This is a genomic window from uncultured Aquimonas sp., from assembly GCF_937888285.1.
In the GTDB taxonomy this organism is placed as follows: Bacteria; Pseudomonadota; Gammaproteobacteria; order Xanthomonadales; family Xanthomonadaceae; genus Aquimonas.
Map to the genome: position 1 here is coordinate 1 of NZ_CALART010000042.1, position 50987 is coordinate 50987.

At 68.4% G+C, this 50987-nt stretch carries 39 protein-coding genes, 1 pseudogene and 1 riboswitch; of the genes and pseudogenes, 24 read left to right on the forward strand and 16 right to left on the reverse strand.

All coding sequences use genetic code 11. From position 1 onward, the window contains the following. Positions 1-67: 67 nt before the first annotated feature. A pseudogene (locus tag Q0654_RS09985) lies at positions 68-838 on the forward strand (P-loop NTPase fold protein); the annotation flags it as partial. Positions 839-1441: 603 nt separating this feature from the next. Here Q0654_RS09985 and ahcY read toward each other — a convergent pair. Further along, positions 1442-2884, reverse strand: coding sequence for an adenosylhomocysteinase (gene ahcY, locus Q0654_RS09990; protein WP_298853330.1), 1443 nt, complete (start codon positions 2882-2884; stop codon positions 1442-1444). Positions 2885-2944: 60 nt separating this feature from the next. Further along, a riboswitch (S-adenosyl-L-homocysteine riboswitch) is annotated at positions 2945-3023 on the reverse strand. 133 nt (positions 3024-3156) lie between these two features. On the opposite strand from ahcY, the gene Q0654_RS09995 reads away from it, so the two are divergent. Both Q0654_RS09995 and Q0654_RS10000 read left to right on the forward strand, forming a co-directional pair. Then, entirely contained in the window at positions 3157-5931 is a 2775-nt protein-coding gene (locus Q0654_RS09995; RefSeq protein WP_298853331.1) for a serine/threonine-protein kinase, read from the forward strand. A 363-nt stretch (positions 5932-6294) separates the two neighbouring features. Continuing rightward, entirely contained in the window at positions 6295-7554 is a 1260-nt protein-coding gene (locus tag Q0654_RS10000) for a multidrug effflux MFS transporter (protein ID WP_298853333.1), read from the forward strand. Positions 7555-7816: 262 nt separating this feature from the next. Here Q0654_RS10000 and Q0654_RS10005 read toward each other — a convergent pair whose 3' ends face one another. After that, positions 7817-8629, reverse strand: a complete 813-nt coding sequence (locus Q0654_RS10005; protein ID WP_298853335.1) for a hypothetical protein — start codon at positions 8627-8629, stop codon at positions 7817-7819. Between the two features lie 234 nt (positions 8630-8863). Between Q0654_RS10005 and Q0654_RS10010 the strand changes: the two genes are divergently transcribed. Both Q0654_RS10010 and Q0654_RS10015 read left to right on the forward strand, forming a co-directional pair. Next, complete coding sequence (locus Q0654_RS10010; RefSeq protein WP_298853338.1) at positions 8864-9844, forward strand: SPFH domain-containing protein; 981 nt, start codon at positions 8864-8866, stop codon at positions 9842-9844. A gap of 5 nt (positions 9845-9849) precedes the next feature. After that, positions 9850-10290 carry an NfeD family protein gene (locus tag Q0654_RS10015; RefSeq protein ID WP_298853341.1) on the forward strand — a complete coding sequence of 147 codons (441 nt, stop codon included), beginning with the start codon at positions 9850-9852 and terminating at the stop codon, positions 10288-10290. A gap of 106 nt (positions 10291-10396) precedes the next feature. Here Q0654_RS10015 and Q0654_RS10020 read toward each other — a convergent pair whose 3' ends face one another. Next, a complete protein-coding gene (locus Q0654_RS10020; protein WP_298853344.1) occupies positions 10397-10666 on the reverse strand; it encodes a hypothetical protein in 270 nt (89 codons plus the stop codon). On the opposite strand from Q0654_RS10020, the gene Q0654_RS10025 reads away from it, so the two are divergent. From Q0654_RS10025 to Q0654_RS10035, 3 genes are all read left to right on the forward strand, one after another. Then, a complete protein-coding gene (locus tag Q0654_RS10025) occupies positions 10665-11381 on the forward strand; it encodes a murein L,D-transpeptidase catalytic domain family protein (RefSeq protein WP_298853346.1) in 717 nt (238 codons plus the stop codon). The genes Q0654_RS10020 and Q0654_RS10025 overlap by 2 nt on opposite strands. A 133-nt stretch (positions 11382-11514) precedes the next feature. Beyond that, positions 11515-13335: a L,D-transpeptidase family protein gene (locus Q0654_RS10030; RefSeq protein ID WP_298853348.1), complete on the forward strand. Its 1821-nt coding sequence runs from the start codon at positions 11515-11517 to the stop codon at positions 13333-13335. A 104-nt stretch (positions 13336-13439) separates the two neighbouring features. Further along, entirely contained in the window at positions 13440-15431 is a 1992-nt protein-coding gene (locus Q0654_RS10035) for a bifunctional DedA family/phosphatase PAP2 family protein (RefSeq protein ID WP_298853351.1), read from the forward strand. A gap of 135 nt (positions 15432-15566) precedes the next feature. On the opposite strand, the gene Q0654_RS10040 is transcribed toward Q0654_RS10035, so the two are convergent. The 5 genes from Q0654_RS10040 to Q0654_RS10060 all read right to left on the reverse strand — a co-directional run bounded on the left by Q0654_RS10040 (position 15567) and on the right by Q0654_RS10060 (position 22427). Next, positions 15567-18092, reverse strand: a complete 2526-nt coding sequence (locus Q0654_RS10040; protein WP_298853354.1) for a prolyl oligopeptidase family serine peptidase — start codon at positions 18090-18092, stop codon at positions 15567-15569. Between the two features lie 379 nt (positions 18093-18471). After that, positions 18472-19584, reverse strand: coding sequence for a helix-turn-helix domain-containing protein (locus Q0654_RS10045; RefSeq protein ID WP_298853356.1), 1113 nt, complete (start codon positions 19582-19584; stop codon positions 18472-18474). Then, entirely contained in the window at positions 19556-19981 is a 426-nt protein-coding gene (locus tag Q0654_RS10050) for a hypothetical protein (protein WP_298853358.1), read from the reverse strand. Before Q0654_RS10050 ends, Q0654_RS10045 begins: the two co-directional genes overlap by 29 nt. Before the next feature lie 328 nt (positions 19982-20309). Next, positions 20310-21041, reverse strand: coding sequence for a YebC/PmpR family DNA-binding transcriptional regulator (locus tag Q0654_RS10055; protein ID WP_298853360.1), 732 nt, complete (start codon positions 21039-21041; stop codon positions 20310-20312). Between the two features lie 129 nt (positions 21042-21170). Beyond that, positions 21171-22427 carry a M12 family metallo-peptidase gene (locus tag Q0654_RS10060; protein WP_298853361.1) on the reverse strand — a complete coding sequence of 419 codons (1257 nt, stop codon included), beginning with the start codon at positions 22425-22427 and terminating at the stop codon, positions 21171-21173. A 517-nt stretch (positions 22428-22944) separates the two neighbouring features. Between Q0654_RS10060 and Q0654_RS10065 the strand changes: the two genes are divergently transcribed. Then, positions 22945-24477, forward strand: coding sequence for a carboxylesterase/lipase family protein (locus Q0654_RS10065; protein ID WP_298853363.1), 1533 nt, complete (start codon positions 22945-22947; stop codon positions 24475-24477). Between the two features lie 72 nt (positions 24478-24549). Beyond that, positions 24550-25119 carry a lipocalin family protein gene (locus tag Q0654_RS10070; protein ID WP_298853365.1) on the forward strand — a complete coding sequence of 190 codons (570 nt, stop codon included), beginning with the start codon at positions 24550-24552 and terminating at the stop codon, positions 25117-25119. 458 nt (positions 25120-25577) lie between these two features. Here Q0654_RS10070 and Q0654_RS10075 read toward each other — a convergent pair whose 3' ends face one another. Next, entirely contained in the window at positions 25578-27266 is a 1689-nt protein-coding gene (locus tag Q0654_RS10075; RefSeq protein WP_298853368.1) for a hypothetical protein, read from the reverse strand. Positions 27267-27573: 307 nt separating this feature from the next. Continuing rightward, positions 27574-27963 (reverse strand): DUF1622 domain-containing protein, encoded by a 390-nt coding sequence (locus tag Q0654_RS10080; RefSeq protein WP_298853370.1) that lies wholly within the window; start codon positions 27961-27963, stop codon positions 27574-27576. 74 nt (positions 27964-28037) lie between these two features. On the opposite strand from Q0654_RS10080, the gene Q0654_RS10085 reads away from it, so the two are divergent. After that, positions 28038-28304, forward strand: a complete 267-nt coding sequence (locus tag Q0654_RS10085; RefSeq protein WP_298853372.1) for a DksA/TraR family C4-type zinc finger protein — start codon at positions 28038-28040, stop codon at positions 28302-28304. Between the two features lie 8 nt (positions 28305-28312). On the opposite strand, the gene Q0654_RS10090 is transcribed toward Q0654_RS10085, so the two are convergent. Then, positions 28313-29347: a GGDEF domain-containing protein gene (locus tag Q0654_RS10090; protein ID WP_298853374.1), complete on the reverse strand. Its 1035-nt coding sequence runs from the start codon at positions 29345-29347 to the stop codon at positions 28313-28315. A 188-nt stretch (positions 29348-29535) separates the two neighbouring features. Then, positions 29536-31785 (reverse strand): DNA topoisomerase IV subunit A, encoded by a 2250-nt coding sequence (parC, locus tag Q0654_RS10095; RefSeq protein WP_298853376.1) that lies wholly within the window; start codon positions 31783-31785, stop codon positions 29536-29538. A gap of 368 nt (positions 31786-32153) precedes the next feature. Here parC and Q0654_RS10100 point away from each other — a divergent pair, with 368 nt between their 5' ends. The 8 genes from Q0654_RS10100 to Q0654_RS10135 all read left to right on the forward strand — a co-directional run bounded on the left by Q0654_RS10100 (position 32154) and on the right by Q0654_RS10135 (position 42010). After that, positions 32154-34268, forward strand: coding sequence for a TonB-dependent receptor (locus Q0654_RS10100; protein ID WP_298853378.1), 2115 nt, complete (start codon positions 32154-32156; stop codon positions 34266-34268). Positions 34269-34540: 272 nt separating this feature from the next. Further along, complete coding sequence (locus tag Q0654_RS10105) at positions 34541-35104, forward strand: DUF924 family protein (RefSeq protein ID WP_298853380.1); 564 nt, start codon at positions 34541-34543, stop codon at positions 35102-35104. Positions 35105-35500: 396 nt separating this feature from the next. Next, positions 35501-35845, forward strand: a complete 345-nt coding sequence (locus tag Q0654_RS10110) for a RidA family protein (protein ID WP_298853382.1) — start codon at positions 35501-35503, stop codon at positions 35843-35845. Between the two features lie 478 nt (positions 35846-36323). After that, positions 36324-37475, forward strand: a complete 1152-nt coding sequence (locus Q0654_RS10115; protein WP_298853383.1) for a polyamine ABC transporter substrate-binding protein — start codon at positions 36324-36326, stop codon at positions 37473-37475. A gap of 81 nt (positions 37476-37556) precedes the next feature. Further along, positions 37557-38699 carry a polyamine ABC transporter ATP-binding protein gene (gene potA, locus Q0654_RS10120; RefSeq protein WP_298853385.1) on the forward strand — a complete coding sequence of 381 codons (1143 nt, stop codon included), beginning with the start codon at positions 37557-37559 and terminating at the stop codon, positions 38697-38699. Between the two features lie 535 nt (positions 38700-39234). Continuing rightward, on the forward strand, positions 39235-40092 hold the full coding sequence (locus Q0654_RS10125; RefSeq protein WP_298853405.1) for an ABC transporter permease subunit: 858 nt from the start codon (positions 39235-39237) through the stop codon (positions 40090-40092). A 439-nt stretch (positions 40093-40531) separates the two neighbouring features. Next, the gene (locus tag Q0654_RS10130; RefSeq protein WP_298853387.1) at positions 40532-41335 is read left to right on the forward strand and encodes an ABC transporter permease subunit; all 804 of its coding nucleotides are present in this window, start codon (positions 40532-40534) and stop codon (positions 41333-41335) included. 177 nt (positions 41336-41512) lie between these two features. After that, positions 41513-42010 (forward strand): PEGA domain-containing protein, encoded by a 498-nt coding sequence (locus Q0654_RS10135; RefSeq protein WP_298853389.1) that lies wholly within the window; start codon positions 41513-41515, stop codon positions 42008-42010. 261 nt (positions 42011-42271) lie between these two features. Here Q0654_RS10135 and yeiP read toward each other — a convergent pair whose 3' ends face one another. Next, positions 42272-42838, reverse strand: a complete 567-nt coding sequence (gene yeiP, locus Q0654_RS10140; protein WP_298853391.1) for an elongation factor P-like protein YeiP — start codon at positions 42836-42838, stop codon at positions 42272-42274. Positions 42839-42987: 149 nt separating this feature from the next. On the opposite strand from yeiP, the gene Q0654_RS10145 reads away from it, so the two are divergent. After that, positions 42988-44028, forward strand: a complete 1041-nt coding sequence (locus Q0654_RS10145; protein ID WP_298853393.1) for a sialidase family protein — start codon at positions 42988-42990, stop codon at positions 44026-44028. 55 nt (positions 44029-44083) lie between these two features. Here the strand turns inward: Q0654_RS10145 and Q0654_RS10150 are convergent, their stop codons facing one another. Beyond that, a complete protein-coding gene (locus Q0654_RS10150) occupies positions 44084-44731 on the reverse strand; it encodes a hypothetical protein (RefSeq protein ID WP_298853396.1) in 648 nt (215 codons plus the stop codon). A gap of 90 nt (positions 44732-44821) precedes the next feature. Next, positions 44822-45304 carry a putative toxin-antitoxin system toxin component, PIN family gene (locus Q0654_RS10155; protein WP_298853398.1) on the reverse strand — a complete coding sequence of 161 codons (483 nt, stop codon included), beginning with the start codon at positions 45302-45304 and terminating at the stop codon, positions 44822-44824. A gap of 379 nt (positions 45305-45683) precedes the next feature. Between Q0654_RS10155 and Q0654_RS10160 the strand changes: the two genes are divergently transcribed. Further along, on the forward strand, positions 45684-46079 hold the full coding sequence (locus tag Q0654_RS10160; protein ID WP_298853399.1) for a DUF1801 domain-containing protein: 396 nt from the start codon (positions 45684-45686) through the stop codon (positions 46077-46079). Positions 46080-46112: 33 nt separating this feature from the next. Here Q0654_RS10160 and Q0654_RS10165 read toward each other — a convergent pair whose 3' ends face one another. Next, positions 46113-47096, reverse strand: coding sequence for a hypothetical protein (locus tag Q0654_RS10165; RefSeq protein WP_298853400.1), 984 nt, complete (start codon positions 47094-47096; stop codon positions 46113-46115). Positions 47097-47166: 70 nt separating this feature from the next. On the opposite strand from Q0654_RS10165, the gene purT reads away from it, so the two are divergent. The 3 genes from purT (at position 47167) to Q0654_RS10180 (ending at position 50973) form a co-directional block, all read left to right on the forward strand. Next, positions 47167-48357 carry a formate-dependent phosphoribosylglycinamide formyltransferase gene (gene purT, locus Q0654_RS10170; RefSeq protein ID WP_298853401.1) on the forward strand — a complete coding sequence of 397 codons (1191 nt, stop codon included), beginning with the start codon at positions 47167-47169 and terminating at the stop codon, positions 48355-48357. A 329-nt stretch (positions 48358-48686) separates the two neighbouring features. Further along, entirely contained in the window at positions 48687-49493 is an 807-nt protein-coding gene (locus Q0654_RS10175) for a M48 family metallopeptidase (protein ID WP_298853403.1), read from the forward strand. Between the two features lie 454 nt (positions 49494-49947). Beyond that, positions 49948-50973, forward strand: coding sequence for a hypothetical protein (locus Q0654_RS10180; protein WP_298853404.1), 1026 nt, complete (start codon positions 49948-49950; stop codon positions 50971-50973). Positions 50974-50987 lie beyond the last annotated feature (14 nt).

Consider the following 50987-nt stretch of genomic DNA (forward strand, 5'->3'; position numbering starts at 1 on the left):
AATGGCCCTGCAAGTCTGGCAAGACTGAGCCAACCGTGTAGTTCAGAGGCTCCCTAGTGTTTACTTCAACGCATGGAAGGAGGACTACGTTACTGATCCTTTGGTCCCAATGGTTGTTGCTCTGGACGACTTGTCGCTCTCGGAGGGGCTTGCTGGGTCGGGCTTTGGCGACAAAATGGCCAAGGTGAAGGAGGTAGCCACTAAAGTTGCGAAGAGAGGCATTTTCGCTGCCGTAAAGTTGGGCACGATGGGGGTGCTCGATCTGGAAGAGGTTGCAGAAGACGTTATCTCGACGGTTGCCGTCGAATCTGCCGATGATGTCGTCTCGGCATTCAGGAGTGAGAAACAGTCGCTGGAGAGTTTCCGCGACGCGTTGGCTACAGCTGTCTCTGTTGCGGGAGGAGAGACTGATCCCAAGCCTTTGGTGTTTTTCGTGGACGAGCTGGACCGTTGTCGGCCCACCTTTGCGATCGAGTTGCTGGAGAGGATTAAGCACTTGTTTGACGTAAAGGGTCTGATATTCGTCCTTTCTGTCGATAAGAGGCAGCTCGAGGCAATTACCGCGGCAGTGTATGGCGAGCGAATTGACGCGCGGGAATATCTTCGGCGATTCATTGACTTGGACCTTTCGCTTCCATTGGGAAGCGGGAAAGTCTATGCTCGATCACTGATTGAGCGTCACGGCCTTAAGAGGATCTTTGATGAGCGTATGCAGCATTCGTCAAGTTTTTCTTACGATTATTCGAGCGTTGTTGATTCGTTCGCGGAGTTCTCTCGCGCACTGAGGATGTCGCTCAGACAGATGGATAGGTGCTTTACTCGCCTTGCGCAGTGCTAATGAGGACCCCGAGCAACTACTATTTGGATCCGCACCCTGTTGTTTTCCTGATTATCGTTCGGTCCATTCGACCGGACTTGTATGCCTCGTTCGCTGAGGGTGATTTGTCGCCGCGAGATCTGGTTGATGAGGTGGCGCGAATCTCAGCCCCTCGGGTTGTTGAGACTTCCAGGCACTTTATTGTAGTGGAGGCTTATCTGATCGCGGGTGACTTCGATAGTGAGAGGCGTAAGGTGACGATACGATCGATGGAGGAGGTTTCCTCCGATGAGAATCGCGAGGGCTGGTTTCGAGCGAAAGAGGTGCTTTCCATGATGCGCCACGTTAGAGGGAATGGTTTAAGGGATTTTTCGAGTCGGTATCTCCTTGAAAAGATCGATTTGGCTAGCGCTCTTGCTGATGATTGAAGTTGCTCTCATCGTTTTGTGCCCGCTTTTCGGCGCTTCTGCGTCTTTAGTAGGGGTGGAGGGAGCGGCAAGTCAATCGGATAAATAGCTTCCTAAGGTTTGGAGTTCTGGAACAAAAACGGGCGCCCAAGGGCGCCCGTTTGCTTGAACCTCATCAACCCGCACCAGCCCCCGAAGGCGCTAGCGCGAGCCCCGATCAATACCGGTAGTGATCCGGCTTGTACGGGCCTTCCACCGGCACGCCGATGTAGGCGGCCTGCTCTGGGGTCAGGGTGGTCAGGTGCACGCCGATCTGCTCCAGGTGCAGGCGGGCGACTTCTTCGTCCAGCTTCTTGGGCAGGCGGTAGACGGTGTTCTCGTAGGTGTCCTTGTTCGCCCACAGGTCGATCTGCGCCAGGGTCTGGTTCGAGAACGAGTTCGACATCACGAAGGCCGGGTGGCCGTGGGCGCAGCCGAGGTTGACCAGACGGCCTTCGGCCAGCAGGTACAGGCTGCGGCCGGTGGCCTTGAAGGTGTAGCGGTCGACCTGCGGCTTGATGGTGTCGCGCTCGACGCGGCCGGCGGCGACTTCGGCGTTCAGCCGGTCCACCTGGATCTCGTTGTCGAAGTGGCCGATGTTGCAGACCAGCGCGTTCGACTTCATGCCCTGCAGGTGTTCCAGGGTGATGATGTCGCGGTTGCCGGTGGTGGTGACGAAGATGTCGGCCTCGCCCAGCACCTGGTCCAGACGCTTGACCTCGAAGCCTTCCATCGCCGCCTGCAGGGCGTTGATGGGGTCGATCTCGGTGACGATGACGCGGGCGCCCAGGCCACGCAGGCTGTGGGCCGAGCCCTTGCCGACGTCGCCGTAGCCGCAGACCACGGCGACCTTGCCGGCGATCATCAGATCGGTGGCGCGCTTGATGGCATCGGCCAGCGATTCGCGGCAGCCGTACAGGTTGTCGAACTTCGACTTGGTCACCGAGTCGTTGACGTTGATGGCCGGCACCAGCAGCTTGCCGGCTTCCATCATCTGGTACAGGCGGTGCACGCCGGTGGTGGTCTCTTCCGACACACCCTTCCACTCGGCGGCCACGGTCTTCCAGAAGCCGGGGCGCTCGGTGCGGGTGCGCTTCAGCAGATCCTTGATGACCTGTTCCTCATGGTTGGCGCCGGGGCTGTCGACCCAGGTGTCGCCGTTCTCCATGTCCAGGCCCTTGTGGATCAGCAGGGTCGCGTCGCCGCCGTCGTCGACGATCAGCTCGGGGCCCTTGCCGCCCGGGAAAGTCAGCATGTCGAGGGTGCAATCCCAGTACTCCTCGAGCGTCTCGCCCTTCCAGGCGAACACCGGGATGCCGGCAGCGGCGATCGCGGCGGCGGCGTCGTCCTGGGTCGAGAAGATGTTGCAGCTGGCCCAGCGCACGTTGGCGCCGAGGGCCTTCAGCGTCTCGATGAGGACGGCGGTTTCCTTGGTCATGTGCAGCGAGCCCGACAGGCGAACGCCCTTGAGCGGCTGCTGCGGGGCGTACTTGGCGCGGATCGACATCAGGCCGGGCATTTCCTCTTCGGCCATGCGGATGCGCTTGCGGCCGAGTTCGGCCAGGCCCATGTCACGGACCTTGAAGTCGGTGAAGGGCAGTTCTTTCACTTGTGCGTTCATGCGTGTAGCTCCGGGTTATGACGGCTCGCTGAAGCGAGCGTCGTGCGAGCTGAGGCTCGCGGTCACCGGGCGCCGTTCAACGTGTAGAGCCGCACCGAGCCTGGCCGGGCCCACCCCGGTCGCAGCGCCCCTCGGCGTGACAGCCGCGAAGTATACCGGGCAGGCCTGCAGGCCGGATCAAGGCCGCCGTCACGGCCCTCGGACCCCTGGCGGGCGGCGGATGTCGGGGTGAACCCGACGGACGTATGCTGCGCGCACCTCCGGAGGACGACATGGCGGGCGATTCCTGGCAGTTGGCCGAGCTGTTCGACGCGCTGGCGGATCTGCCGGCCGACGTGCAGCGCGCGCGCCTGGCTGAGCTGCCGGAAGCGCAGCGCGCCGAGCTGGAGCGGCTGCTGGCGCTGGATGCCAGCGGCACGCGCGAGCTGCGGGATCCCGTCGGCCGGGTAGTGACGCGGATCATCGAGGCGAGCGCGCACGAAGTGGGGCAGGGCGCGCGGATCGGCGCATGGCGGGTCCTGCGCGAGCTGGGCGCCGGCGGCATGGGCACGGTGCTGCTGGCCGAGCGCGCCGACGGCGATTTCGAGCAGAAGGTTGCGATCAAGCTGATCCGCGGCTTTCCCACCGAGGACGAGCGCCGGCGCCTGCGCCACGAGCGGCGCATCCTGGCCCAGCTCGATCATCCCAACATCGCGCGCCTGCTCGACGGCGGCGAGACCGAAGACGGTCAGCCCTATGTGGTGATGGAGTATGTCGACGGCCAGACCCTGCTCGACTGGCTGGCCGAGCATCCGCTCGACCTGCGCCAGCGCCTGGCCCTGTTCGACCGCATCGCCGATGCCGTGCAGCACGCGCACGAGCGCCTGGTGATCCATCGCGACCTGAAACCGAACAATGTGATGGTGCGGGCCGACGGCGATCCTCGCCTGCTCGACTTCGGCGTGGCCAAGCTGGTCGACGTGAGCCAGGGCGAGGACAGCCGGCAGACCTCGACGCGGGTGTGGACGCCGGGCTACGCCAGCCCCGAGCAGCGCAGCGGCGGGTTGATCACCACCGCCACCGATGTCTACGGGCTCAGCATCCTGCTGCGCGAGATGCTCACCGGCGAGCGCCAGCCCGGCGAGGCCACGGCGCTGCCGCCGGGCTTCATCGGGCTCAGGCTCGACGCCGAGCTGCGTGGCATCCTGGAAGCCGGCAGCGCCGACGACCCCGGCCTGCGCTATCCCACGGTCGAAGCCCTGCGCGCGGATCTGCAGCGCTGGCTGGACGGGCGGACGGTGCGCGTGGCGCCGGACAGCACGATCTATCGCCTGCGCAAGTTCGCGCGTCGCCACCGCACTGGCGTGGCGATTGCCGCCGGCCTGCTGGTCGCGGCCCTGCTGTTCGTGTGGCGGCTGGACGTGGCGCGCGACCGCGCCCTGCTGGCGGAAGCCGCGGCGCTGGCCGACCGCGCGCGCGCCGAGGAGGAAGCGGCCGACGCGCGCGCAGCGCTGGGATTTCTCTCGCGCACCCTGGTGGCGCTGACGCCGGACCGCGTGCACAAGCGTGAGATCAGCGTGCGCGAGCTCGCCGATACCGCGCGCACCGATCTTGAAGCCGTGCTGGATGATCGCCCGCGCGTGCAGGGCGAGGTGCGGCGCGTGCTCGGGCATCTCTACCAGGCGCTGGGCGAGCCCGACATCGCGGCGGCGCTGTTCGCGCGCGGCGTGCCTGCCGAAGACCCGCAGCACCCGGCAGAGGCGCTTGCGCTGGCGCAGGACCTCGACGCCTGGTCGAGCGTGCTCGGCCTGCTCGGCGAGCCGCAGGTCGCGCTCGCGCATGCCGAACGGGCGGCCCGCCTGCGCGAGCTGCACGCGCCCGGCGACCCGCTGCAGCGCCTGCGCAGCGCCGACCAGCTCGCCTATGCGCACTACCGCCTGGGCGACTTCGAGCGGGCGGAAGTGCTGTGGCGCGAAGTGCTGGCGGGCGCCACGCTGGCGGACGCGCCCTTCGACGTGCTGACCAATGCGCACCAGGCCTTGGCCGGCATGTACAACAACCTCAGTCGACCGCAGGAGGCCCTCGCCGTGCTCGACGCCGCCGACGTGCTGATGCGCGGCCGGGTGGATCCGCAGTCGCCCGAGCGCGTCAACTTCATGCGCGGCCGGCTGGAGGCGCTGGTGCAGCTGGGGCGCGCCGACGAGGCCGAAGCCTTGGCGCGGCAGGCGATCGATATCCAGTCGCGCACGGTCGGCGAGCGCAATGCGCGCATGGCGTTCCTGCTCAATGCGCTGGGTCTGGCGCTGAACGAACAGGCGCGTTTCCGCGAGGCCCAGCAGGCGTTCGAGCAGTCGCTGGCGGCCAGCGACAGCCTGGCCGAAGTGCCGGCCGAACGCGGCCCGCTGATCCTGAACCTGGCGGCGGTCGCCGAGTCGGCGGGCGACTATGCGCGCGCACTGCAGCAGTTCGATGCCGGCATCGCCCTGCTCGAAACCAGCGAGCCGCAGATGGACAGCCTGCGCCTGCGCCAGGCGCGACGCTCGCGCGCCCGCACGCTGGGTCTGCTGGGGCGGGGCGAGGAGGCGCTGGAAACGCTGACCTCGCTCGAGCAACAGGCGCTGGCGCTCGATGGCGAGGAGGCCTTCGAGCCGGCCATGCTGGCCTGGCAGCGCGCCGTACTGGCGCGCCACCGCGGGCGGCCCGAGGATGGCTTCGCGGCGCTGGAGGTGGCGGAAGCGCGAATGCGCCCGCTGCTGCCCGCCGATCATGCGATCTACGCCTACATGGCGCGAGTGCGCGGTCATCTGCTCGCGCTGCAGGGCGACCTGGCAGCCGCGGCCGAGAGCCTGGACGCCGGCATCGTGCATCTGCAGCGCGTCAAGGGCAGCGCCTTCGACATCGCCAGCCTGCAGGTCGAGCGCGCGCGCGTGCACCAGCTCCGCGGCGAGCGTGCGCAGGCGCGCGCGCTGCTCATCAAGGCGCTGCCGGTGCTGCGGCAGGCGGTGTTGCCGGCGGAAGTGACGCGGGCGATGGCCGAGACGCTGGCGCGCGAGCTGGGTCTGGAGTGAGCGTTTGCGGGGCCGCGCCTGCGCTGCGTCTGCGGGACTTGCTGGCGGATGCGCTGCGCTTGTCCGCCCTACGCGCCGACGCGTTCGGCTTTGATCGCGGCAAAGCGTCACTGGAACTCGTAGGGCGGACAAGCGCAGCGCATCCGCCGGCTCTGGCCCCATCCTCGGCACCTCCCCGACATTGCGCGGTCGAGGCTCCGGCCTCGTTGGCGATATCTGCCCGCGTAGCCGGCAGCACGCCTGATGCGAGCGACGCCTGCGTCGACCCTGTAGGCTCGCCGGCTTCGCGCCGCCGTCTGGCTTGTGCAACTGCAGGCCCCGGTGCGGTTGTGATGCGTCCACTTCTGCCACCGCCCTGAGCCCATGCCCCACACCCGCCCCACGGTTCCGCAGCTGCGACTCGCCTTGATCCTCGGCGGGCTGGCGATGTTCGGGCCCTTCACCATCGACAGCATCTTCCCGGCCTTCGGGGTGATCCAGCGCGATTTCGCGATCACTGCCGCGGCCATGCAGCAGAGCATCAGCGTCTACCTGTTCGCCTATGCGCTGGCCAGCGTGATCCACGGCCCGCTCTCGGATGCGTATGGCCGCAAGCCGGTCCTGCTGGTCGGCATCGCGGTGTTCCTGCTCGCCTCGATCGGCTGCGCGCTGTCCACGGGCCTCACCGAGCTGTTGGTCTGGCGCGCGCTGCAGGGGGTGAGCTCGGGCGTGGGCATCATCGTCGGTCGCGCGATCGTGCGTGACCTGCGCGACGGGCCCGACGCGCAGCGGCTGATGAGCCAGATCTCGATGATCTTCACCATCGCGCCGGCGATCGCGCCAATCATTGGCGGCTGGATCCTCGGCTGGTCGAACTGGCAGATGATCTTCTGGTTCCTGGTGGCCTTTGCCGCGCTGCTGATGCTGGTCACCGCGCTGGCGCTGCCGGAGACGCACCCCGCGCCGCTGCGGCTGCCGTTCTCGGCCGGCAGCCTGTGGAAGACCAGCGTCGCCATGCTGGGCAACCGCACTTTCATGACGCTCAGCGTGATCGGCACGCTCAACTTCGGCGCACTGTTCATCTACATCGCTTCCGCGCCGGTGTTCGTGATGCAGCACATGGGCCTGAATGAGCAGCAGTTCGGCTGGTTCTTCGCGCCGGCGGTCGGCGGCATGGCGCTGGGTGCCTTCATTTCCGGGCGTACCGCCGGCCGCCTGAGCGCGCGCCGCGCGGCTTCGATCGGTTTCGGGATCTGCCTGTTCGCGACCCTTGCCGGCGTTGCCTATGCCGCGCTGGCGGAGACGCCTCTGTTTCCCTGGGCGGTGCTGCCGATCGCGCTGAACTCGGTCGGTGTGGCGCTGGTGTTCCCGATCGTCACCCTCGCCATCCTCGACCTGTATCCACGCCACCGCGGCGCGGCTTCGTCGATGCAGAGCTTCGTCAGCCTGCTGATCAATGCCGGCGTGGCCGGGCTGGTCTCACCCCTGGTCAGCGCCAGCGTGCTCGGGCTTGCGCTGACTGCGCTGACCGGCTGCCTGCTGGCCATCGGATTCTGGGGGCTGTACCTGCGCCAGACCCGCCATGTACTGCATGCGCCGCAGCCGGGCGAAGCGCCGGGGCTGGAGCCGACCGAGCGGCTTTGAATAGCGCTGTCCGCAAGGCCGTGGGAGGCGACGGTGCGCGATAGGGCATGCAGCCGCGTGCTGGTCCTGGTTGCCCGGCGCGCGTCGCTCGCGGCGGTGCGCGACGCGCGCACCCTGCAAGCACGAATGACGCCTTGTCTTCATCGAAGTCGGAGCCAAGATTCGAGCCGAGGCCAAGCTTCGAGTAGGGTGCGCCTGTGGCGCACGACCCCAAAGAGTTGCTTCGATCGATCGGCTGCGAGTGGGCGCGAACCCAGCGCCCTCAGCGACCGAGGAGCTTCTGGATCATCTGCACCAGCCGGCTGCCGGCCATCAGGCTGCGCACGCGCTCTTCATCCTCGACGGCCTGCTCGGCCAGATCCTGCTCGATCCGGCGCTTGGCCTGTTCGCGCTGCACCTTGGCCGCCAATGAGCGGCGCACGTCCTCGTCGACGTTCTCGCGACCGAAGCTGGCGTCGTCGTGGGTCAGGTAGCGGCCCAGCGAATCGAACAGGGCGGGCGTGAGCTGCTGGTGCCGGAAACTGCGCGTGGTGGCCGCGAAGCCGTAGAAGTTGGTGAGGGTGATGCGGGCGACGCCGAGCGCCTGTCCGGCCTCGATGGCCAGGGTCAGCGGAATGCGGCCGCGCGCCTGGAAGCGCCCGGCCACGACCTCGCCGTTGGCATTCTTGCGGCTTTCCTGCAGGCCCGACAGACGGTGCTTGGTGAAGACCTGGTTGACCGCCTGGGTGCGGACCAGGCCCTCGGTTTCTAGCACCGGGCATTCTTCGGACACCACCTGGGCGAAGCAGTCGAAGGCGATCTCGACGCTGTCCGAGCCCGGCGTGGCGCGCAGGCTGTAGGGCGGCTCGACCTGGGCAACCACATCGCCATAGCCCGGCAGGCTGTAGACCACGCGGATGCGCTTCTTGAGCTCGTTCAGATGCGTCGTGAGCTGCTTCAGGAACTCGTACAGGTCCTGCACCTTCGGGCCCAGGCGCTCGGTCCACAGGCCTTCCTTGGGCTCTTCCTGCAGCACCGCGTGCTCGCCAGTGCGGCGGCGCTCGGCCTCCTGCTTGAGTTCGTCCAGAATCCCCATGCCCATCCCCGTGCTTGAAAACCCAACCCCTCGGCGGGGCGCACCGCAGTGTAGCCAATGCACCGGCAGGGGCGAAGCGCAGCCCTCGTCGAGTGCGCAGGCTGTCACGATGCACCGGGTGCTGCGTCCTCGCGCAGGCTGTCGCCGCATCGCGGCGCGGCCACGGCTGACGTAGCATCCCCCGGCGCGCTGCATCTTGCGCTCCCCGCCTCGTCTCGCCCCCCGGAGGGCCCCATGGAGGATTCAATGAGCATTTTCGTCGTCATCCTGATCGGCTTCGTCGTCATCACCCTGTTCAAGGGCGTGCGCTCGGTGCCGCAGGGTTTCGAGTACACGGTGGAGCGCTTCGGCCGCTATACGCACACCCTGCCGCCCGGCCTCGGCTTCATCATTCCCTGGGTCGATGCGATCGGTCGCAAGATGAACATGATGGAGCAAGTGCTGGACGTGCCAAGCCAGGACGTCATCACCCGCGACAACGCGGTGGTCAAGGTCGACGGCGTGGTGTTCTACCAGGTGCTGGATGCTGCCAAGGCCGCGTACGAGGTGGCGCAGCTGGAGATCGCCATCCTTAACCTGACCATGACCAACATCCGCACCGTGCTGGGCTCGATGGACCTCGACGAGTCGCTGTCCAAACGCGACGAGATCAATGCCAAGCTGCTGACCGTGGTCGACGAGGCCACCCATCCCTGGGGCCTCAAGGTCAACCGCATCGAGATCAAGGACATCCAGCCGCCGCGCGATCTGGTTGATTCGATGGCGCGGCAGATGAAGGCCGAGCGCGAGAAGCGCGCCAACATCCTCGACGCCGAAGGCCATCGCGCGTCCGAGATCCTGCGCGCGGAAGGCGAGAAGCAGGCCGCCATCCTCGAAGCCGAGGGCCGCCGCGAGGCCGCCTATCGCGACGCCGAGGCGCGCGAGCGCCTGGCCGAGGCCGAGGCCAAGGCGACCACCATGGTGAGCCAGGCGATCGCCCAGGGCGATGTGCAGGCAGTGAACTACTTCGTCGCCCAGAAGTACGTCGAGGCGATGAAGGAGTTCGCGCGCAGCCCGAACCAGAAGACCCTGCTGCTGCCGATGGAGAGCACCGGCATCCTCGGCGCGCTGGCCGGCATCGCCGAGCTGGCCCAGGCCCATCGCGGCGAGGCTGCACCGAAGGCGCCGACCCCGCCGCCGCGCCCGGCGGGCGCCGCCAACTTCCGGGTGGAGTGATCGACATGGGCCACTGGATGCAGTCGCCGTGGTTCTGGTGGGGCGTGGCGCTGGCCCTGTTCGCGGCCGAGGCCCTGCTGCCCGGCACTTTTTTGCTGTGGCTGGGCTTTGCCGCGGTCGCCACCGCGGTGCTGGTGCTGGCCTTGCCGATCGATCCCGTCGTCCAGTGGTTCCTGTTCGGGGTGCTGGGCCTGGTGTCGGTGGGCATCGGCTGGAGGCTGCGTGCGCGGATCAACGCCAAACCGGAGGATCACCCCACGCTCAACCGCCGCGGTGCGCAGCTGGTCGGGCAGGTGTTTCCGCTGGAGTCGGCCATCGTCGATGGTCGCGGCCGGCTGAAGATCGGCGATGCCTTCTGGCGGGCCGAGGGGCCGGATCTGCCGCAGGGCACGCGGGTGCGGGTGGTGGCGGTCGATGGCACCGTGGTGCAGGTGAAGGCGGCTTGAGCGGGGCAGGGGCTTTGTTGGCGGCGCTGCGGATCGCCCGGAGGATCGTCGCCCCCGGGTAGCGTCCGTCCTCGCTAAGGCGGGGCGGGGGGCGTTCCAGCCTGCCTCAGTGGCGAGACCACTGGATCCCCGCCTTCGCGGGGATGACGAACTCGAGTTTCTTCAAGAACATCGTCGCCGCGTCGCCGCGCTGGGGAGCGCTCAGGTCGAGCCGATCCCCGAGCCAGAGCGTGTCGCTTTGCAGAACGCGGTGCTCGGGCTTCTCAGGGAGCGCGGCTGGCGGATTGATGTGGAGCGCTGAATCGCGCGATGCCGTCGGGCTGTGCCCGCGGTCACGCGACGCGGCCCGGCGCGGCACGTATGCTCCCGAGCCCATGCGTCGATCGATCCTGCGTTCAGTTTCCCGCCTGGCCGCCTTCGCGGTGCTCGCCTGCAGCTGCAGTTCCGCTTTCGCCGGTGACCGATCGAAGCGCCTGCTGCAGCAGGCGCCCGGGCTGAAGGCCGAGGTGCTGGAGCTGGCTGTTTCGGCCTACGACTGCGCGCGTCGCGGCGGCGAGGCACCGCAGGCGCGACGCCTGGCCGTGATCGACTACTCGCTGCCCTCCACCGAGCCGCGCCTGTGGGTGTTCGACATGGCGCGCAAACGCCTGCTGTACGCCGAACACGTCGCCCACGGCCGCGGCAGCGGCGACAACCTGGCCACCGAGTTCTCCAACATCGAAGGCAGCCACCAGACCAGTCTGGGCCTGTTCGTCACCGACCAGACCTACTACGGGGCCAACGGCTATTCGCTGCGCATGGATGGCCTCGACCCGGGCTTCAACGATCTCGCCCGCCAGCGCGCCATCGTCATGCACGGCGCGCCCTACGTGGACCCGGAGTTCGCCCGGACGCAGGGCCGTCTGGGCCGCAGCCACGGCTGCCCTGCGGTGCGTGATGCGGTGGCCCGACCGCTGATCAACCAGCTGCGCCACGGCCAGCTGCTGTTCGCCTACTACCCCGACCCGGCCTGGCTGGCCAATGCGCGCAGCCTGTCTTGCCTGCGGCTGGCCCGCGCAGGGCAGACCGTGGGCACAGCAGGAGCGCCCTGACCGCTGCTCCGCGCCGCAGGGCAGCATCGCCCGGCGCCAAGCGCCCTCGATCGCCGAAGCCAGTCGCCGGTGAACGTCCCGCGACAGGGCACAATGCGCGCTTCGCCCTTCGCGTCCCGGCTCCGATCGTTCCATGCGCATTTCGCTTCCTGCTTGCCGTTCCCTTGGTGTCGTCGCCCTGTTGCTGAGCCCTCTGGCCGCGTTCTCGCAGACGATTTCGGACGAGGCTGCGCTGCAGGCCCTGCTCGGCCAGCCTGGCCAAGTGCTGCAGGTACAGGGCCGACCCCTGCATGCGCCGGATGCGGTGCGTGGGTTCTATTCGGCGCGGGGGTACCGGCGCGCCTGGACCGCGCAGGGCTGCGGGCCTGAGTACCGCGAACTGCTGGTCGCGATCGCCGGCAGCGGGACGCACGGCCTGTTGCCGCGCGACTACCACCTCGATGTTCTGGGCGCGACCGGAACCTGCACGCTGGCCGAGGAGCTGCTGGCCAGCGATGCCTGGCTGAGTCTGGCCTCGCATCTGCGCGGTGGGCGCATCGATCCGGTTCGCGTGGAGCCCGACTGGACGGTGCAGCGGCCCAGCCTGGATGCGCCGGTGGCGCTGCAGGCCGCGCTCGACTCGGGACAGGTGGCAGCCGCGCTGGAGGCACTGGCGCCGCAGGACCCCTTTTACCGCGCGCTGCGCGAGGCCCTGCAGCGTGAGCGCGCCCAGCTCGATGCGCCGCGGCCGCCGCCGGTCGAGCCGGGCGACAGCCTGAAGCCCGGCGATCAGGGGCCGCGCGTCGCCCAGCTGCGCGCCCTGCTGCGGGCGGAAGGGCATGCGGCGGAGCCGCTGCCGACGGTGGCGACATCGTTGGACGCGGCCGGTGCGACCATCGGCCTTGTCGCGGTTGCTGGTGCGGGTGCGCAAGGCCCTACCGGGGAGCAGGGCGCGCCGCTGTCCGGCGTTCACTCCGATCCCGGTGCGGAACAGGCTGGCGCTGGCGCCGAGGCCCTGTTCGACAGCAGCCTCGAAGCCGCGCGCAAGGCCAACCAGGCCCCGGAAGACCTGTTTGACGGCGGCCTCGAAGCTGCCCTGAAGGCCTACCAGCAGCGACTCAACCTGGAGCCCGACGGCGTGGCGGGGCGCATGACCCTGGCCCAGCTCGCGCGCGGACCGGCCGAGCGGGTGGATCAGCTGCGCGTCAACCTCGAACGCTGGCGCTGGCTGCCCGCGGATCTCGGTGCCCGCCATCTGCGCGTCAACATCGCCGACTACCGGCTGGAGGCCTGGAATGCCGGCCGCATCGAGCGCGTGCATCGGGTAGTGGTCGGCACGGGCTACCGGCAGACGCCAAGCTTTTCGGCGCGCATGCGCTATGTGGTGCTGAACCCCTGGTGGGAAGTGCCGCGCCGGCTGGCCACCCAGGACAAGCTGCCGCTGTTCCAGCGCGATCCCCAGGCTTTCGCCCGCGGTGGCTATGCGCTGCTGGATCCGCAGGGCCAGCCGGTGGATGTGGCCGGTGTCGACTTCAGCCAGCTCTCGCGCAATCGCTTCCCGTATCGCCTGCGGCAGCAGCCGGGGCCTGCCAACGCGCTGGGCCAGGTCAAGCTGATCCTGCCCAACAGCCACGACGTCTACCTGCACGACACGCCCAGCCGCGGCCTGTTCGGGCGGGTGCGCCGCAGCTTCTCCTCCGGCTGCATCCGCGTCGAGGAGGCGCTGGCGCTGACCGACTGGGTGCTGGCCGGCGCGCGTGGCTTCGACCGAGCGCGCATTGACGCCGTCATCGCCAGCGGCGTCGAGACCCGGGTCGATCTGTCCGAGCCCCTGCCGGTGCATCTGCTCTACCTGACGGCGGTCGACGACGGCGCCGGCGGCGTGCGGCTGATCGACGACCTCTACCAGCGCGATCCGCGACTGCTGCAGGCGCTGGACGCGCGGGTTGCGGTCGACGCGGTGGCCGGGCGATGAGCGCGGCCGGTGCCGTCGTCGCCTGCGCCGACGGGCGCGTGCGCGCGCCGTTGCCGTGGCTGCGCCGCCGTCCAGGCTTCACGCGCGCCGCCTAGAATCCGCGCATGGAGTCTTCGCGCTGGAACGAGCTGCTCGACTGGATCGCCGCCCACCCGCTGGCGGCGGGCCTGGTGATCTTCCTGATCGCCTTCTGCGACGCCCTGCTGATCATCGGCGTGGTGGTACCGGCGGCGCCGCTGCTGTTCGCGGTCGGCACCCTGGTCGGGCTGGGCCATGTCGATGGCGTCTATGCGGTGGCCTGCGCCGCGCTCGGCGCCTTCTGCGGCGACGGCGTCAGCTACGTGGCCGGACGTCGCTACGGGGATTCGCTGAAGCTGCGCTGGCCCTTTGCCCAGCATCCCGAGTGGCTGGCGCGCGGCGACGCCTCGTTCCGTCGGCACGGCATGAAAAGCCTGGTCATCGGTCGCTTCGTCGGCGCGATCCGGCCCTTCATTCCCGCCATCGCCGGCATGCTGGCGATGCCGGCGCAGCGCTACGCGTTCGCCACGGCCATCGCCGCCGTACTGTGGGCCCTGGCCTTCCTGCTGCCGGGCTGGCTGTTTGGCGCCTCGCTGGATCTGGTGGCCGCCGTCGCTGGCCGCTTGGCGATCGTGATCGCGCTGGTCCTGGCGCTCGTGGCCGCGCTGTGGGGCAGCGTGTTCTACCTCTGGCGCTGGCTGGCACCGCGGGCGGAGGCGCTGCTCGCCGGCGCGCTCGACTGGTCGCATCGGCATCCGGTGCTGGGGCGGTATTCCGAGGCGCTGATCGATCCGCGGCGTCGTGAATCCCCCTCGCTGCTGGTGTTCGCGCTGGGCCTGTTGGCGGCGGTCTGGGGCTTCTTCCAGCTGCTGGTCTCGGTGGATGGCGGTGACGCGCCCTCGCGCCTCGATACGCAAGTCAATCACCTGATGTTCGGGCTGCGTCATCCGCTGGCCGATCCGCTGATGGGTGGGATGAGCACGCTTGGCGATCCGCTGCTGCTGATCGGCCCGGTACTGCTGGTGTTCGCCTGGCTGTGGTGGCGGCGCCAGCGCGTGGCCGCCTGGCACTGGCTGGTGGCGCCGATCGCCGCCGCGCTGATCAGCCTGCTGCTCGGCTGGCTGATCGAACTGCCGGCGCCGCCGACGGCCGTGGGGCCGAGCGGCCACGGTTTCCCCTCGCTGCCGATCACCCTGGCGGCCAGCGTGTATGGCTTCTTCGCGGTGCTGGTCGCTCGCGAGCTGCCGGGGCGGGCGCGCGTCTGGCCCTATGTGGTGGCGGCCCTGGTCGTGGGCCTGCTCGGATTCGCCCAGCTCTATCTCGGCACGCACTGGCTGTCCGAGGTGCTGGCGGGGGCTTCGCTGGGCCTGCTGTGGACCACGGCGCTGGGCATCGCCTATCGCCGCCGCACCGCGCGCTCGTTCTGGATGAAGCCGGTGGCGGCGCTGTTCTTCAGCGCGGCCCTGCTCTCGCTGGCGCTTTTCGGCGGCCAGCGTTCAGCGGCGCAGCTGGCCCAGCTGGAACGCCCGGTCGAACGGCAGGACATCTCTCTGCAGCGCTGGCTGGATGCCGATCCCGCGCTGCGCCTGCCGCAGCGCCGCAACGAGCTGCGCGATCGCGATGCCTGGCCGCTGAACCTGCAGTACGCCGGCGACCCCGCGCAGCTTCAAGCGCTGCTTGAGGCTCGCGGCTGGCAGCGCATCGAACCCGGTGACTGGCGTGGCCTGCTGCGCATGCTTGACGACAGCGCAGACGCGCAGCAGCTGCCGGTGATGCCGACCACGCATCTCGGCCGACCGGAAAGCCTGCTGATGGAGCAGGCCGGCGACCGTGCCGGCGAGCGCCTGGTGCTGCGGCTGTGGGCGGCGCCCTACCGGTTGGCGCCGGAGGGCGATCCGCTGTGGCTGGGCACCGTGCACACCCTGCACTACTCGACCCGCGGCGATGGTTTCGTGCGCTACTGGGCGGCGCGGCCGCAGACCGCGCCAGCGCTGCAGCGGCTGCGCGCCGATACCGGCGACTGGCGGGTGGGCGCCGACGACAGCCGACTGCTGCGCCTGCGCGCGCCGCGACGCTGAGGTCTGCGGTCGAGCGGGGTGCGCCTTCGTCGGCTTGTGCACGGACTCGGACTTCGTTCGGCGCGTGGCATCTAGCGGGCTTGCTGCAGCCATCAGCACAAGGCGTTGAGGCCAAGGCGATCCTTGCGCCGCCCTTCACTCCGGCTGGTCGAGGTGGTGCTGCAGGAAGCCGGCGATCCCGCGCCACATGCGCTGGGTGTTGGGCAGCGATTCGAAGCTGTGGCCTTCATCCTTGAACCACAGCCCGGTGACCGGTACGCCGCGCAGCTGCAGCAGTCGCAGCAGACGGCGCGCGTGCTCCGGATCGACACGCGCATCGCGACCGCCCTGGACCAGCATCAGCGGCGTGCGCAGAGCGTCCAGGCGGTAGGCGGGTGAGGTTTCGCGCAGCTGCTCCAGCTGTTCCTTCGGATCGCCGACCACTTCCACCAGTTTCTCGCGCGACTTGGCATGGGCGGCAGCGTCGGAAGCGGTGAACAGCAGCGGCAGGTCGGTGGGGCCATTGATCGACACCGCGCAGCGGAAGCGCTCGGGCCAGCGCACGCTGGCGACCAGGGCCGAGAAGCCGCCATAGCTCGAGCCCAGCATGCACATGCGTTCGCCGTCGACCGGTTCGGTCTTCAGCACGACCTGCAGGGCGAGGTCGATGTCGTCTTCGATGAGCCGGCCGAAGTTGCGCTTGCCGGCCTCGCGGAAGGCGCGCCCGTAGCCTTCCGATCCGCGGAAGTTCACCTGCAGCACGGCATAGCCGAGGCTGGCGAGGAACTGCAGTTCGCTGTCGAAATGCAGGCGGTCGGCAATGCCGATGGGGCCGCCGTGCGGGTAGACGATCAGCGGATGCGGGCCTTCGCCTTCCGGCAGGGTCAGGAAGGCCTCGATCCGGGTGCCGTCGGTGGCCTCCACCTGCAGTGCGCGGGCCGACGCAAAGCGCATGCCTTCGAGCCAGGGGAGCGCCTGCAGGATCGGGCTCAGGCTGCGCTGCTCGACGTCGAAGTGGAACAGCTGCGGCGGCGCGTTCGGGCCGTCCGCCCACAGCAGCCGCTGGCGACCGTCGTCGCTGCGCGCCGCGGTCTGCAGGCTGAGGGCGGGCAGGGCGCGCTGCAGCGCGGCCTCCTGCTGGCGCTCCTGCTCGCCGAAGTACTCGGTCTGCCGGCGTCCCTCGCGGTAGTAGCTGACGCCGCTGACGCCGCTGACGCTGCCGTCGGCGGCGAACAGCGCGCCGTGCACATCAACGCCCTCGCGCGAGAACAGGGTGCGCGTGATCCTGCGCGTGGCGATGTCGAACTCCACCAGGTCCAGCTGGCCGCGGTCGCGATCGCTGGTGCCGTACAGGGTTTCGCCGTCGAAGGACAGCGCCATCGGACTGAAGCCCAGCGCGTCGTCGAGTTCGATCTCGGTTTCGTAGCGGCCGTCGATGCCGTGCAGCAGCACGCGCTTCTCGTCCTTTTCCACCAGTGCGACGCGCAAGCGGCCCATGCCGTCGACGAACCAGGTCAGGTCCTTGCTGACGCCGCGATTGAGGCGGTCTGACAGCCGCCCCTTGAAGGCGCGCGCGCTTTCCGGGCTCGACACGTCGACACGGTGGACCATCAGCTCGCCTCGGCGCGTATAGCTGCCGAACAGCACGTGGTCGGGCTCGGCCCGCAGCGGATCGATCAGTTCACCGCGGCGCGGCAGGCGCACGACCTGGAAGCGCTCGGCCCCGGAGGCCTCGCGCCGGATGCGAACCACCTCGATGATGCGGCGGCCAAAGGGGCCGATCTCCAGCACCAGACGGTCCGGGCCCGACCAGCTCAGGCTCGAGAACATGTAGGGCGACTGCGCGATCAGGTGGCGGCTGCCCTCCTGCAGATCGATCAGCTCGATCCGCCACTGTCGGGGCGGCTCGCGCGTCGCATCTTCTTCCGTGGCTTTCTCGTCGGCAGCAGGTGCTTCGTCGGGCAGTGGGCTCGACAGCTCCAGCGCGAGGAAGCGGCCATCCGGGCTCAGCGCCAGGTCTGACAGGGGCCCTCGCTGCCAGAGCTGGTCTGGGTCCAAGAGCAGAGACTTCGGTTCCGGTGGGGGCTGAAGCAGCTCTTCGACCGGTGTGGCTGCATCGAAATCGGCGGGTGCCGCCTTCAGTGCGGCGAGATAGACCTCGGGGAAGGGATCGGGATAGGCACCGCTATAGCGGAAGCTGTGGCGCTCCAACAGCTGCGGGTGTGTGCTCTTCAACCAGTCCAGCGCGGCCACGCCGCGATTGGCGAGGCGCAGATGGGCGCGCCACAGGCTGCTGGCTTCGAAGCTGAGGTCGCCGGGATAGTTGACGACGCCGGGCTCGACCCTGAAGCGGAACTCGGCGTCATCGCGCAGCCGGAAACGCCAGCCGCCAAAGGGCTGCACTTCCATCCACTGGTAGTCGCCCGCCTTCAGCCGGAACACGCGATGGCTGCGCCCTTCGGGCAGCCGCCTCAGGAAGGTCGATCCGAGCAGGCGGCCCTCGCGACCGAGCCGTACGCCGTAGAGGGTCTGGCGGCTGTCGACCGCAACGACCAGCAGGCCTTCGTCGGCGGCCAGCTCGGGCAGCGTGCCAGGCTCCAGTTCATCGAGGGCGTGGGCCGGCCGAACTGCCACGAGGAGGCACAACAGCAGCAGGCTGCAGAACAGATCAGGACGAAGCATGCAAGGACTCGATACAAGGCACAGGCCGAAGGCGCAGAAGTCTGCCGAAGTGTGGCCGACCTTGGGAGTGCCGGGGCCTGCCGGCTTGTCGCGGTTCGCCGAGTACGCCACCTATTCGAGCCCCTGCAGTCGGCGCAGTGCGCAGCGTTGACTGCAGGCTCGGGGCACTCAGGACGTTGACCACTCGCCCGAACATCTTCGTGGTGGCCCCGAGCACGCCAGGCGTCTGCACGCGCGAGCGTGCTCGCGACCAAGCGGTTCGGGGCAGTGCGCCGGCTGGAGGCGACTGCAGGCAGGCTCAAATCGATGCAGGCTCGTATCGACGCAGGGTTCATCAAGACCCCGGCCCGTCACGCCGAGCCGAGACGCTTTCGGGTGCTCAATGCCGCCGCAGCCGATAGCGCTCGCGATAGTCGGATGGGGTCATCGAGGTGGCGCGCTTGAACAGGCGGCGGAAGCTGGAGGTGTCGCGGTAGCCGCAGCGCTCGACGATCTCGTCGAGGCTCAGCAGCGAGGTCTCCAGCAGGGCCTTGGCGCGCTCCACCCGCAGGCGCTGCAGATGGGCCAGCGGCGATTCGCCGTAGTGCTGCTGGAAGTGCCGCAGCAGGCTGCGCTCGCTGGTGTTGAGGCGTGCGGCCAGCTCGGCGATGCCCCAGTCGGAGTGCACGGCCTCCTGCAGCAGGCGATCGGCGCGCTCGCCGAGGCTGGAGCGCGGGCGTTCGATCAGGGCTTCGCTGATGTAGGGCGCCTGGCTCTGTCGATCCGGATCGTGCAGGCGCAGGCGCGCGGTCAGCTGGGCCAGGGCCTCGCCGCCGTGGCGCGCGACCAGGCGCAACAGCAGGTCGGACACGGCGCTGCCGCCGCCGGCCGTGGTCACACCCGGCGCTTCGACCAGCAGGGCGTCAGCGTCCAGGTGGATGTCCGGATAGCGATGGCGGAAGGCCGCGCCCAACCACCAGCTGGTGGTGGCGCGCTGGCCGTCGAGCACGCCGGCCTCGGCCAGCAGGAAGGTGCCGCAGCAGGACGAGGCCAGGGCGACGCCGCGCGCATGCAGTCGGCGCAGGCAGTCGATCTCGGCGCTGTAGTCGTGCCGGCGCGAGAACAGTTCGCTGGGGCTCGCGTGCATCAGGCCCGGCACCAGCACCAGGTCGAGATCGGCTGCGTCGGCCGCCTCGCGCGGCTGCAGCCGCGTGCCGTCGGCGGTGCGCACCTGCCGGCGCCCGGGGGCCGCGACCAGCACTGCCTGGAAGTCCATCAGGCCGGGCATCTGGATGTCGGCGACGCGCTGCGCGATCAGCAGGGTGTCGACCACGCTGCCGTAGGTCGACAGCATCATGCCGTCCAGCGCGAGCACACCGACCCGCAGGCGACGCCGGGCCTGCGGGCTGTCGACCGGCTTCGGTGCTGCGGCAGCGCTCGTCGCCGCAGCGGAGGGCGTCGACGGGCGTCGGCTCTGGCGCGCCTCAGCGCTGGACGAGGATCGAGCTGGCATGGCTTTCCAGGGTGGCGATCAGGGCGGCGGGAAGCTGCAGGGTGTTCGCGGAGGCCGCTTGACCGCAAGCAGCCAGCGCGATCTCGCCCGCGTGGCCGGGTGGCAGTGCAGTGGCCGAGGGTGCGATCAGCTTCGGCGCGCCGGCCTGGTCGCGGGTCAGCAGCCAAAGGCCCGGCGGCAGTTCGACGCGTGCGCCGCAGCCTTCGAACTGCAGTCGGGTCACTGCGCCCTCGTCATCGAACAGCTGCCAGCGCTGCTCGCTGGTCTGCAGGCGGGCGCCGTAGCTGCCGGCGAGGAAGATCTCCTGCGCGCTGCGCGGCGTCGCCAGCGCGCTCAGGCTCAGGCCCAGTGCGAGCGTGGCGACAAGGGCGCGAAGGGCGGAATGGACGGTGCTCATGGCGGATCTCCTCGGGCTGGGGTGGGCACAGCCTGCGCCCCGCCGCTTGCCGTCGACAGTGGCGGATCCGACGCCAAGCGTGCGGAATTCGCCAGCGGTCTGGCGGGCGCCGCACATGCGTGACGCCGTTTGCGCAGCCACGACACCCGGCGGCGGAGCCCTTGACAGCGGATCGTCTCCCGGCTGCAGGGGGCGGGCTCTTGGGCCAGTCGGGTTGAGATCAGCCCGGTCGCCGGCTGCGCGCAGCGGCGGGGCGGCGGCACACGCCGGGCCCATAACGGAAACGCCCCCGACAGGCGGGGGCGTTTGCTGTCTTGACGCTTGGAGATCAGTCCTCGACCGGCTCCGGCGGCAGGTCGGCGTTGTGGTAGACCTCCTGCACATCGTCCAGGCCTTCCAGGCGATCGAGCATGTCGAGCAGGTCTTCCAGGGCCTCGCCCTCGACCTTCACCCGGTTGGCCGGGGCCATGACGATATCGGCGCTTTCGGGCTTGACCCCGGCCGCTTCGATGGCCTGCTTGACGACTTCGAAGTCGGTGGGCGCGCAGATCACGGTGCTGCGGCCATCGGCGCTGGCGACGTCCTCGGCGCCGGCTTCGAGTGCGAGCTCCATCAGGCGGTCCTCGGCGGCGCTGTCGGGCGTGGCGACGACGATCTCGCCGCGGCGGCTGAACTGGAAGGCCACCGAGCCGCTGGTGCCGAGGTTGCCGCCGTGCTTGGACAGCGCATGGCGCACGTCGGCCACGGTGCGCACGCTGTTGTCGGTCATGGTGTCGATGATCACGGCGACGCCGCCGGGGCCATAGCCCTCGTAGCGGATCTCCTCCATGTTGTCGGCGCCGTCCGCCCCCGAGCCGCGCTTGACCGCGCGCTCGATGGTGTCCTTGCTCATGTTCGAGGCCAGGGCCTTGTCGATGCCCATGCGCAGGCGCGCATTGGCAGCCGGGTCGGCGCCACCGCGGGCGGCGATCGTGATCTCGCGGATGAGCTTGGTGAAGACCTTGGCGCGGCGCGCGTCTTCCGCGTTCTTGCGGCCTTCGATGCTGGGGCCTCGACCCATGGCGGTTTCCTCGGCGGGATGTGGAAAGCCGGAAAGCTTGCCAGATCAAGGGCCCGCGCGCAGCCCGGGTGGCCCGGCCAGAACGGACGGGCCATTCCTGGCCCGTCCGTTCAGCGCTACAGCCTCGGATCAGCGGAAGGCCGCGACCGTCGGCCCGCGGGTCTTCCACACGCGGGTGTTGTCGTTGCGGGTGGCAGTGCCGATCGGCACGCCGCCGGTGGTGAAGTTCGGCGAGGAGAACGCGCCGATGCGGGTGCAGGTCGAGCAGGGACCGTTGTTCACCGCCATCACCGTGCGGCGGTTCTGGCTGGTGATGACGTAGCCGTGGCCATAGGCGTAGGGCGTCAGCGTCGGGTCGTTGTCGTGGCGGGCGCCGACCACATGCGCGGCTTCATGCACGAAGGTGTAGTTGCCCGACAGGCAGGACGGGTTCATCACGAAATAGGCGTTGGCGTTGCTGGTGGCGATGCCGGCGGCCTGGCCGCAGAGGCCGGCGCTGGCCGGTGCGACATAGGCCACCATGTCGGCGGTGTTCGAGTTCCGCAGGCTGCCGATGGTGTCGTAGAAGCCGTCGGACAGATTGGTCAGGCGGCTCAGCATGGTCGAGTAGTTGGTGCTCTCGGTCTGGCTGAAGTTCTGGATGGCGCCGGCCTGCTGGAAGACGATCTCGGTGCCGGTCGCCGCCAGCGCGCGGTTCGATTCGGTGAAGGCGAGGTCGATCGCCGCCTGCGGGTTGGACACCGCGGCGCGCGCGGCCGGGCCGAAGGCCACCATCACACGGATCGTCGAGATCGCCTTCGGCGCGGCCAGCGGCGAGCCTGCGCGGAAGTCGACCGGCTGCGCTTTCGACACCATCTCGCGGTAGGCCTCTTCGTGCTCGTCCGGCGGGAAGGCCTGCTGGTCGACTTCGATGAGCGCATGCGCGCCCTTGTCGACCGGCTGCAGGCGGTAGAGCGCACCGGCGACGCGGATCGTGCCCCACAGCTCATCGCCGGAGCGGACCAGGATGGCCTCGTCGAGCAGGTGGTCGATGGACTGCAGGCGCGAGCCGTCGCTGCGCGCAGCCTTCATGTCGATGCGGCCGATCCAGACTTCGTTGCCGCTTTCCATGCGCTGGAAGCCGGCCTGCCTGGCCTCGATGTTGATGCCGCCCGGAAGGCTCATGCGCAGCGCATCCTGGCGCGCGTGCACGGCCGCGGCGTCGGCAGCGACCAACTCGATGCGGGCGTTGGCCGGATCGGCGGCAACGCGCTGCAGCAGCGGGCCCGGAGCGACGAAGGCTTCACGGTTGGCGATGGTGGAGAACAGATCCTGCTGGGCCTGCGCCGTCCCCGCGAAGGCACAGGAGGCAGCGAGCACAGCGACAGCGTAACGACGGAAATTCATCGTCGATGTTCCTCTTGAGTGTGAGTGGTGCATCCCCCGTCGCGCAGTTCCGGAAACCCCCGTCTTCGGAAGCGGCGACGCGCGGAACCTACTGCATTTCCATCCTTGCAACACCCTGCGCTGCGGCAGCGTCATTCCGAACAGCGAACTGTTCCATGGCGTGGCACAAGCTCAATTCGAAGGTCGTCGCAAGTGCATGACCCGTAAAGGGATTGGCGACACATCCGGCGCCCTGCAGCGCACTCGCAGTGTCGCGTTACTTCGTATCGGTGGCAGCGTTATGTTGTTTCAAAATGCTTCGGCGCCAATGACAACTGCGCAAACCCGGCTGCGTGCGGTATGGAGCAGCGCCGATCCCAAGGTGCAGCGTCCGCGTAGGATTGCGCCACCCAAGCCGAGGCCGACATCGATGCCCTCTGCCTACCGACCCGCACGGATTCACTTCGCCAAGTTCATCGCTGCCGTCCACGCATGCGTGCCCGTCGCTGCGCTCGCCCTTGCGAGCGCGCTGTCGTCCATGCCGCCGCTTGCACATGCGCGCGCGGCACCCGGGGAAGCGACGCTGTCGGTAGGTCGGCTGGCGGGCAGCCAGCAGGCCGATGTCATCGCCTTCCGCGGCGTTCCCTATGGCGAAGACACGCGCCCGCGGCGCTTCGAGCGCGCACTACCCAAGGCGGCATGGACAGGCGTGCTGGACGCGCGCGAGTTCGCTCCGCGCTGCCCGCAGGCCGTGGCCGCCGACGCCAAGGTCGATGCCAGCGGCATGAGCGAGGACTGCCTCAGCCTCAACCTGTGGACGCCCGCGCTCGATCGCGGACAGCGCCCCGTGCTGGTCTACTTCCACGGCGGTGGCTATGCCAACGGCACGGTCAACGAAGCCGTGTACGACGGCGCCGCACTGGCGCGCCGCGGTGACGTCGTGGTCGTCACGGTGAATCACCGTCTGAACGGTTTCGGCTATCTGTATCTCGGCGCGCTCGACGGCGAGCGCTACGCCGATTCGGGCAATGTCGGCCAGTACGACCTGATCCTCGCCCTGCGCTGGGTGCAGGACCACATCCATGCCTTCGGCGGCGACCCCGCGAAGGTCACCGCGTTCGGCCAGTCCGGCGGCGGCGCCAAGATCGCCACCCTGATGGCCATGCCCGAGGCCAAGGGCCTGTTCCATCGCGCCTGGACCATGAGCGGGCAGCAGATCACCGGCCGCGTGCGGGCCAACGCCGAGCAGACCGCACGCGAGGTGATCGCGCGCATGGACATTCCCTCGCGCGCACACGCCGAAGCCCAGCTCGACGCACTGCGCGCAGCCTCCATGGAGGACCTGATGGCCGGCCTGCGCGGCGGCGCGTGGACGCCGGTGGTCGATGGCCGCGGCCTGCCGCGCGATCCCTTCGCGCCCGATGCGCCGCCGCAGTCGGCGACGATGCCGATGGTGCTGGGCAATACCCATGACGAAACCACCAGCCTGATCGGACGTGCCGATCCCGCCACCTTCGACCTGGACTGGAACAGCGTGGCGCCGGCGCTGGCCAAGCATGTCAGCGCCTTCATCGGCGCGCTGGAGCCGCAGGCCATCGTCGACCAGTACCGGGCGTGGTATCCGCAGTACTCGCCGAGCCAGGTGTTCTTCTCGGCGACCACCGCGGCGCGCTCGTGGAAGGGCATGGTGATCGCCAGTGAGCGTCGCGCCGAACAGGGCGCGCCGACCTGGATCTACCACCTGCACTGGCGCTCGCCGGTGGACGGCGGGCGCTATGGCGCGCCGCATACGCTCGACATCCCGCTGGTGTTCGGCAACCTCGAAGCCGACGACTGGACGCGCGCGGCAGTGGGATCCGCGAGGCCGCTGTCGGAGGCGATGATGGATGCGCTGATCGCGTTTGCGAGGAACGGCGACCCGAATTCCGAAGGCCGCGTCGACTGGCCGCGCTTCGATCTGCAGCGGCGCGCAACGCTGGTGTTCGATACGCACATCCGCGTCGAGGAAGACCCGCGCGGCGCCGAGCGTCGGCTGTTCGCCCCGATTCCCTACCTACAGCCGGGCACCTGAGCCTTGCCGCGTCGACGCGGCCTTGACCACGGGTTCGCGCGCCCTGCACCGCTGTCGAGGCAGCCTGCCCCCATGAAAACCCTGATCCGACTCGCAGCCCTCGCCGTGCTGGCCCTGCTGATCGTCGCCTGCGCCAGCACCCGCAAGGAGGCTCCCATGCCCGGACCCGCACTGGCCGAGGTCGACCTGCCGCGCTTCATGGGGCGCTGGTGGGTGATCGCCAACATTCCCTACTTCGCCGAGCGCGGCAAGCTCGCCAGCTCGGACAACTACAGCCTGCGCGAGGACGGCCGCATCGACGTGGTCTACGCCTACCGCAAGTCCTTCGACGAAACCGCAGAGCGCACCCTGAACGCCTGGGCGCGACCGCTGCCCGGCACAGGCAATGCGCACTGGCGGCAGCGCTTCTTCGGCATCTTCTCGGTCGAGCTGCAGGTGCTGGAGATCGATGCCGACTACCGCTGGGCTCTGATCGGCAACCCCAAGCGCAGTCTGGCCTGGGTGTTCGCGCGCGAGCCGATGATGGGCGACGCCGAGTACGCACGCGTGGTCGAGCGGCTGCGTCCCTTTGGCTACGACCCGGCTGAGCTGAAGCGCATTCCGCAGGCGCCGGAACAGGTGGGGCGGGCCGGGTTCCAGTAGCGCGCGAGGTCCTGGGCCAAGGCGCATGCAGCGCGTTCGCGCTACCGGTGGCCGTGGGTCGCCTGGCTTCGCTTCGGGGCTAGGCTTTTTCAGGACTTGCTGGTGGATGCGCAGCGCTTATCCACCCTACGACCACGAAAGACGCCGTGCCACCAATAAAGTCAGCGACCTCTGCTCGCCAGCTTCGGCCAGCAGATCGGGCTTGACTCACTGCCGGCAGCAAAAGCCAGGCACCACGCACGCCGCTGCGCCAACGTGGACGCCATGCGCGAATCGGAGTCAGACGCGACTGTCCGCGTAGGGCAGATAAGCGCAGCGCATCTGCCGGCCCTGGACGAAAGCGCGCCGACTGTGCGCTCGACACGATCCAGGCGCCTAGAGCGCGGCACCAACGCGCAGAACGCGATCATGGAGCGCAGGCTGCGTCACCTGCGGCCCGCAGGAACGCAGCGATTGCCTCAGTTCTCCCGCAGACGCAGCGCACCGGTCTCGTGCAGCTCGCCCCGGTCGAAGCGCAGCTCCTTCAGCAGCTCGCCACTCAGCGTGAACAGGCGCTCGCCGAAGGCGAAGAAGCGGGCGCTGCCGTACCAGCCGTAGCAGTCCAGCTCGCAATCGCTGGGCGTGTGCTGCATGTCGACCCGGGCGGCCAGCTGCAGCGCGTCGCCTGCGCGACGGAAGACCAGCAGGTCTTCCACGAGATCCTCGCGGTAGTACCTCGAACCCGCGGGTGGCTCAGGCGCGAACACCGGCAGCCCCGCCAGCTCGGTGCCGTCGTCGAGCCGCGCGGCATTGAAGCTGTGGCTTCGCGAGGACAGGTCCGCGGCCATGCCGGGCCAGTGGCCCAGCGGGCCCACGGCCGCGTCGTCTCGGCGGACCAGCACGGTGCGCATGTCCTGCGGCTCGCCGTCGCGGTAGACCGAACCCATCAGCAGCACGTGCTCGGCCAGCAGCTCAACGCGCTCGACCGGAGCCGGCAGCGGCAGGTACTGGATCGGGCCGCCGTCCAGCGGCAGACGGTGCAGGCGGCGGGTGCCGGGCTGGTACTCGCCGTCTTCCCTGTCATCGCCGCCCGCTTCCTCCAGCGCCAGCCAGGCCGAGGTCTGGTCGAAGCGCAGGAAGGCGATCTCACCCTCGACGCTGGCGCGGATCTCGGCCGGGGTCTGGCTTGGCGTGCGCGCGCGAAAGCGGCTGAAGGGGATGTACTGCAGCAGGTTGCGTTGCGCGTCGTCGCTGAGGCGTTCGCTGCCGATCAGGTACAGCCCGTCGGCGGTTTCCTTGAAGCCGAAGCGACCGTTGGGCAGGCCAGTGGTGGGCACCATGGTGGGCGCTTCGGCGCGGTTCTGCGGCAGACGCAGAACCCGGCTGGCGTAGTCGCCGGGTTCCGGCCCTGACCAACGTGCCATCCACGGATCGAAGTCGGGGCGCCGCCAGGCCTGCGCCGTCCAGCTGTAGTCGGCGAGGTAGATGCCATCGGCGGCGATGTAGGTGCTGGCGCCGGCATTGGCCACCGCAGCACTGCGCGTACAGGCCAGACGTTGCTGCAGCAGTTCGTCCAGATCGCAGCGCAGAAAGGCGTAGACCTGCGGCTCCGTGCCGAGGCCGTCCAGTACCTGCAGGTCGTCAGGGGCGAGCAGGTCGACGCGGGTGACTTCGATCGCTTCGCCGTCGGTGCCGACACGCGCTGCGAACGGCCAGCTGTCCTTGAGCAGGCTGTCGGCAGAGAAGCTCAGCGACAGCACGAGCTCGCCGTCACGGATTCGCGCGCCTGAGTCGTTGCCGGAGAAGTAGTCGTCCGCTTTGAGTTGCCAGCGCCCGCGCGGTTCGAGGCCGCCGCTCGCATCAAGTATGAACACGAACAGCTGGGCGGCGTTTTCGACGAAGTCGAAGCCCAGCAGAATCGCGCCTCCGCTGAAGGTGAGGATCTCGTCGTAGTACAGATCGTCCCTTGAGTCGTCGGCGACCACCGGATGGCTGTGCAGCAGCTCGAAGCGCTCGCGCCCCGGCGCGCCGGCGTCGATCACATGCAGCACGCCCTGTCGCAACACCAGCAGCAGCGAGCCCATCTTCTTGACGATGCCGCCTTCGTCGACGCCGGCCTCCTGGTTGTTGGTGATCAGGTCGGTGTCAACGATGCGGCTGCCGGTCATCACGATCTGATCGAGTACCGTGCTTTCGTCTTCTTGCGCCTCGACTCGTTCGCGCGCCTGACGTTGCTTTTCCCGCGCTGAACGTCGAAGCTCTCGCTTCTTCCACGCCAATGCTTGCGACTGCGCTGAGCGCAGCGTCTGTTCCAAACTCTCCATCGACGGAGCGCGGGTAGTACCAGCGGGAACATGCGCGCAACTCGATACGAGTAGCACGCCGACGGCTAAAGCAATAAGTCTCATATTCGGCACTGAGGGGAATGCGCGAACAATCGCGCCACCGCAGTCTGCTGGAGTCGACGGCCAGCGTTCAATCGGGTCGTGTTCCGGACGCGCGCCGCTCCGCCTCTTCCGCCTCCGCCTGCTTCCACGGCAGCCGCCCCTCGATCTCCAGATGCAGGGCGAACACCAGAAAGCTGCGGATCAGCACGATCAGACCCAGCATCAGCAGGCTGTCCAGGGTGTAGTCGATGATGATGGTGCGGATGATGTCGGCGGCGACCAGGAACTCCAGCCCGAGGATCAGCCCGCGCACGCTGCGGCGGCGGTAGGCGAGGTAGGCGGTGTGGGTGTCGATGCGACCGAGTCCGCGCAGCCAGTACACGGTCGAGACGAGGAAGCCGGCGAGGATCACGGCGACGCCGACCAGCTCGATGCCGAGGATGAGGGCGCGGATGGCGTCGGAGAACAGGCTGTGCATGGCGGGGTCCAGGCCTCGACAGGGGGCTTGCTAAGCTTGCCAGTCAATCGCACAGCTTCGACAGGAGAACCGCGATGGCCACCGGTTGGGCCGGCGACGGTGCCGTCCAGGATCAGATCGACGCGACCGTCAAGGACGCGATCAAGCGCGCGCGAGCGCAGCTGCCGAAGGGGCCGAGCCTGAGCCACTGCGAGGAATGCGATGCGCCGATTCCCGAAGCGCGACGCAAGGCGCTGCCCGGTGTGCGCCTGTGCGTGCCCTGCCAGGAAGCGCAGGACCGCGAGGCCCGCGCCAGCGCCGGCTACAACCGTCGCGGCAGCAAGGACAGCCAGCTGCGCTGAGAGCGCCCTCAGCTGCGCCGCGAGCGCCGCTCGGCCATCACCTCAACGCTGCCGGTGTGCGCCTGCGGATCGTGGTCGATCTCCGTGCGGTCGCGCCCCGCGTGCTTGGCGCGGTACAGCGCGGCATCGGCGCGCGCCAGCCATTCGTTCCAGACTTCATCCGCGTGCAGTGCGGCAGCGCCGATCGACACTGTCACCGGTCCGCCGGGGCTGCGCAGATGGCTGCGCAGGCTGTCCTGCAGGCGCTCCAGAACGATCGGCAGGGCGGCCGGCGGTGTCGCCGGCAGCAGCAGCACGAACTCCTCGCCGCCCAGTCGATACAGGCGATCCATCTTGCGCAGCCTGCCGAGTACCAGGGTGGCGAACTCGGCCAATACGCGGTCGCCGGCTTCGTGGCCGTGCTGGTCGTTGACCTGCTTGAAGTGGTCGAGATCGATCACCGCCAGCGCCGTGGGGCGTGGGCGGCGGTTGAACTGGCGCACGACGTCGTCGAGCTCTGCTTCCATCAGCCGGCGGTTGCCGGCGCCGGTCAAGGGATCGTGCGAGGCCAGCGCCTCCAGCTGCCGGTGCTGCAGATCGGTTCGGTAGGCGAAGATGAAGGCGTACAGACTGACCATGCTGCCAGTCACCACGAAGGACATGCGCTCGGTACCGTCAGGGAAGCCGGCAGGCAGCAGCACGATGCCCAGCACCACGATCAAGTTGGCACCGAGCGCGATGCGCCGGTCGACCAGGAAGAAGTTGGCCAGCAGTGTGCTGTAGGCCCAGAGCATGCCGTTGCGCCCCAGCACCTGGCTGGCGATGACGCAGCCGAGGCTGATCACCACCACCTGGAACAGCGCGGCGCCCTCGTTGCGACCGCTGCGCCAGGCGTGGATCACCGGCAGCACCAGCAGCAGCACGATCACGGTGTCCATCACCCCGGCCACCCATTGGCCCTGGCTGAAGCGATACAGCCCGAACGGGAAGATGCCCAGCGCGGCGCAGCCCGCGAACAGGCTCATCACGGCGAAGCGGAAGTCCGAGCGCAGGCGCGCCAGCATCAGCGCGGACCTCGGTCAATGGAAAGTTGGGCTGTGTTCACGACGGTACGGTAGCGCGGGGAGTGATGGCCGCGTGCAATTCGCGTACCGCCGCACACCTATCAGGTGCAGGCTTACATGCGCAGTCGGGCCGCCCCACCTGCGCCGCTCTGCAAGCCCATGGATGCGTGGTCGAGTCGTGTGCGGCCTCAGGCCGGCTCCACCCGATCCACCCGCTGGAAGCCGCGCGGCAGCGGGTTGCCGCGGGTGGCGCGGGCGCCGGCGTAAGCCTGCAGGTCGCGCCAGCTGAGCGTGAGCTTGCGCTGGCCGCAGTGCAGGACCAGCTCGCCGCCCTGGCGGACGGAGGTCACCGCGATCACCCGCTCCTCGCCCGACTTCAGCTTGGCCGGGGCGATCTGCAGGATCTTGTTGCCCTTGCCGCGATCGAGTTCGGGCAGCTCCGCCACCGGGAAGGCCAGCAGCTGACCGGCGGACGAGATCGCCACCAGCCAGTCCTGGGCCGCGTCGCCGACCGCCACCGGCGTCAGCACCTCGGCACCGTCGTCGAGGTTCAACAGGGCCTTGCCGGCCTTGTTGCGGGTGGTGAAGTTCTCGAAGCGGGTAACGAAGCCGTAGCCGAAGCTGCTGGCCAGCAGGAAACGCTGATCGTTGTCGCCAATCGCGGCGGTAACGAAGCCGACGCCACTGGCGGGCGTGAAGCGGCCGGTCAATGGCTCGCCGTTGCCGCGCGCCGACGGCAGGGTGTGTGCGGCGGTCGAATAGCTGCGGCCGCTGGCATCCAGGAAGGCGGCCTGCTGGGTGCTGCGTCCGCGCACCGCGACCAGGAGACGGTCGCCTTCCCGATACGACAGACCGGCGGGATCGACGTCATGGCCCTTGGCCGAACGCACCCAGCCCTTCTCCGACACCACCACGGTGACCGGCTCGCTGCTGACCAGCTCGGCTTCGGAAATCGCCTGCGCCGCACCGCGCTCGACCAGCGGCGAGCGCCGCGCGTCGCCGAACTTCTTGGCGTCGGCGACCAGCTCGTCCTTGATCAGCTTCTTCAGCTTTGCCGCCGAAGCCAGGATGCCCTGGATCTTCTCGCGCTCCTTGGCCAGCTCGGACTGCTCGCCGCGGATCTTCATTTCCTCCAGCCGCGCCAGCTGCTTCAGCTTGGTGTCGAGGATGTACTCGGCCTGCACCTCAGTGAGGCCGAAGCGCGCCATCAGCACCGGCTTCGGCTCGTCTTCGGTGCGGATGATGCGGATGACTTCATCGAGGTTGAGGAAGGCGATGAGCAGGCCTTCCAGCAGGTGCAGGCGACGCTCGACCTTGTCGAGGCGATGGTTCAGGCGGCGCACCACCGTGCCCTGGCGGAAGGCCAGCCAGTCGCGCAGGAAGGCCTTCAGGTTCTTCACCTGCGGCTTGCCGTCCAGCCCGATCACGTTGAAATTGACGCGGTAGCTCTTCTCAAGATCGGTGGTGGCGAACAGGTGCCCCATCAGCTGCTCGACGTCGACGCGGTTGGAGCGCGGCACCAGCACGATGCGGATCGGGTTCTGGTGGTCGCTCTCGTCGCGGATGTCCTCCAGCCAGGGCAGCTTCTTGGCGCGCATCTGCTGGGCGATCTGCTCCATCACCTTGCCCGGGCTGACCTGGTAGGGCAGGGCGGTGATGACGATGTTGTTCTGCTCGCGCACATAGGCCGAGCGGGCCCGCACGCTGCCGCCGCCGGTTTCGTAGATCTTCTTCAGATCCGCCGCCGGGGTGATGATCTCGGCCGCGGTCGGATAGTCCGGGCCGCGCACGTGCTCGCAGAGGTCGGCGATGGTGGCGTCGGGGTCGTCCAGCAGGCGCACGCAGGCACTGACCACTTCATTGAGGTTGTGCGGCGGGATGTCCGTCGCCATGCCCACCGCAATGCCCGTGGTGCCGTTCAGCAGCAGATGCGGCAGCCGCGCCGGCATCCAGCTGGGCTCTTCGAGCGTGCCGTCGAAGTTCGGCGACCAGTCGACCGTGCCCTGGCCCAGCTCGCCCAGCAGCACCTCGGCGATGGGCGTCAGCTTGGACTCGGTGTAGCGCATCGCCGCGAACGACTTGGGGTCGTCGGTCGAGCCGAAGTTGCCCTGGCCCTCGATCAGCGGATAGCGATAGGAGAAGGGCTGGGCCATCAGCACCAGGGCCTCGTAGCAGGCCGAGTCGCCGTGCGGATGGAACTTGCCGATGACGTCACCGACGGTGCGCGCCGACTTCTTCGGCTTGGCCGCGGCGTTCAGGCCGAGCTCGCTCATCGCGTAGATGATCCGTCGCTGCACGGGTTTGAGGCCGTCGCCGAGAAAGGGCAGGGCGCGGTCCAGCACCACGTACATGGAGTAGTCGAGGTAGGCGCGCTCGGCGTACTCGTGCAGGGGGATCTGCTCGAAACCGTGGAAGCTCTGGCGGGTCAGGTCGGACATCGGGTTCGCACATCGTGGGCAGCGTCAGCAGGGCGCGAATCCTAGCAGCTTGGGTCAAGCGGCCCGTGGCGGGGCGCACGGCTGCCGCGCAGGGCCGGGCCTGCTGCGTCGCCGCAGTCACGGCGCGCAATCGGGATGCGGATCGTCTTGTGAACTCAAATGCAAACGATTAGCATCTAGAAGTGCGCCAGACGCGAAACCCCCCGTGACGGGGGCTGCGCGACTGGTGAACCTCCGACCTGGTCGCGAGGCCCGCGGGCACTGTCCTGTGGCCCGGGTCCGGGAAACGCGCGAACTCCATCCGTGATGCGCCGCCGCATGGCTGCGCTCCGGCCCCACGGCTCCCGACTGACCCACGCCCAAGCCCCATGCCCAACCACGACCCTTCGACTTCGCCGGCGCCCCTGCGCCCGGCCCCCCTCGCCCTGGCCATCGTCCTCGCCGGCTTCGGCTTTGCCGACGGCGCGCGCGCGGCGGCTGCCGCTGCTGCCGCCATCGAAATGCCGCGCATCAACGTGGTCGGCGACAGCGACGAGGACACGAAGAAGATCCCCGGCTCCTTCGTTGTCGTCACGCCCGAGGACATCGACCGCATCCAGCCGCGCTCGACCGAAGACCTGCTGCGCACGGTGCCGGGCATCTACATCAAGCGCGAGGAAGAGAGCGCGGTCGTCACCAACATCGGCGTACGCGGCCTGAGCGCCGGCGACTACAAGACCCTGGTGCTGGAGGACGGCGTGCCCGTGCAGCCCGGCATCTTTGTCGGCAACAGCCGCTACTACAACCCGCGCGTGCAGCGCATGGACGGCGTCGAGGTGCTGAAGGGCGCGGCCTCGCTGCGCTACGGCCCGAACACCATTGGCGGCGTGATCAACTTCCTGACCAAGACCCCCGAGGACGGCGCCCTCGCCAGCCTGCGCGTGGGCTCCTGGGACAGCTACGAGGCCACCGTCGAGCTGGGGGCGAGTTCGCCGTCCGCCGACTCGGTGTTCGGCCTTGTCGCCACCCGTGCCGAAAGCGACGGCTTCATGGACAAGGGCTATGGCATGACCGACGTGATGGTCAAGGCCAGCACCGTGATCAGCGACAACCAGAGCGTTGGCGTGAAGCTGGCGCGCTACCGCAACACCGCCAACATCTCCTACCGCGGCCTGTTCCCGGATGCCTACGCCGCTGGCGCCCAGTTCAACCCGGCGCCGGATGACTTCTTCATCACCGAGCACACCTCGTTCGACATCAACCACGAGTGGGAGCTCAGCGACAGCGCGCGGCTGAAGACCCTGGTCTACGCCACCGAGACCTATCGCGACTACTGGCGTTTCGACACCGTCAGCGGTGCGCCGCGCACCACCAATGCGGACGGCTTCACGGTCTGGAACTTCGGCAACAACATCAACGGCAACAACCGCGATTTCTCGCGCGTCGGCGTCGATTCGCGGCTCACCTTCAGCCACGGCGCCTTCGGCATCGGCAGCGAGGCCGAGCTCGGCCTGCGCTTCATGCAGGAAGACATGGACGACGTCACCGTGCTGGCGGTGCGCGGGCGCCCGCGGACGCCGGATGCGGGCCGCGGCGGTATCGCCCAGGATCGGCTGGACTCGGCCAGCAGCCTCGCGCTGTTCGCGCAGAACCGCTTCGATCTGAGCGAGCGCCTGTCGCTGACCGCCGGGCTGCGCGTCGAGACCTACGAGCAGGAGCGCAAGGACCGCCGCAGCACGGCGCCGACGCAGAGTTTCGACAACACCGAGCTGATGCCGGGCCTGGGCCTGACCTTCGCGCTGACGCCGGAGCTGCAGCTGTTCGGAAGCGTCTACCGTGCGTTTGCGCCGCCGCTGGTCGGCAGCGTGCTGGGCTCGGGCGACACGCCGACCGAGGCGGAGAAGTCGGTCAACCTGGAGTTCGGCCTGCGTGGCCGCAGCAACGGCTTCAGCTACGAGGCCACCGCTTTCCGCATGGATTTCTCCAACCAGGTCGATCCGGGGGTGTCCGGCATCCGCGCGCCCAACGAGGGCAGCGCGCTGCACGAGGGCATCGAGGTGACCCTGGGCTACGACTTCGACAACGGCTTCAAGCTCGACGGCAACTTCAGCTGGATTCCGACCGCCGACTTCGAAGAGGACCGCCCCGGCACGGCGCTGGACGGCAACCGCCTGCCCTATGCGCCGGAGCGCATGGCCAATCTGGCCCTGGCCTACAAGCAGGGCCCGCTGAGCGCGGCGCTGATCGTCAACTACGTCGACGAGCAGTTCGGCGATGGTCTGAATCGCGTCGAGCTGACCACCACATCGACGGGCACCTGGGGCGGCCTGATGCCGGGCTACGCAACCACCGATCTGTCGCTGGGCTACGCGCTCACCGAATCGCTGAAGCTCAGCGCCGCGGTCAAGAACCTCGCCGACAAGCGCTACATCGCCGGCCTGCGCCAGGGCATCTATGTCGGCCCGGAGCGCAGCTTCGAGTTTGGCGTGAGCTACCGGTTCTGAGCCTGCCTCGCCTTGGGCTCGGCGACGGGCCCACGGCGGCGCTGAGCAGATCGCTGCGGCGGCCAGGTCGCTTCGCGGGCCTGCGCGGCCTGGTCGCCTGAGACGAGTGTGCAGCTTGCGGTGGGCCAGGGCCCACCCTGTGCAGGGCGGGGAGAGCCCGTCGTGTCGTCTGCGCTCGCACCTTGCACTGGACTGCGCTCGCACCCTGCACTCGACGCGTTCCGTTCCGAGGTCCAAGCTGTCCGGCTTACGGATCCGGACACCACACGCAGATGAAGAAGAGCAAGAGCACTGAAGCCGGGCCCACGCCCGCCGCCGTCGTGGGATTCTGGCGCGAGGCCGGCCCGCAGCGCTGGTTCGCCAAGGACCTCAACTTCGATCGGGCGCTGGGCGCGCGCTTCCACGAGGCCCACCTGCTGGCTGCGGAGCGCAGGCTGGATGCATGGAATGCCGAGGCCGAGGGCGCGCTGGCCCTGCAGATCCTGCTCGACCAGGTGCCGCGCAATCTGTATCGCGGCACCGCCCACGCGTTTGCCACCGATCCGTTGGCGCTTCACTTCGCGCTTGCCGCGATCGACGCGGGCCTGGACCAGCAGATCGAAGCCGCGTTGCGTCCCTTCTGCTACATGGCCCTGATGCACGCCGAGGATCTCGAACTGCAGGAGCGCTGCGTGGCCTTGTTCGAGGCGCTGGGCGGGCCCTCGCTGCCGCATGCCGTGGAGCACCGCGACATCATCCGCCGCTTCGGCCGCTTCCCGCATCGCAACCTGCTGTTCGGCCGCGCGACCACGCGCGAGGAGCAGGCGTTTCTCGATGCAGGTGGTTTCGCGGGCTGAGGCGGTACAGAGTCGATACCGCGTGCCATCGGCTGCGCGAGCGATGGGCCTGGCGCGAGCTTGGAGCGAGGCCAGCGTGGCTGGTGGGAGCGCTGGGGTGGGTCTGCATGCGGTCGCTCGCATGGTCTTGGCGCGCGGGCGCGCTTTCGGGGTGCGGAGCGGCAGGGCCTCCGATGCGCGACGCGGTCGAGGCCCATCGGCCTGTCAGCGAGCCGGTCGGCAGCCTGGATCTGGATGGGCGACGCAGGCGCAGCCTGCGACCCATGGCTGTCGAGAGTGTGGAGAGCCTGGTGGGCCAGGGCCCACCCTACGCGCAGGCATGGCGATTTGGCGCTTGCTCGCCGCCGGCCGCTCTGCAAGCCTGCGGGGCCTTCCATCCAGCTTCGGGAGTTCACCGTGATCCAGCGCTTCGACACCGGTCCGCGCATGTCCGAGATGACCGTCCACAACGGTGTGGCTTATCTGGCCGGGCAGGTGGCGGAGGACGACAGCCTCGACATCAGCGGCCAGACCCGCGAGGTGCTGGCGCAGATCGATGCCCTGCTCGCACGCGCGGGCAGCGACAAATCGAAGCTTCTGCGCGCGCAGATCTTCCTCGTCGACCTCGCCGATTTTCCCGCGATGAACGCGGTCTGGGAGCAGTGGGTGGTGCCCGGCCACACGCCGGCCCGCGCCACCGTGCAGGCGGCCCTGGCCAACCCCAACTGGAAGATTGAGATCGTGGTGACCGCTGCGGTGTGAACCCGAGAGGGCGCCAGGCGTTCACGACATGCGCAAGGCATCGGGTGGGCCCGAGCCACACGGTGGGCCTTGTCCCACCGAAGCTCGACGCTTGCCGCGGTTCGTGTTCAGGCAGGCGCGTGCCATGCCGTCCGCTGCGCGGGACACGCCGTGCGCAAGACGGCGTGCGCGGTATGAACTGAAGCATGGCGCGACGCGCGTGCGAGCTCACGGTGGGCCGGGGCCCACCCTATAGGTCACTAGGCTGGACGAAGGTCCCGCCTCTCATCGCGCATCAGCCGCCTGACGCGGTGACGCGGCGGCAGCTGGAGCGCGATGCAGACATCCCACGCACATAGGGTGGGCCCCGGCCCACCGTGAGCCAAACGCTTGCCCCGGTCTTCTGGGTCATGAAGGCAGCGCCCCCGCAAACGCGTTGACACCCCCGCCAGCGCTGCCGAACATGCGGGGGTCCCTTCCACCGCTGCGGAGATTCCCCATGCGCCTGCCCGTCGGCCTTATCGCCGCTTCGATCGCGTTCGCCCTCACCGCCTGCGGCGGCGGCCAGCCTTCCGCTGACACTGCGGCCACACCGGCGGCCACGTCCGCGGCGCCGGCGGCGTCCAAGGTGCTGCACATCTACAACTGGTCGGACTACGTCGCCGAAGACACCATTGCCAACTTCGAGCAGCGCACCGGCATCAAGGTGGTCTACGACGTCTACAGCGAGAACGAGGTGCTCGAAGCCAAGCTGATGGCCGGCGGCTCCGGCTACGACCTGGTCTTCCCCTCGCTGCGGCCCTTCGCCGAGCGTCACGTCAGCGCCGGCCTGTACCAGCCCATCGATCGCGCGCGCCTCGCCAACTACGGCAACCTCGACCCGCAGCTGCTGGCCGGCATGACCGATGCCGATCCCGGGAACAAACACCTGGTGCCCTACATGTGGGGCACTACCGGACTCGGCATCAATGTCGCCAAGGTGCGCGAAGTGCTGGGCGAGGACGCCGTGCTCGATTCCTGGAGCCTGTTGTTCGACCCGGCCAACGCCGAGAAGCTGGCCGGCTGCGGCATCAGCGTGCTCGACGACGAGCAGGAGGCTTTCGCCGCCGCCCTGATCTGGAAGGGCCGCGACCCCAACCGCACCGACGGCGACGAGATCGAGGCCGTGCAGCAGGTGTTCGCCGGGATCCGCCCGCACATCCGCAGCTTCAACAACTCGCAGTACATCAACGACCTTGCCACCGGCGAAACCTGCATCGCCATGGGCTACTCGGGCGACGTCGCCCAGGCCGCGGCGCGCGCCGAGGAAGCCGGTACCGGCATCGAGCTGCAGTACATCATTCCCAAGGAAGGCGCGGTGCGCTGGTTCGACGTGATGGCGATCCCGGCTGATGCGCCGCACGCCGACAGCGCGTACGCCTTCATCGACTACGTGCTGGAGCCTCAGGTCATCGCCGGCATCACCAACTACGTGGTCTATGCCAATCCGAACCCGGCCTCGAAGGAGTTCGTCGACCCGGAGATCCTCGCCGACGGCGGCGTGTATCCCTCCGACGAGGTGATGGCCAAGCTGGTTGACCCCAAGCGCCTGCCCGACGACGCCCAGCAGGCGCGCGTGCGCGCCTGGACGCAGATCAAATCGGGGCGCTGAGCACGCGCTTGCGTCTTCGCAGCAGCGGCCCGCCCATGCCGGCGGGCCGCCTCTCTTTCCGATCTCAGGACCGAGCCCGCAATGGCCCAACCCGGACGCAAGCAGGCGCCGATCGAACCCTGGCAGCAGCCCGATGCCCAGCCCTTCCTGCGCATCGAAGGCGTCACCAAGACCTTCGGCAAGACCTACGCGGTCGACGATGTCAGCCTGAACGTCTACCAGGGCGAGTTCTTCTCCCTGCTCGGCGGCTCGGGCTGCGGCAAGTCGACCCTGCTGCGCATCCTCGCCGGGCTGGAGACCGCCGACAAAGGGCGCATCCTGCTGGGCGATCGCGACATCACCGACCTGCCGCCCTACGAGCGCCCGGTCAACATGATGTTCCAGAGCTATGCGCTGTTCCCGCACATGAGCGTGGAGCAGAACATCGCCTTCGGCCTGCAGCAGGATCGCCTGGGCAAAGGCGAGATCCGCGACCGCGTGGCAAGCATGCTGGAGCTGGTCAAACTGCAGGACTTCGGCCGCCGCAAGCCGGATCAGCTTTCCGGCGGCCAGCGCCAGCGCGTGGCCTTGGCGCGCGCCTTGGCCAAGCAGCCCAAGCTGCTGCTGCTGGACGAGCCGCTCGGCGCGCTGGATCGCAAGCTGCGCGAGCACACCCAGTTCGAGCTGGTCGGCATCCAGGAGCGCGTGGGCGTCACCTTCATCACCGTCACCCACGACCAGGAAGAGGCCATGACCATGTCCTCGCGCGTGGCGGTGATGGACGCCGGCCGCATCGTGCAGGTGGCCACGCCGGCCCAGCTCTACGAATTCCCGGCCAACCGGCTGGTGGCCGAGTTCATCGGGGCGGTGAACATTTTCGAGGGCCGCGTTTCGGCGCAGCGCGACGAGGAGCTGGAGTTCGCCTGCGAGAAGCTGGGCGGCGAGTTCCTGATGTGGCATTCGGACCCGCTGCCGATCGGCACGCCGGTGGCGGTGGCGGTGCGGCCGGAGAAGATCAGCGTCCACGACGCCCCGCCGTCCGACCGCCGCAACTGGGCGCGCGGGCGGGTGGTGGAGATCGCCTACCTCGGCGACGTCTCGATCTACCACGTCGCCACCGAGCACGGCCAGGTGGTGCGCGTGCAGATCACCCACGAGGCCCGCTACGAGCGCCCGCACTACAGCTGGGACGACGAGCTGTATTTGAGCTGGGATCCCGATGACGGCGTGGTGTTGACGAGTTGAGCAGGTGCAATGCCAGCGACGTGGATATGGATGCGCTGCGGGTGAGCGGTGTGCATGTATGTGTCCGTGACCATGACCATGACCGTGACCGTGACCGTGACCGTGACCGTGACCGTGACCGTGACCGTGACCGTGACCGGGGCGGGGCGCAGGCCATGGTGGGCCAGGGCCCACCCTATGCGCGCTTCAGGGCATCTGGGCCCGGCTACGCGGGGCAGGTGCTCTCGAAGCAACCCCGATTCGTCGTCCCCGCGAAGGCGGGGACCCAGAGAGCTTGCGACCGAGGTCTGCCTCTTCCAGGTGGCTACGCGACAGTGCACCCGGCTTTCGCAGAGGGTGACGGCGCGGGTTCGCAGGCGCTCTGTCTTCCGGCGGTGACAAGGTGCGGCCTGGAGGGCTGGGCATGAGCAATGGCAGCAGCTTCAACTGGCTGGGCCTGTGGTACCAGGTCTTCCTCGGTGTCTATCAGCGTATCGGCCTGCTCGGCCGCGAGCTGCGGCAGCGGCGCGGACGAATCTTCGTGGCCGGCGTGCCCATGCTGTGGCTGGGTGTGTTCTTCCTCGTGCCCTTCCTGATCCTCGCCAAGATCAGCCTCACCGATCCCATGCCCGGCGCGCGTCCGCCCTACGGCGATCTGCTCAGCTGGGGCGAGCACTGGCGGCTGCAGCTGACGCTCAATCTCGGCAACTACCTGCAGCTGTTCGAGGACTCGCTGTATCTGGCGGCCTACCTCAACTCGCTGAAGATCGCCGCGATCTCGACCCTGATCGCCCTGGTGGTCGGCTATCCCATGGCGTATGGCATCGCCCGCGCCACGCCTCGCTGGCGCATGGTGCTGCTGATGCTGGTGATCCTGCCGTTCTGGACCAGCTTCCTGATCCGCATCTATGCCTGGATCGGCCTCTTGCGCAACAACGGCCTGATCAACCAGACCCTGCAGTGGCTGGGGCTCATCGACGAGCCGCTGCGCCTGCTCAACACCGATTTCGCGGTCTATGTCGGCATCGTCTACTCCTACCTGCCTTTCATGGTGCTGCCGCTGGCGGCCAACCTGATGAAGCTCGACCGCCGCCTGCTGGAGGCCGCGTCCGACCTTGGCTGCAGGCCGATGCAGGCGTTCTGGCGCATCACTTTCCCGCTGTCGATGCCGGGCGTGATCGCGGGCTGCCTGCTGGTGTTCATCCCGGCGGTGGGCGAGTTCGTGATTCCCGATCTGCTCGGCGGCTCGGACGCGCTGATGATCGGCAAGGTGCTGTGGACCGAGTTCTTCCACAACCGCAACTGGCCGGTGGCCTCCTCGGTGGCGATGGCCATGCTGATGCTGATCGTCATCCCGGTGCTGCTGTTCGAGCACGTGCAGAACAGGCGTGCCGAGAAGGAGGCGAAGGGATGAGAGCGGGAAGTGGGGATTGGGGATTCGGGCTTCGAGAAGCCTTGGCTTGCGAGCGCATTTCCCCGTGCGGCCATAGGGTGGGCCCTGGCCCACCGGAGCTCGACGCCGGCCTGGGTGTGGCCTGTCTGCAGCCCGCGGAAGCGCGCGCGGGCCGCGTGTGCCGTCGTCGCTCCAGCGCCCGCACCTCGACGCGGATCGCTGGCCACGGTGGGCCAGGGCCCACCCTATGCACGAGCGGAGCGTTGCCGACCTTCGGCAATCCCCAATCCCGAATCCCCAATCCCGCTCTGCCGCGCCAGCGGCAGGGTCACCGCCACGGTGGGCCAGGGCCCACCCTATGCACGAGCGGAGCGTTGCCGACCTTCGGCAATCCCCAATCCCCAATCCCCAATCCCGTCTTGCCGCCCAAGCGGCAAGACCCGCGCGAAGCGCGCACGCCATGAACCGCAAACCCTTCCTGCTGTTCACCGCGATGGCTTTCGGCTACGCGTTTCTCTACCTGCCCATCGTTTCGGTGATCGCCTACAGCTTCAACAGCTCACGGCTGGTCACCGTCTGGGGCGGGTTTTCCACCGAGTGGTACGGCCGCCTGCTGCAGAACGAGCAGATCCTGCAGGCCGCCTGGCGCAGCCTGCTGATCGCCGCCACCGCGGCGACACTTGCGGTGGTCATCGGCACCTTTGCCGGCACCGCGCTCACCCGCCTCGGTCGCTTCCGCAGCCGGCCGCTGCTGTCGATCATGACGTCGGCGCCGCTGGTGATGCCCGAGGTGATGCTGGGGCTGTCGGCCCTGCTGCTGTTCGTGTTCCTGCAGCAGCTCACCGGCTGGCCGGCGCAGCGCGGTTTCACCACCATTGCGATCGCCCACATCACCTTCTGCACGGCCTACGTCACCGTGGTGGTGCAGTCACGCTTGGCGCAGATGGATGAAAGCCTTGAGGAAGCCGCGATGGACTTGGGCGCGCGGCCGTGGAAGGTGTTCTTCCTGATTACCCTGCCGCAGATCTTCCCGGCGCTCATCGCCGGCTGGCTGCTGGCCTTCACCCTGTCGGTCGATGACCTGGTGGTGGCGAGTTTCGTCTCCGGGCCCGGCAGCAGCACCCTGCCGATGGTGGTTTACTCCAAGGTCAAGTTCGGCATCACGCCCGAGATCAACGCGCTGGCCACGCTGATCATCCTGTTCGTGACTACCGCCATCGTGATCGCGGGCTGGCTGATGCACCGCGGTGAGTCGCGCGCCTGACAGAGTCTTCGGCAAGCCTCGCGACGTGCAGCCTGGATGCTCCCGATCAACGTGCGGCGCAGTCGTGATCGCGCGGCCAGCGAGGCGCTCTTCCCCTGCGAGCCCGGCTCCTCTAGCATCCGCGCGCGGCGCTTTCCGCGCGGCCGCCTTCGGGCGTTCTTTCATGGGATTCATCGTATGAAGCAGGTCATTGTCGCCGCGGCGCTGGCCGTGGCGCTCTCGGGTTGCGCCACTCTGTTCAACGGCCAGTCTCAGGCCATCACCATTACCAGCGCACCTGAAGGTGCCCAGGTCACGGTCAGCAACCGCGCCAGCCAGCGCGTGCACGTGGGGGAGACGCCGGTCACCCTCACGCTCAAGCGCGGCGCGGGCTACTTCAAGTCCGAGGTCTACACGCTGGCTTTCAGCAAGCCCGGCTTCGCGGACCAGCAGATGACCATCCGCGGCAGCACCAGCGGCTGGTACTTCGGCAACATCCTGCTCGGCGGTCTGATTGGCATGCTGGCGGTCGACCCGGCCACCGGCGCGATGTACTCGCTGCCGAAGAGCGTCACAGCATCGCTGGAGGCGCAGGACACGGTGGGTGCCATCGACGAGGCGCGACTGCAGATCGTCTCCATGGAGTCGCTGAGCGCGGAACAGCGCGCACAGGCGGTCCGCCTGACTCCGCAGTAACCCGCGCGCAAGGCCTAAGGCGCGGCGCTCCCGGTGGGGGCGTCGCGCCTTTCTGTTTCAGGGGGGGCGCCGTACCGGATCTCGCGCTATTGCCTTTCCATTCCGCCTGCTGCCCGGGGCAGGCTGATCGAGTCTGTGCTCGACCCAGCCTTGATGCCGCGAGCCCAGCCTCGCCGGATCGACGCGTGCTTGAGCCGGCCAGCACCGCCGGGCCACCGCGTGGGCCCCCAAGGCCCACGCGGGCGAGCGGGGAACGGCCGTTCAGTCCGCGCGTCCGGCGAACTCGCCGGTCACGGTGCTGACCAGGATGCGCTCGCCGTTGGTGATGTACTCCGGCACCTGGATCTCGATGCCGGTCGACAGCTTGGCCGGCTTCGGCCGCTTGGTGGCGGTGGCGCCCTTCATTTCGGGGGCGGTGTCGACCACTTCCAGCACCACGCTGGGCGGCAGCTGCAGGGCCACGGGCTGGTCGTCGATGACCGCGACGTAGCAGTTCTCCAGGCCATCGGTGATGTAGCCGGCGGCGTCGCCGACCACGTCGGCGTCAAGCTGGTAGCTTGTGTAGTCCTCGCTGTCGAGGAACACGAAGGCCTCGCCATCCTTGTACGAGAAGGTGGCCTGGCGACGCACCAGGTCGAGTTCCTTCAGATCGTCGTCAGCGCGCAGGCTCAGGTCGTACTTGGCGCCACCGGGGATGCTGTAGAGGGTGAAGCGGAAGGTGACGTTGCCGCCTCTGGCCGTCGGCGCGCTGCGCTCGATGTCGCGCACCTGGTAGACGGTGCCATTGTGTTCGACGACATTGCCCTTCTTGACTTCATTGGCCTTCATGGCGGGATCTCGGGGAAAAGGTCGCGCATTCTCGCTGAAACCGTGGGCCCGCCCAAGCCGTTGGCGGGCTGGTCCCGGTGACACGCAGGGCGACCGGATCTCGTCGCAGGCAGTTGGGTCGAAGCAGCGGGCGAGGCGCAGGAGCACATATGCAGCAAGGCATCTTCAGATCTGGCGCGCTGGCGCTGCTGTCGATCGCGGTCGCGGCGCAGGCCCAGCCGCTGACGGTGGTCGGTGGCCCAGGCAACGACTACCAGGCCAGCGTGCAGGGGGCCGCCGAGGCGCCGGAAGTTCGCGTCGCCGTATTCGAACGCCTGGATGGCAGCTTCAGCGGCGATCTCTGGCTCACCCACTCCACCGACGCCGGGGCGAGCTGGAGCGCACCGCTGGCGGTGGTGACCAGCGCCGCCAATGAGCGCCACCCCAGTCTGGTCGAAGGTGTTGAGGGTGGCTGGCTGCTGTTCCACCTCAGCAATGCCAGCGGCGCTTTCCGGATCCACCGTGCGACCTCGGTCGACGGGCTCAGCTTCTCCTCCAGCGCGCCGATCGCTCTCGGCTGGCCCACCGGGGGCGAGATCAATCCGCAGGTGAGGCGACTACAGGACGGTCGGCTGCTGCTGGTCTATCACCGCTTGGGTGGCGCGGCCCATGCGTCCGTGTCCAGCGACGAGGGCCTGAGCTGGGACAGCACGCGGGTCCAGATCAGCCCTGCCTCCGCCGCCTTGCCGCGCATCGCGCAGCGTCCACAGGATGGCCGACTGCTGCTGGTCTATCAGACCAATCCCGGTAACGGCCAGCTGCAGCTGTGGGCGCGCAGCAGCCTGGATCCGCTGGCGTGGACGGATACGCCGCAGAGCCTGGCCGGCAGCGGCAACAACCACGACGCCTGGCCGCTGTGGAGCGCAGCGGGCGAATGGCAGGTGTTCTTCGCGCGGGTCGAAGGCGGCAGCTTCCAGATCCACCGCAGCCGCTCGCCCGATGGCATCGCCTGGTCACCGCCCGAGGCGCTGAGCGCGCGGCCCGGGCTCGGCAACGTGCAGCCGATGGCGCTGACGACGGCGCTGGGCACCGAGCTCTACTGGGGCGCGGCCCAGGTCAGCGGCGACTCCAACTACGACATCGTCCGGAGCGTGCTGGATGCGGCGATCGAGGACATATTCAGCGACGGATTCGAGCCGGTTCCGCCCTGAAACAACAAAGCCGCGGGCAGGCCCGCGGCTTCGTCGGTGCACCATCAAGCAAGGTTTACTTGCGACGCATCAGCACGCCCGCGCCGAGCGCACCCAGCACCAGCGCCAGCAGGGCGAGGCCGCTCGGGCCAAGGCTGGGAATCACTGCGGGACGCGGCACCGGCGGCGGGAAGCCACCGCCCGGCGGGTTGGCGCCGGTGATGGCGTAGGTGTAGGGGCCGCAGACCACGCCCGGGGCGTTGGCAACACCGGACACCACCATCACCAGGTCGGTATTGGCCGGCGCCGCGAACGTCTCGTTGAACGCCTGCGAGGAACCGAAGCTCCAGACGTAGCCGCTGCAGATGTTGGCGGGGTTGAAGGTGCCGGTATGGAAGGTCACGAAGACGTTGGTATCACAAGTGCCCGGATCGAAGTTCGCGGTGATGCTGCCGCTCGCGTCCGAGCGCATCGGGATCGCCTGGTACTGGAAATCGCCGCTGCTGAACGTCGAGCAGGCATCGCCCGGGGTGCCCGAGCGGAAGAAGCGCGGGCTCATCGTGGATTCGCTGCCGAGCATCGAGCCGGTGCCCGAAACCGCGCGGGGCTGGCTGAAATCCGGGGCCCGCGAGCTGGCCGTGACGCCCGTGTCGTTGGCCGGTCCAGCCGAATGCGCTGAGGCGGCGAGCAGGAGCCCGAGGCTCAGGTACTTCGCAAATTTCATGGGTGCAATCCTTGGTGTCGGGGCGATAGCGGCTCTGCGGCCGCGCGGGTGACGCCGGCGGAGTGTGATGAACGCGCCGCGGTCCGACTGTCACGATTTGTTGATCTGCGGCCGCCCGTCGCTTGCATTTTCTGGCGCCAGATTTATGGCGCCTTTCCGGGGCAAGGCCTCAGGCCTTGCGATCGCGAACAGCCCTTGCCGCCGGCAGCGCCGGTCCAGTTCCAGCAGCGCCTTGTCGCGGCTGAGCAGGCAGTCCGCGTCGCCCTCCCACGCGAGCTCGATGAACTTCTGATCGTCGCGATCGCGGCAGCGGGGCAGGGCGGGACCCGCTGCCGTGCGTGCCCCGGTGACCCATTCGCACAGCGCGCGCTGCTGCAGCGCGAGCTGCGACTGTCGTGCGGGATCCATGCGCAGCGCCGGGTAGGCGAGCACGCGCAGCCACTCCGCGTGGCAGTCCTCGCGCAGCAGAATGCAAACCTCGGCGGCATCCACGGCCTGCCGGAGTGGCGCGCAGCGGGGATCCTCGAACAGCAGCAGGTCGAGCCAGACATTGGTGTCGAGCACCAGACGCATCGAGGTAGGACGCCGCAGTGGGAGAGGCGCAAGTGTGCCGCTTTCAAGGAAGCACAGGCCAGGCCGCGCACGCGTCGGCGTGGCCTCGCCAAGCCCGGCTGTGTGTAGAAACGAGCGTGCTGGCAATCCGGCCTTCATGTGGAGCGAAGGCTGCGGTCGCCTGCAGGCACGTGCCTGCAACGATCAGGGCCAGTGCCTGGCAGTCGACGTGGTCAGCTCTGCGAATCCACCACCGACTGCGCCGCGCTGAGACGCGATCCAGTTGCGAGTACAGCCAAGCCGGGATCTTGCGCAGCTGGGGCAGGGCAGGCAGCCTGACTCAAGACCCAGCCATGCGCCATCCGCGTGCATCGCACCCCACCCTCCATGGAGAAGGGCCATGGCCCGCACTGCCGATGCCTCAGTCGATGCGCTGCTGAATGCGCTGGACCATCCACGGCGCGATGCCATCGATCGCTATCGCCGCCTCCTGCTCGACGCCGCCCCCGGCGTGCTCGAGAGCTGGAAATGGAACGCGCCGAACTATGCGCTGGCAGGCGATTTCGCCACCTTCCGCCTGCAGCCGCGGCAGGCCTTCCAGCTGATCCTGCATGCGGGTAGCGGCAAGGGTGGACTTGCCCGGATGCCGCCACTGTCGGCAGCGCCAGGGCTGCTGAGCTGGCCGGCCAGCGATCGCTGCGTGCTCGCACTGGATCGGCTGCCCGAGGGCGCTGAGGGCGAGCGCGTCCTCTCCGAGCTGGTGCGCCATTGGCTGCGGGCGCTCGGACGCGTCTGAGCCATCGCCTCGCTGCGCAAAGCCCGCTGCGGCTCAGCGCTCCGGTGGCGGCAGCGGCAGCTCGATCAGGGGCGCCGGCAGGCGCTCGCTGCTGATCCACAGGCTGCGGCCGCTCGTATCGAAGGCGATCGCCTCGGCCTGGGCCAGCCAGCCGAACTGCAGCGGCTGGCCAGGGCGCGCCAGCGCCTGCGCCCAGCCTTCGCCGATGTCCCGCCGATACAGATAGGCGCGGCGGTAGTTGAGCACCGCCAGCATGCGGCCGTCGGCTGACAGATCGGCGCCGGTGATCTGCGCGCGGTAGCGGCCGAAGCGCGGGTTGCCGGCCAGTTCCGCCGGGCTGGGCTGCTCGATCCCGCTGAGGCTGCCGACCCGCCGCGCTTCGATGACGCCCGTCCGCGCACGCAGCGGGGCGACCAGCAGCTCGGCCGGCACCCGCTTCTTGGTGATGAACAGCACCTGCTCGGCCTCGGTGTCGACCGCCACCGCCTCGACATCGCGCGGGCCATCGGGCCAGCGCAGGCGCTGCACCCAGGCCGGGGCCACCCGGGCGTCTTCGAGACGCTCGGGCTCGGCCAGCACCACGACCTCGACCTCGCTGCGGCGGCCGCCGTTGTCGCCGGTGTCGGCGATCAGCAGATAGGCCACGCCGTCCAGCTCGAAAGCCGCGATGTCCTCGAAATCGCGCGCGGCCACGCCGTCGATGTCCAGCGTGGCGTGATGGCGACCCTGCGTATCGATGGCATGCACCTGCGCCGGGTAGCCGCTGTCGTTGTGGACCCACAGCAGCCCGGCGTGACGACGCGAAGCGGCGATGCCGCTGATCTCGCGCAGGCGCGGCTCGCGGATCAGCCCGGCAATGCGCGGTGCGGCCGCGCTTTCGGGCGATGGTGGCGCCGTGTCCTGCGCCGGCACTGCGCTTGATAGCGCCAGCAGAGCCAGCGCCAGCAGGCTGCCGCGCCAGGCGCGGGGCCTCGCGCCGGGCCGGGCGGGGCGTGGGAAGGGACCGTCCGTAGTCATGGCGCCGAAGTGTGCCAGAGGGGCCGCGGCTACACTGTGCGCATTCCTGAATCTGCCCGGAGTCGTCCCGATGCACGCTGCGATCCGCCTTGGAACACCGCTGTCGACTGGCGCTACCCGCGTGCTCATGCTGGGCTCGGGTGAGCTCGGCAAGGAGGTGGTGATCGAGCTGCAGCGGCTGGGCGTCGAGGTCATCGCCGCCGACCGCTATGCCAATGCCCCGGCCATGCAGGTCGCGCATCGCAGCCACGTGATGGACATGCTCGATCCGGTCGCCCTGCGCGCCTTGATCGCGAAAGAGCAGCCGCATCTGGTGGTGCCCGAGATCGAGGCCATCCACACCCAGACGCTCGTCGAACTGGAAGCCGAAGGCCTGCCCGTGATTCCCACCGCCCGCGCCGCGCGCCTGACCATGGACCGCGAGGGCATCCGTCGCCTCGCCGCCGAGGAGCTTGGCCTGCCGACCTCGCCCTACCGTTTCGTCGATACTGAAGCCGAGTTCCGCGCGGCCGTCGCCGCGATCGGCCTGCCCTGCGTGGTCAAACCGCTGATGTCGTCCTCGGGCAAGGGCCAGAGCACCTTGCGCCGCGAAGCCGATCTCGGCCCCGCCTGGGCCTATGCGCAGGAAGGCGGGCGCGCCGGCGCCGGCCGCTGCATCGTCGAGGGTTTCATCGACTTCGAGTACGAGATCACCCTGCTGACCGTGCGCCACCGCGATGGCACGTGCTTCTGCGCGCCGATCGGCCATCTGCAGATCGACGGCGACTACCGCGAGAGCTGGCAGCCGCAGCCGATGCCGGCAGCCGCGCTCGCGCGCTCGCAGGACATCGCCCGCGCGATTACCGATGCGCTCGGCGGCTGGGGCCTGTTCGGCGTCGAACTGTTCGTGCGCGGCGATGAGGTCTGGTTCTCCGAAGTCTCGCCGCGCCCGCACGACACCGGCCTCGTCACCCTGATCTCGCAGGAGCAGAGCGAGTTCGCCCTGCATGCGCGCGCCATTCTCGGCTTGCCGATTCCTTCCATTGACGAGCTCGGACCCTCGGCTTCGGTCGCCCTGCTCGCGGAAGGCCACGGCGTGCCCGAGTTCAGCGGCCTCGACGCCGCGCTGGCCGAACCGCAGACCGGCCTGCGCCTGTTCGGCAAGCCGCGCGTCGCCGGCAAGCGGCGTGTGGGCGTGGCGCTGGCGCGGGGCGGCGATGTGGACGACGCGCGGGCGCGGGCGCGAGCGGTGGCTGCGGCGCTGACCGTTCGCCTCGTCTAGCCCTTCGCCGAGCGCAACGCGCCCCACTCCTTGAATAGGGTGGGCCCCGGCCCACCATAAGCCCCATCCCCGCGACATCCCGCGCTTATGGCCCCAGCCGAAGCGCAACGCGCCAACACGCTTGGCATCGCTCCATAGGGTGGGCCCTGGCCCACCATAGGCTTCACCCCCGCGACACACCGCTCCGTTCGCCGAGTGCAGCGTCCCCGACATCGCGCCTGCCGCCGAGCCCGAACACGCTCCGCGCTTGGGCGATCTTCGTGAAGCCGCTACAGTTCAAGCCCGATGAATCCCAAGGCCGAACGCCCGGCTGCCCAAGGAGAACGCCCATGTCCCTGCGCCTGCTCGCCCTCGCCGCCATCGCCCTGCTGATGAGCGCCTGCGCCACCACACCCGACGGCCGCAGCCAGGTGATGATGGTCTCCGATGCCCAGGTCAACCAGATGGGCATCACCGCCTTCGAGCAGATGAAGGCCAACGACAAGACCAGCACCGTGCCCGCGCGCAGCGCCTATGCGCAGTGCATCGTCGATGCGCTTGTTCGTGAACTGCCGCCCGAATGGCAGCGCCTGCCCTGGGAAGCCCAGGCCTTCGCCATCGCCGAGCCCAATGCCTTCGCGCTGCCGGGCGGCAAGGTCGGCGTCAACACCGGCCTGCTGCGCGTGGCCGACACGCCCGACAAGCTGGCCGCGGTGCTTGGCCACGAGATTGGCCACGTCGTCTACCGCCACGCCGGCGAACGCATCAGCCAGCAGCAGCTGGCCCAGACCGGCGTGGCCCTCGCCGGCGCCTACGCCGGCCGCAACGCCTCGCCGGAGCAGGTCAACCTGGCCATGGCCGCGCTGGGCGCCGGCGCCCAGGTCGGCGTGCTGCTGCCGTTCTCGCGCAAGCATGAAACCGAAGCCGACGTGTACGGCCAACGCCTGATGGCCCAGGCCGGCTTCGACCCGCAGGCCGCCGTCGAACTCTGGCAGGCCATGCAGAGCGCCACCGGCAGCGAAGGTCGCCCCCCGCGCTTCCTGTCCACGCATCCGGATCCCGAGGGTCGTATCCGGGCACTGAGCGAAGCGGCGCCCGGGCTGCGTGTGGTGTACGAGGAAGCGAGGAGGGCGGGGAAGCGGCCGGGGTGTGGGTGAGGGGCCGAGTCATGGCAGTCCCCGGCCTGAACTGTCATTGATGGCTTGATAGGCTCAGCGGCGCTTTTCTGACCATTCGGAGGGCGCATCACCAAGCGGCTGGGTCTTGGGTGCGCGAGACTCTCAAGGCGCAAGCTGCCCAGGCGTCGCGCTCGGAGCGCGTGCGTCATCCGCGAAAAGTCTGAAGTTTTTATCGCTGATCCATCCTGCAATAACTGACAGCTTGACACTGCGAAGTATTCTTGGTGCGAAACATGAACTTTAAGCTGCAGTTGCAAGCGGCAATATCGCTCAACTAGTCTCTCCCCGCCCACGAGCGCCCGCTCACTGCTTTGCGCGCGTACGCAACCAGCGTTCCTTCCTCACAGCGACTAGCTCATCGTCGTTGGCTGATCTCTCCAATTTCTAAAGATGGTGATCTATGCGTTTGCGTAGCCGATGGCTGAGCTTGTGGTTGTTCCTGAGTCTGCTCGCACCTACCGTCCTGCTCGGCAACGCCGCGGACAGCGACGACCTGGTAGAGGGCTCGGAGGCGATGCGGGCGCTACTGTCCACCGCGCGCGAGCCCTGGGAGGACTACGACAAGTTTCTGCAGTCGCGGCAAGCCCTGACCTCCCATGGACCAGAGCTGTTTGGCGACAACGTCAATCTGTACAACGGAGCCTTGTCTTTCTCTGTCACAGACATTGATCTGCCGGGGAACTCGGGGATTCCGGTTTCGCTGACCCGCACTTTCAGCGTAGGCGCGTATCCGATCGGCAAGCCCATGGATGGCGCATTCGGTGACTGGGACATTGATTTGCCGCGGATTGAGGGCGTTTACGGCCCTACCTGGACCGCGAATCGTTGTTCACAGCCCAACCCCGGCTTTGTCGTGGTGCCTGGTGGTGCTGGTTACCCGAGCAGAGAGTATTGGCAGGGTTTGCAGGCGCAGATGCCCGGCGGCGGCGAGCTGCTTGTGGCCGATACCGGCTCGCCGCGACCAAACACTGGTGATGACTGGCTTTACGTAACTCCAGCATTCACCTATGTGCGCTGCGTTCCTCTGCCGGCGGGCTCTAACGCGACTGGGGAGGGCTTCGAGGCAATCACTGCAGACGGTACTCGCTATACTTTTTCGCATATGGCGCAGACCTTCGAGACGCCCCTGGCGCGCCCGATAAACGTCAATTCAACGCTTACGGGTAGCTTGGTTCGGAAGCGCAACGTCATGTATGTCACGCGCATTCGGGACAGATTTGATCATTCGGTCGAGTTCGAGTATGACTCGCAGCAGGGCCCCACCAGCCCGGTGCGCTTGAAGTCGATTACCGCGAGCGACGGCCGCCATATCAGCGTGACCTACACAGACGGCCGCATCACCTCGGCCTCGGCCCATGGGCGCAGCTGGATCTACGGTTACGATACGCAGGCCGCACAGGCTGGGTCCCTAAACAGCGTTAGGGACCCTCTGATTTATCCCTCGCGCCCGCTACCATAGCGCACCCTCCGCAG

Coding starts and splice junctions, on each gene's coding strand:
- ahcY (WP_298853330.1), bottom strand. CDS start 2,884: ATGAACGCACAAGTGAAAGAACTGCCCTTCACCGACTTCAAGGTCCGT.
- Q0654_RS09995 (WP_298853331.1), top strand. CDS start 3,157: ATGGCGGGCGATTCCTGGCAGTTGGCCGAGCTGTTCGACGCGCTGGCG.
- Q0654_RS10000 (WP_298853333.1), top strand. CDS start 6,295: ATGCCCCACACCCGCCCCACGGTTCCGCAGCTGCGACTCGCCTTGATC.
- Q0654_RS10005 (WP_298853335.1), bottom strand. CDS start 8,629: ATGGGGATTCTGGACGAACTCAAGCAGGAGGCCGAGCGCCGCCGCACT.
- Q0654_RS10010 (WP_298853338.1), top strand. CDS start 8,864: ATGGAGGATTCAATGAGCATTTTCGTCGTCATCCTGATCGGCTTCGTC.
- Q0654_RS10015 (WP_298853341.1), top strand. CDS start 9,850: ATGGGCCACTGGATGCAGTCGCCGTGGTTCTGGTGGGGCGTGGCGCTG.
- Q0654_RS10025 (WP_298853346.1), top strand. CDS start 10,665: ATGCGTCGATCGATCCTGCGTTCAGTTTCCCGCCTGGCCGCCTTCGCG.
- Q0654_RS10020 (WP_298853344.1), bottom strand. CDS start 10,666: ATGGGCTCGGGAGCATACGTGCCGCGCCGGGCCGCGTCGCGTGACCGC.
- Q0654_RS10030 (WP_298853348.1), top strand. CDS start 11,515: ATGCGCATTTCGCTTCCTGCTTGCCGTTCCCTTGGTGTCGTCGCCCTG.
- Q0654_RS10035 (WP_298853351.1), top strand. CDS start 13,440: ATGGAGTCTTCGCGCTGGAACGAGCTGCTCGACTGGATCGCCGCCCAC.
- Q0654_RS10040 (WP_298853354.1), bottom strand. CDS start 18,092: ATGCTTCGTCCTGATCTGTTCTGCAGCCTGCTGCTGTTGTGCCTCCTC.
- Q0654_RS10045 (WP_298853356.1), bottom strand. CDS start 19,584: ATGCCAGCTCGATCCTCGTCCAGCGCTGAGGCGCGCCAGAGCCGACGC.
- Q0654_RS10050 (WP_298853358.1), bottom strand. CDS start 19,981: ATGAGCACCGTCCATTCCGCCCTTCGCGCCCTTGTCGCCACGCTCGCA.
- Q0654_RS10055 (WP_298853360.1), bottom strand. CDS start 21,041: ATGGGTCGAGGCCCCAGCATCGAAGGCCGCAAGAACGCGGAAGACGCG.
- Q0654_RS10060 (WP_298853361.1), bottom strand. CDS start 22,427: ATGAATTTCCGTCGTTACGCTGTCGCTGTGCTCGCTGCCTCCTGTGCC.
- Q0654_RS10065 (WP_298853363.1), top strand. CDS start 22,945: ATGCCGCCGCTTGCACATGCGCGCGCGGCACCCGGGGAAGCGACGCTG.
- Q0654_RS10070 (WP_298853365.1), top strand. CDS start 24,550: ATGAAAACCCTGATCCGACTCGCAGCCCTCGCCGTGCTGGCCCTGCTG.
- Q0654_RS10075 (WP_298853368.1), bottom strand. CDS start 27,266: ATGACCGGCAGCCGCATCGTTGACACCGACCTGATCACCAACAACCAG.
- Q0654_RS10080 (WP_298853370.1), bottom strand. CDS start 27,963: ATGCACAGCCTGTTCTCCGACGCCATCCGCGCCCTCATCCTCGGCATC.
- Q0654_RS10085 (WP_298853372.1), top strand. CDS start 28,038: ATGGCCACCGGTTGGGCCGGCGACGGTGCCGTCCAGGATCAGATCGAC.
- Q0654_RS10090 (WP_298853374.1), bottom strand. CDS start 29,347: ATGCTGGCGCGCCTGCGCTCGGACTTCCGCTTCGCCGTGATGAGCCTG.
- parC (WP_298853376.1), bottom strand. CDS start 31,785: ATGTCCGACCTGACCCGCCAGAGCTTCCACGGTTTCGAGCAGATCCCC.
- Q0654_RS10100 (WP_298853378.1), top strand. CDS start 32,154: ATGCCCAACCACGACCCTTCGACTTCGCCGGCGCCCCTGCGCCCGGCC.
- Q0654_RS10105 (WP_298853380.1), top strand. CDS start 34,541: ATGAAGAAGAGCAAGAGCACTGAAGCCGGGCCCACGCCCGCCGCCGTC.
- Q0654_RS10115 (WP_298853383.1), top strand. CDS start 36,324: ATGCGCCTGCCCGTCGGCCTTATCGCCGCTTCGATCGCGTTCGCCCTC.
- potA (WP_298853385.1), top strand. CDS start 37,557: ATGGCCCAACCCGGACGCAAGCAGGCGCCGATCGAACCCTGGCAGCAG.
- Q0654_RS10125 (WP_298853405.1), top strand. CDS start 39,235: ATGCTGTGGCTGGGTGTGTTCTTCCTCGTGCCCTTCCTGATCCTCGCC.
- Q0654_RS10130 (WP_298853387.1), top strand. CDS start 40,532: ATGAACCGCAAACCCTTCCTGCTGTTCACCGCGATGGCTTTCGGCTAC.
- Q0654_RS10135 (WP_298853389.1), top strand. CDS start 41,513: ATGAAGCAGGTCATTGTCGCCGCGGCGCTGGCCGTGGCGCTCTCGGGT.
- yeiP (WP_298853391.1), bottom strand. CDS start 42,838: ATGAAGGCCAATGAAGTCAAGAAGGGCAATGTCGTCGAACACAATGGC.
- Q0654_RS10145 (WP_298853393.1), top strand. CDS start 42,988: ATGCAGCAAGGCATCTTCAGATCTGGCGCGCTGGCGCTGCTGTCGATC.
- Q0654_RS10150 (WP_298853396.1), bottom strand. CDS start 44,731: ATGAAATTTGCGAAGTACCTGAGCCTCGGGCTCCTGCTCGCCGCCTCA.
- Q0654_RS10155 (WP_298853398.1), bottom strand. CDS start 45,304: ATGCGTCTGGTGCTCGACACCAATGTCTGGCTCGACCTGCTGCTGTTC.
- Q0654_RS10160 (WP_298853399.1), top strand. CDS start 45,684: ATGGCCCGCACTGCCGATGCCTCAGTCGATGCGCTGCTGAATGCGCTG.
- Q0654_RS10165 (WP_298853400.1), bottom strand. CDS start 47,096: ATGACTACGGACGGTCCCTTCCCACGCCCCGCCCGGCCCGGCGCGAGG.
- purT (WP_298853401.1), top strand. CDS start 47,167: ATGCACGCTGCGATCCGCCTTGGAACACCGCTGTCGACTGGCGCTACC.
- Q0654_RS10175 (WP_298853403.1), top strand. CDS start 48,687: ATGTCCCTGCGCCTGCTCGCCCTCGCCGCCATCGCCCTGCTGATGAGC.